Genomic DNA, 56,045 nt, shown 5'->3' with positions numbered 1-56,045 from the left:
CCTCGCGTGCGTTGCGGAAAGCGTCGATGCCGGCGGGCACGCCGCAATAGACCGCGACCTGGAGCAGGATCTCCTTGATCTCCTCCTTGGTCAGCCCGTTCTTCAACGCGCCCTTCACGTGCAGCTTCAGCTCGTGCGGCCGGTTCAGTGCGCCGAGCATCGCCAAATTGACGATCGAGCGCGTGCGACGGTCGACGCCGGGCCGCGTCCACAGCGCGCCCCAGCAGAATTCGGTGGACCATTCCGCCATCGTGCGCGTGAACTCGTCGGCACCGGCGATCGATTTGTTGACGTAGTCCTCGCCGAGCACCTCCTTGCGGACTTTGAGGCCCTTTTCGAACAGTTCGGTCTTGGTCATGATCGTCCCTTTCACGTCTTGCGAGAGTCTAGATGGAAGTTGTTCGGCGCATCGCCGAGGGCGGCCGCAACGATCGCAGCAGTTCGGCGACGTCAGCCACCGCATCGAGACGCCAGACGGCGTCGATGACACCGTCCGCGTCCCAATTGCTCTGGCCCGTTCGCACGCTTTCGCGCAGCTTGGCCTCGAGATCGCGATCTTCCAGCGGCGCTGCCCGGCTGCCGCGCGGCGAGATGACGGTCTCGGTGAAAACCTCGCCGGACAACAGGCGCACGGTCGCGCGTGCCGCACCATCCGGCATCCCGTCATCCCACTCCGCCCTCACCTTCTGCCGCAGCTGCACGATATCGGGCCGGACGACCGTCTCGCGTGCAAACTCGGCAACGCCGGCTCTGCCGAGCAGCAATCCGCACGCCACGCAATGATGGATGCTGACGCGCGCATCGCGCTCGTTGTTGACGGGGCGGTCGCCGCGCGCAAGCAGCAGCGTCGAGCCTTGAACGGTCACGGTGTCAATCTGATCGAATCGCCGACCGATCCGCTCCCGCAACTGAAGGCAGGCATCAATGACCGCATGAGAAACGATGCCGGCGGGATAGGGCTTGTAGGTGTTCTTGGCGATCTCAAAGGTCTTGCCGAGACCATCAAGCAAGCGGGCAATATCCGGCTCGTCACCCATGGTGCGTGCCCAACCGAGCGGGCCTTCAATGGCGTGGGGGGCCGCCTCATAACCCTGCTCTGCAAGCAGCGCCGCAAACAAACCGTTGCGCGCCGCGTTGCCGACGCTGACATTCTTCGCGGCACTGGGCAGGTTCTCGACATTGCCTGCCGACTGGCTCGCCGCGAGCCCGATGGCATTCGCAATGCCCTCCGCGGGCAGCCCCAATAGTTTGGCGCAAGCCGCCGCGGCGCCAAAGATCCCGCAGGTCGAGGTGATGTGCCAGCCGCGCGCATAATGGCGCGGCGAAACGGCGGCGCCGATGCGGCATTCGACGTCCACACCGAGGATGAACGCCGTCAACAATTCGCGTCCAGACAGTTTATGCGTCTCCGCGAGTGCGAGGACTGGAGCTGCGACCGGTGCCGCCGGATGAATGATCGTCTCGGGATGGGTGTCATCGAAATCGAGCAGATTGGCCGAGATGGCGTTGAGAAACGATGCGCACATCGCGTCCATCGGCTGCGAATGACCGATGACCGTCGCGGTCGCGGCGCCGCTGAACGGCGACAGGGTTCGCATCGCCGCCATCACCACCGGATCGCGTGCGGAGCCGAGTGCCGTGGCGAAGAAATTCAGTATCGAGCGTCGCGCCTCGCCGCTCTGCGCCTCCACGTCCGCCCACGATGTCGCCGCGACGAAATCGGCGAGCGTCCTGCTCACGCTGGGAATTGGGTCTTGCGGCACGCGGGGCGTCTTCCTCGTTTTTCGGACCTTATGCCGATCCGCGGCAAACTGTCGACCCCAAATGTTATGCTTGACAGCTTGTCTGACAATCATAACAATCCGGCACGCTGGCACGGGAACCCGCCGCCGCAACGACGGCGGTCGTCAGGGCCGGCCGGCGAACTGACAACGACAAGATCAAGACGGCGCGCCCCGCGTGGGATCGCGCGACAGGGAGTGAACGATGGCGGGAGAGACGCTCGGTGTGATCGGAACGGGCCGCATGGGCGGCCCCATGGCGGGGCGGTTGATGGACGCGGGCTATTCGCTCGTCGTCTACGACACGCAGACCGACGCGACGCAGCCGCTGGTCAAGCGCGGCGCCTTGGTCGGCAAGTCGCCGGCCGACGTCGCCTCGCGCGCCGACATCGTGCTCGCCAGTCTGCCGACGCCCGACATCGTCAAGGGCGTCACTCTCGGCGAGGACGGCATCAGCAGCGGCAACCGCGCCAAGATCGTCGTTGATCTCTCGACCTCTGGTCCCGGCGCGGCGAAGCTCGTTGCGGAAGGGCTGAAAGCCAAAGGCATGACGCTGGTCGATGCGCCCGTCAGCGGCGGCATCAAGGGCGCCGTGAACGGCACGCTCGCCGTTATGGTATCGTGCCCGCAAGCGACTTACGACATCGTGCAGCCGATCCTGAAGAATTTCGGCAAGCTGTTCTACACCGGCGACAAGCCCGGCGTGGCGCAGACCGCCAAGCTCGCCAACAATCTGATGGCGGCGGCGGCACTGGTGATCACGTCGGAAGCGGTCGCCATGGGCGTCAAGGGCGGCGTCAACGCCAAGGTGCTGATCGATATCATCAACGCCAGCAGCGGCCGCAACAGCGCCTCCGAAGACAAATTTCCCCGTTCGGTGCTGCCGGGCACGTTCGATTTCGGATTCGCCACCGGCCTTTCCTACAAGGACGTCCGTCTCTGCGTGGACGAGGCCGAGGCCATGGGCGTGCCGATGGTCTGCGGCGCAGTGGTACGGCAGATGCTGGCGATTACCAACGCCAAATACGGCCCGTCATCCGATTTCACCTCGATCGCCAAGGTGCTCGAGGAGTGGGCCGGGGTCGAGATGCGCGGCTGAGCGCAAGAGCCTTTGGGAGAAACACTTGCGATGACGAACAGCCCGACCGGATCAGGCAAGGTATCGCTCGCGCGCCAGATGGCGCGGAGCGCACTTGCCGTTGATCTCGGAGATTTCGGGCCTGAAGTGGTCGCCAAGGCCAAGCTCTGCCTGCTCGACTTCCTGTCCTGCGCCTTCGAGGCGGGCCATCATCCCTGGAGTCGTCAGGCAATCGCGGTCGCACAAGGTGGCGGCAGCGCAACCATCGTCGGAATGTCGCGACTCTCCTTGCCGGCCGATGCCGCCTTCGCCAATGCCGTGATGGGGCACGGACTCGTGCGGGAAGACATGCATGCCGCCAGCATTGCGCACCACGGCGTGGTGATCTGGCCCACATTGCTCGCGCTGTCCGAACAGTCGCAGCTGCACGGCTCAAGGCTGCTCGCAGCCGCGATAATCGGCTATGAGACCGGCGCGCGGATCGGCCGCGCGTTGCTGACCTCCGATCTCGCCCGGCTCTATCGTCCGACCGGCCTCGTGGCCCCTCTGGGCGCGGCGCTCGCCGGAAGTTTCGCGCTCAACCTGTCCGAAGACGCAGCGACCAGCGCCATCGCGATCGCGGCCAACACGTCCAGCGGTCTCAACGAGTGGCCGCATGCAGGCGGCTCCGACATGTATTTTCATCCGGGCTTCGCCGCCAGCAATGCGATCAAGGCAATCGGCCTCGCCGCAGCCGGCGCTTTCGGCTCCGAAACGATCCTCGAAGGCGAAGCGGGCCTGTTCGCCGCCTATGGTCGCCGGGCCGCGCCCGACAGCATCGCGCTGTTCCCGAATGGCGAATGCGAGATCATGGCGGTCTACAACAAGCCGGTCCCGGCCTGCAATTTCGCGCAGACCGCCGCGCAAGCGGCCCTTCGCGTCTCGCACGAACTCGCCGGCACCGAGGAGATCGACAGCGTCGTCGTTCGCGCTCCCGATGCCGCCGTGCGCTATCCTGGGTGCGCCTCCACCGGCCCGTATCGGAACGCGCTCCAGGCCAAGATGAGCATTCCCTTCAGCGTCGCGGCCACCCTCGTGAGGGGCGAGATCGAGGAAGGCAACTACGCCGAACTCGATGATGTCGATATCATCCGCCTGGTTGCGATCACGAAGCTTGAGCCGGATGTCGGCTTCACCACCGCGTTCCCCGACAAGCAGGGCGCGGATGTGACCGTGCATCTGCAGAGCGGCCGGACGATCCGGCACGCGCTACCCGACGTCATCGCCGCAACGCCTTCAGATATTCGCACGCGCTTTCGCACTGCCGCTCAGGGAGTCCTCGGTGAGGACCGCACGTGCCAGTTGGAGCAACTCATCGAGAGCTGCGAACGGCTCGGCAACGCCGGCGATATCGCAGCACTATGCCGCCTGGACACGGCGGAACGGGTTTTACGATCGGCATCATAAGAAGTGCCGGAGAGTACGGGGGAAACATGGTCGACTTCGAGACCCGCTTAGGTTCGTCAGCCGCGCGGAGGCGAAGCTGATGGAAGGATTTTTGCAAGCGCTCGCCGCGGGCCTTCTGATCGGCGCCGTCTACGGCCTGATGTGCGTCGGGCTCGGCCTGATCTTCGGCGTCATGCGCGTCATTAACTTCGCCCATGGCGATTTCATGATGCTCGGCATGTACACTGCCTTCTATCTGTTCACCGCCGCCGGCGTTCAGTCGTTCTTCGGCAATGCCGTCGGACCGTTCGTCTCCATCCTGCTGGCCGGCCCCGTGCTTGCCGTATTCGGCTACTTCGTCCACCGGGCACTGATCTCGCACGTCTCGGGGACGCGCACCGCCTCGCTCGAAGGCGAGGGACACTACGCCCAGCTGATCCTCACGCTCGGCATCGCGCTGATCCTGCAGAACGGCGGCCTCATCGTGTTCGGCTCGGTGCTGGCCTCGATCCGCACGCCGCTGTCGAGCTCGGCGTGGGAGCTCGGCCCCTTCTTCGACATGAGCATCTTTCTCAACAAGGCCCGCAGCATCGACATGATCGTTTCGCTGGTCATGATGATCCTGCTTTCGCTGCTGATCACGCGCACGCGGATCGGCAAATCGCTTCGCGCCGCCGCGGATAATCCGACCGCCGCGACCTATATGGGCATCGACGTCGACCGCGCGCACCGAACCGCCTTCGCGCTCGGCTGCGGCATCACGGCGATCGCCGGCGGCCTCCTCGCTACGAACTATCCGTTCCACCCGTTCGTCGGCCTCGAATACGTCATCGTCATGTATGCGGGCGTCGTGCTCGGCGGCATGGGCAGCATCATCGGCGCGTTCTGGGGCGGCATGACGATCGGGCTCGTGCAGCAGATGTCGACGCTGATCCTGCCGACGCAGCTGCAGAACGCCGCGATCTTCGCCGTCTTCCTCCTCATCATCTTCTTTCGACCGCAAGGCTTCTTCGGGCGGATGGTGGAGAGGACGTGATCATGCTCCGGATGCGCTCCTTTCTTCCTCCCCTGCTCTTCACCATCGCCTATGCTGCGCTGTCGCTCGGCGTCACCAACTCCTACTACCAGCTCATCCTGACGCTGGTGCCGGTGTGGGCGGTGTTCGGCCTCTCCTGGAACCTGCTCAGCGGCTACACCGGGCTGATCTCGTTCGGCCACGCCGCGTTCTTCGGCATCGGCGCCTATGCAACCGCGCTTGGCCAGATCTACTTCGACATCTCCCCCTGGCTGCTGATCCCCATTGCCGCCGTGCTTGGCGGCATCGCCGGGCTGCTGATCGGATTTCCGACCTTCCGCCTCCAGGGCCACTATTTCGCCCTGGCGATGCTCGCCTACCCGCTTGCCATCCTCTACGTGTTCGAGTGGCTCGGCTTCCAGGAGGTGACCCTTCCGATCAAGCGCGACGCGCCGATCGCCTACATGCAATTCGCCGATCCGCGCATCTACACGCTGCTGGGACTCGCAATCATGCTTGCCACCATCGTGCTGACGCAATTCATCGAGCGCTCCCGCTTCGGCATGGCACTGCTCGCAATCAAGCAGAACGAGGCCGCCGCCGAGGCAGCCGGGATCAATACGCTCGCCTGGAAGCTGCGCGCGATTACGCTTAGCGGGGCCATTGCCGCGGCGATCGGCGGCTTTTACGCGCAGGTGTTATTGGTCGTGACGCCGCAATCGGTGTTCGGCATGCTGGTGTCGGCCCAGGCGCTGACGGTCGCGATGTTCGGCGGCGTCGGCACGGTCTGGGGGCCGGTGATCGGCTCCGTGATCCTGATCCCGCTCGCCGAGATACTGCATGCCGAAGCCGGCGCGCGCTTCCCCGGCATCCAGGGCGTGATCTTCGGCTTCGCCATCGTCTGCGTCATCCTGCTGGCCCCGGAAGGCCTGTTCTGGAAGCTGCGCGATCTCCTGCGCAAACGGATCGCGCCTAAGGCGCCTGCCTCCGACCTGCCCGAAACATCGGCTGCCAACGTCACCACGCTGAAGCCCGCACCGCGACAGCGGGCTGCCACCGGGGAAGTCATGCTCGAAGTCAAGAACCTGTCGCGGTCCTTCGGCGGCCTCAAGGCCGTGCAGGATGTCAGCTTCAAGCTGCACCAGAACGAGATCCTCGGCATCATCGGCCCCAATGGCGCCGGCAAGACCACGCTGTTCAATCTCCTCAACGGCTTCCTGAAACCGAGCGAGGGCGAGGTCTTGATCGATGGCCGCAACATGTCCGGCCAACGGCCGCACGTGATCTGCGAGGCCGGCATCGGCCGCACCTTCCAGGTGATGCGACCATTCCTGCGCATGTCGATCCTCGACAATGTCGTGGTCGGTGCCTATGTGCGCGCGCGGTCCGACGACGAAGCCCGCAAGCTTGCCGCCGATGCAGTTGCCCGTGTCGGGCTCTCTGCCGTCGCCGACCGTGTCGCCGGCGAGCTTTCGACCAAGGAGCTGCGGCTGATGGAGCTTGCCCGCGCGATCGCCGGCCAACCACGCATCCTGCTGCTCGACGAGACCCTCGCGGGCCTCGGCCACGGCGAGGCGGACGAGGTCGTCGCCGTGATCCAGCAGCTCGCGCGCGACGGCATGACCATCGCGATCATCGAGCACACGATGCAGGCGATGGTCCGGCTGGTCGACAGGTTCGTCGTACTCGACCACGGCGCCGTCATCACCGAAGGCCTGCCGGAAGTGGTGACGCGCGACAACCGGGTGATCGAGGCCTATCTCGGCAAGAAATGGGTGGGCCATGCTGCGAATTGAGGGATTGAGCGCGGGCTATTCCGCCAAACCCGTGCTGAACGACATCTCGATCAATGTCGGCGCCGGCCAGTTCGTCGCCATCGTCGGGCCAAACGGCGCCGGCAAGACCACGCTGTTCAAGACCATCTCCGGCATCGTCAAGCCGAGCGGCGGGGCCATCACCTTCGACGGCGTCGACCTCCTCGCAGTGCCGCCGCCGCAGCGCGCCCATCTCGGCATCGCCCACGTCCCCGAGGGCCGCCAGGTCTTTCCCTCGCTGACCGTGATGGAGAATCTGGAGATGGGTGCGATGACGGAGAGCGGTCGACGCGACTGGCAGAGCAACATCGAGCGCATCTTCGAATGGCTTCCGGTGCTGAAGGAGCGTCGCAGCCAGTTCGCGGGCACGATGTCAGGCGGCCAGCAGCAGATGCTCGCGATCGGCCGCGGCCTCGCCTCCTCGCCGAAACTCTTGATGCTGGACGAACCCTCGATGGGGCTGGCGCCCTCAACCGCCGACTTCATCTTCGATCGGCTGATCGAGATTCGCCGCCAGTCCGGGCTGACCATGCTGCTGGTCGAGCAGCGCGTCGCGGAAGCGCTGGAATCCGCGGACCACGGCTACGTCCTCGAAGCCGGCCATGTCGTGCTCGAAGGCAACAACGACACGCTGCGCGCCGACGACCGCGTGCGCAAGGCCTATCTCGGCATGTGACAACCATAAAAAAGACCAGGGAGTAAACAAAATGAACAAGACATCGGAGGGACTCTCGCGACGGACCGTGCTGTCCGGCGCCGCCGCCGTGGGCCTTGCCGGCGTGGCACGCGCGCAGACACCGGCCGAGATCAAGGTCGGGCTGATCGTGCCGCTGTCGGGCATCTACACCCGCCCCGGCCAGGTGATGAAGATGGGCGCCGAGATGGGTATCGAGCACATCAACGCGCAGGGCGGCATCAAGGCGCTCGGCGGCGCCAAGCTGAAGCTCGTCGTGATCGATTGCGGCGACACCACCGAGAAGGCCAAGAACGCGGCGCAACGCATGGTGGCGCAGGAGCCGGATCTCGTCGCTGCCACCGGCTCCTATCTCTCGTCCTTCACGCTGGCGGTCACCGAGGTGACCGAGCGTGCCGAGCTGCCGGTGCTGACGCTGTCCTATTCGGACCTTCTGACCGACCGCGGTTTCAAATACATCTTCCAGACCGCCGCGACCGCGAGCCGCCAGTCCGAGCTCGGATTGCCGACTCTGATGAAGCTCGCGGAGAACGCCTCGGGCAAGAAGCCGAAGACGGTCGCGATGCTGATGGACAACACCGCGACTTCGGTTGCCACGGCCAAGGCGCTGAAGGAGAAGCTGTTCGCGCAGGAAGGCCTCCAGCTCGTCGTCGAGGAAGTCTGGACCCCGCCGCTGTCGGATGCGACGCCGCTGATCCAGAAAGTCCGCTCGGCCAAGCCCGATCTGCTGCTGTTCATGCCGAACGCGGTGTCGGACGCCAAGCTGGGGCTCGAGAAGATCAGCGAGTTTGGCCTTGGCCAGGGCAAGATCCCGACCGTGTCCTTCAGCATCACCATCGCCGAACCGGACATGCTGCAGAGCGTGAGCCCGGAGACAGTGCAGGGCATCATGACCATCGTCGCCAATTGGGGCTCGAAAGGTCACGAGGCGCTGATCGCCGAGCTCAAGGCGAAATACAAGGAGCCCTGGATGACGCAGAACGTCATCTCGACCTATGGCGACATGTGGCTGATGAAGGAAGCCTTGGAAAAGGCCGGTAAGGCCGACCGCAATGCGGTCGCGCAGGCCTTCCGCACCATGGATGCCGGACCGTCGAAATACTATCCCGGCGGACAGCTCAAGTTCGACGAGAAGGGCCGCAGGGTCGGCGCCGGCGTCGTCATCGTGCAATGGCAATCGGGCGTGCCAGTCACCGTCTATCCGCCCGAGCTCGCGCAGGCGCAGCCGTTCTGGCCGAAGAAATAGCATCGCACGCTTTTCAGGGAGGAGGATTGTCATGAGAACAACGAGCAAGATCAGGATCACCCGTCGAACACTGCTTGCGGGCGCGTCCGGCACGCTGATCGCATCCCGTGCCTGGGCACAGCAGCCATCTGAGGTGAAAGTCGGCCTCTTGGTGCCGATCTCCGGCATCTACGCCCGTCCCGGCACGGTGATGCGTCAGGGCGCCGAGATGGCGGTCGAGCACATCAACGCGCAAGGCGGAGTCAAGGCGCTCGGCGGCGCCAAGCTGAAGCTCCTGGTGCTCGATTCCGGCGACACAACTGAGAAGGCCAAGAACGCCGCCCAGCGTATGGTGGCGCAGGAGAGCGACCTGGTCGCGGCAAGCGGCGCCTACCTGTCATCCTTCACGCTCGCGGTCACCGAGGTCACGGAACGCGCCAACTTGCCCGTCCTCACCCTCTCCTACTCCGATCTGATCACGGATCGCGGCTTCAAATACGTATTCCAGACCTCGGCCACGGCAGCCTCACAGGCCCGTCAGGCCTTGCCGCAAATCATCAAGCTGGCCGAGACGGCATCGGGCAAGCGGCCGAAGACGGTCGCGATCCTCACCGACAACACGGCCGCGTCGATCGCCTCGGCGAAATCGATGCGCGAGGGCCTCTTGGCAGAGAACCAGCTGCAGCTGATCGTGGACGAGACCTTCACGCCGCCGCTGGCGGACGCGACGTCGCTGGTTCAGAAGATTCGCTCGGCCAAGCCCGACCTGCTCTTCTTCCTGCCGACGGTGATCTCCGACGCCAAGCTGCTGCTCGAGAAGATGAACGAGTTCGGCCTCGGCCAGGGCAAGGTGCCGACCATCTCGTTCGGCATCGCCATCGCCGAGCCTGACATGCTGCAGACCGTGAGCCCGGAACTGCTCCAGGGAGTCCTGACCTGCGTTGCGAGCTGGGGCGCCAAGGGCCACGAGGCGCTGATCGCCGAGTTGAAGACCCGCTACAAGGAGCCGTGGATGACGCAGAATGCGATCTCCACCTATGGCGACATGTGGGTGATCAAGGACGCGCTGGAGAAGGCCGGCAAGGCCGACCGCGTTGCCGTCGGCGAAGCGCTGCGCACCATGGATGCAGGCCCCTCGAAATATTACCCGCTCGGCGAGATCAAGTTCGACCAGAAAGGCCGCCGCGTCGGCGCCGGCATGACCATCGTGCAGTGGCAATCCGGCGTGCCGGTGACGGTGTTCCCGCCTGAGCTTGCGCTGGCCAAACCGTTCTGGCCGAAGACCTGAGAACGCCCGAACGAGAAACGGAGAACAGAATGGACAAGGCGACCTACGACCGCGGCCTCGAAATCCGCAAAAGCGTGCTCGGCAGCGAGTTCGTCGACAAGGCGATCGCGTCCGCGGACGAGTTCAACCGCCCGATGCAGGATCTGACCACCGAGTATTGCTGGGGTTACGTCTGGGGCCGCGAAGGGCTGACGCGAAAGACGCGCAGCTTCCTCAATCTGGCGATGCTCTGCGCGCTCAACCGTCCGCACGAACTGAAGACCCACGTCCGCGGCGCCCTCGCCAATGGCGCGACCAAAGAGGAGATCCGCGAGGTCTTCATGCAGGTCGCGATCTATTGCGGCGTGCCGGCCGGCGTGGACGCGTTCCGCAACGCGAAGGAAGTCTTCGCCGAGCTCGACAAGAAATAAGGGCGGGCGGGCTGCGATGAAGGGCAAATGGGCACTCGTGACCGGCGCGACCGCAGGCCTTGGCCTCGCCATCGCGGAAGGCCTGGCCGGCGCGGGCTGCAACATTGTCCTGCACGACCTCGTTGCGCCGAAGCAGCCCGCGGACGACCTCAGCGCCCGCTTCGGCATCGAGGTCATCCCCGCCGCTGCCGATCTGTCCGGGCGCGACGACATCGAGAGCATGATGGTCGGCCTGCTCGACCGCTGCGGAGTCATCGACATCCTTGTCAACAACGCCGTTGTCAGGCATTTCTCGACGATCGAGCAGTTTCCACCCGATCGCTGGGACCAGGCGCTCGCTGTTAACCTGTCGGCGCCGTTCCACCTGATCCGCCTTGCGCTGCCCGCGATGAAGCAGCGCGGCTGGGGCCGGATCATCAATATCGGCTCGATCTATTCGAGCCGCGCGGTCGAAGATCGCATCGACTACGTCACGACCAAAGCGGCAATCCTCGGCATGACCCGCGCGGTGGCCATCGAGACCGCCCGCAGCGGAATCACCTGCAACGCGCTCTGCCCGGGTACGCTGCCGACGCCGGCGATCCTGAACAAGATCGCGACGATGGCAGCGAATAGCGGACGCCCCGTCGATGACGTGACCCGCGAATATCTTGGCGAGCGCCAGCCGACGCAGCGCTTCGTCGAAATGGATGCGGTCGCCGCCATGGTCATCTTTCTCTGCTGCACCGCGGCAAATGACATCACCGGCGCCAGCCTGCCCATCGACGGCGGCTGGTCAATCGCATGAGAGCATTGGAATGGGAGTGCTGAGATGACCGAACAACCAGGCCAGACCGTCGTCCTGACCGGCGCTGCCGGCGGCATGGGACGTGCCATCACCAAGGCGCTGCTGGACAGCGGCCGCCGCGTCGTGCTGGTCGATCGTGACGCCGAGGCGCTTCAGCAGCTGGCGGCCACCGTCGGCGACAGGGTGTTTCCGATTCAGCTCGACGTCAGCGATTTCCGGAACGTGGATAGTCTGCCGGAGGCCATCCCTGCTCATTTCAAGCCGGTCGAAATCCTCATCAACAATGCCGGGCATGACATCGGCGGCCGGACACGCTTCGACGCCGGCTCCGCCGACGACTGGTCCAACATCATCCAGACCAACCTGATTGGCCTGATGCGCGTCACCCGCGCGATCCTCCCCGACATGGTCAAGCGCAACGCCGGCCATATCGTCAACATCAGCTCTATCAACGCCGTCCGTATAGTCCCGGATATGGCGGCCTACAGCACCAGCAAGGCGGGCGTGCACATGTTCACCGAGACCCTCCGGGGCGAGCTGGCGGACACCGCGATCCGGGTCACCGAGCTCCAGCCCGGCCTGACCAGGACCAACATCATCCTGACCCGCTACCGCGGCGACAAGCAGAAGGAAAAGGACTATTTCGACCAGTTCAGGATGGCGCTTGAGCCGGCCGACATCGCCCGCTCGATCGTGTTCGCCCTGGATCAGCCCGCCCACGTTCAAATTGCCGAAATGATGATTCTGCCTGTAAACCGGTATTGAATCATTCCAACCAAGGCCCGGACATGGAAAGACGCCGCGAATTGCAGTCGACACTCCGCATCGATGACGTACCGACCGTCCGAGCGATGGTGGCGCAAAAGCTGCGCGAGGCGATCATGTCCGGCACGCTGAAACCGGGCCAGCGCCTGGTCGAGCGCGAGCTCTGCGAGATGATGGGCGTCAGCCGCCCCTCGATCCGCGAAGCACTACGCGCCCTCGAGGCCGACGGGCTGGTCAATACGGTCCCTCACCGCGGCCCTGTGGTCTCCACGATCAGCCTGGAGGAGGCCCGGCAGCTCTACGCCGCCCGCGCGGTGCTCGAAGGCTTCGCCGGCCGTGAATGCGCCAGGCTTCACGACCCGGAAGTGGCTCGCCGGATCGGGGAAGCCCTGACCCGGCTGAAGGCAGCCGCAGCCAAGCAGGACCTCGTCGGATGCCTGGAAGCCAAGACCGACTTTTACGCCGCTCTGATCGGTGGCTGCCGCAACGCGTTCATCGAGCGCATGCTCAAGCCGCTGCATGACCGAATCCAGCTGTTGCGGATCACCTCGATGTCGCAGCCGAAGCGGATCAACAAGAGCTTGCGCGAGGTTACCGCGATCTGGCGCGCGATCCAGAACGGCGATGCGGACCTCGCCGAGCGCTGCTGCGTCGACCACATCAATGCGGCTGCGGTGGCCGCGCTCGACATGATAGAAAAATCGTCGGCAGCCAAGGAGGCGGCGCCTTCCGACGACTAAAACATTGCCGCCAGGGAGTGTTCGATGACGTATCTCGTACGATCGCTGATCCTGCTTGTCCTGCTCTATCCCTGCCGCGCAGCCATTGCGGAAGACTACCCCACCCGCCCGGTCACGATGATCGTGCCGTTCTCAGCTGGCGGTCCCGGCGACGTGATCGCACGCATCCTCGGCGGCGCGATGAGTGCGACGCTGAAACAGTCGATCGTGATCGAAAACGTCGTCGGCGCCGGCGGCACGCTCGGCACCAACCGTGTCGCCAAGGCGGCCGCCGACGGCTACACGCTGCTGCTGATGCATGTCGGCCAGGCCACCGCGCCGGCCCTCTACGCCAAGCTGCCGTTCGATCCGGTCGGCGATTTCGCCCCGATCGGGCTCGTCACCGACGTCCCGATGATCCTCGTGGCGCGGCCGAACTTTCCTGCCAAGGATCTCAACGAGCTCATTGCGCGGATCCGCAATGCCGGCGACAAGATCACCTTCGGCAATGTCGGTCTCGGCTCGGCCTCACAGCTCTGCGGCTTGATGTTCATGAGCACCACCGATACCAAGCTCACCCCGATCTACTACAAGGGCGGCGGCCCAGCGCTGAACGACGTCATCGCCGGCCACATCGACGTTTATTGCGACCCTGCAACCGGGCCGACGCCTTATATTCAGTCGAACACGATCAAGGGCTACGCGATCACGAGCAAGAAGCGGGTTGCAACGCTGCCGAACGTGCCGACCTCGGCCGAGGCCGGCCTTCCCGCGTTCGACGTGACGACCTGGTATGGCCTCTACGCCCCGCGCGGCACGCCGAAGCCCGTAGTCGACCAACTCGTCGGCGCGCTGCAGACCGCGCTGAAGGATCCCGCCCTGATCGATCGGTTTGGTGAGCTCAGCATGTCCCCGGTTGAACCCGAACGCGCGACGCCGGAAGCCCTTGAAGCCTTTCTCAAGGCTGAGATCGGCAAATGGGGAAGGATTATCAAGGCAGCCGGGATCGAGCCGCAATAGGTTAGTTAGAGCGGATCGACCCCGTTGCTAACTGTAAAAGATGCCTCCGTCCACGTTGAGGGCTTGGCCGGTCACAAACGCAGAATCGTCAGACGCAAAGAACGCAACGGGCCCGACGACGTCCTCCGGCTGCCCGAGCCGGTGCAGGTCCGTGACCTTCTCGAAATAGGCGACACGCTCGGGATCGCGGAGATTGTTCATCCCCATCTCCGTCACGATGATGCCCGGGCATACGGCATTGACCGTGATGCCGTAGCCGCCGAACTCCATGGACGACACCCGGGTGAAGCCGACCACCGCCGACTTCGATGCAGCATAGTGGGACTGTCCCGGACCGCCCGTTCGAGCGGCGAGCGAGGCGATGTTGACGATCCGCCCGTATTTGCGCTCCTTCATATGTGGCACCACGGCCTGGGTCATCTGGAAGACGCCGCGCGTGTTGACGGCGAAGGTCTGATCCCATGTCTCGGTCGTCAGCTCGTCGATCGTCGCCAGCCTGAGGATGCCCGCATTGTTGACGAGGACATCGACGTGCCCGAGACCCTGGACGGCTTCAGCCACCGCACGCCTGCAATCGCCGATATCGCTGACGTCGCCCAGCACCGGGATGCAGCGGCCGCCAAGCTTGCCGACCTCGGCGACGGTCTCGAGCAGAACCTTCTCCTGGGCCGCGATGTCGGTCAGCGCGAGATCGTAGCCTCGCCTTGCAAGCCCAATGGCTATTGCACGGCCAATGCCGCGGCTTGCTCCCGTCACGATCGCATGTCGGGCCATGTTGCGTTCTCCCCTGTTATTTCCAATGAATGTTGGTTCTTTACCGGCGTTGAAAAGATCAGGCGCGAGCCGGCTTGCGGACTGGCAAGGTGTTCATGGCCTTCACGGTTTCCTCGAAGGATACGAGATTGGCGCCCGAACCCAGCCCCGTCGCGACGATCGCGGCCGTCGCGGTCGCGAGCTTGGCGCAGTCGAGCAGGTCCCAGTCGCGAGCCAGCCCCGCGATGAAGCCGCCCGTATAGGAATCGCCGCATCCCGACGTATCGCGAACGGCAACGTCGAACGCCGGCACCGTGAACTGGCGCCCGTCGCGGGTCATCACGAAGGAACCATCGGCGCCGAGAGAGATGGCGCAGGCCCCTGCTCCCTTGTCGATGAAGAACCGGGCGCATGCGGCGGGATCGTCGGTTCCCACCATGGCGTTGGTCTCGTCGATGCTCGGCATGAAGAAGTCAACGTAAGGCAGCAGAGGCTCGACCAGCGCCAGCGTCTCACGCCGCGCCTGGATGAGATCGAGCGTCGTCGTGCAACCAGCGGCTTTCGCGTCCTGAAGCAATGCGACGGAAGGCGCTCCATCCATCGCAAGCAGAGAGCCGACCCCGCCGAGATGGAGAATTTTGCTCCGGCATGCGGCTACTTGCGTTTCGGGCGCGATCCGCCATCGGGCTGAGGCGCCCCTCGCATGCATGACCGGACGCGAGCCGTCGGGCCGGATCGGCAAAATCGTTGCAGAGGTTGGAGCGCCGGTCATTCGCTCCATCAGAGCGATATCGATGCCTTCGCGCTCCAGCGCGTTCAGCATCCAATCAGCCTTCTCGTCGGAGCCGACGGCACCAACCGCGAGCGCCTTCAAGCCGAGCCGCGCGCAAGGAACGACCGTTCCGCCGGCCGTGCCGGCGACCGCGAGCCGGATTTCCTCGATCAACAACCGGCCACCTCCGGGTGGGATCTCGGTAACGGGGACCCCGAGAATATCCAGGATGTAAGTGCCGCAGACGCTGACGTCGTGAGTGTAGGCCATGAGTTCTCGCAAGGCAGGGGATTATTCGTGATCTAGCTCGACAGCTGGGTAATCTTGGGCGCGCCCTCGCTATCGCGCAGGCCGTAATGCCCCCATCGCTTCAGGATGCTGTCGATCTCCTCGTCCGGTAGCAGCGGAGGAGAGCCAAGTTGAAGACAGCCGTGATACTGCTTGGCGAGCACCTCGACCTCCACCGCGAGCCACAAGGCTTTGCGCAGGTTGGGACCGATGGCGATCAGCCCGTGATGTGCGAGGAGGCAGGCGCGGCGATAGCGAAGCGCGTTCAGGGCCGCCTGCGACAGTTCGGCCGTACCATATTGCGCATAGGGCGCGCAGGGGATGTCGTTGCCGCCGGCCGCGGCAATCATGTAGTGAATCGCAGGGATCGAGCGATTCATGATCGCGATGATGGTGCAAAAGACCGGATGGGCGTGAACGACGGCGCCAACCTCCGGCTTCGACTTGAGGATGTCGAGGTGAAAACGCCATTCGGTCGACGGAACATTGCCGGCCGATGCAGTCCATGAGCCGTCCCACTTCATGGCCACGATGTCTTCGGGCTTCATGCGGTCGTAGGGAAGACCGGACGGCGTCAGGAGGATGCCGTCGTCGGCTCGAACGCTGATGTTTCCGGACGTTCCCTGGTTGATGCCTTGCGCCGCCATCTCGCGGCACGCGTCGATGATGGATTGACGAAGTTCGAGCTCTGCTTCGCGGCCGATCATACCTTGCTTCCACCCTGGTTCATGCACTTGCTCCGAGCTGGACCTGACGGTCGACCAACAGCCAGGTGGCTCGCGCGGTCGCCAGCACCTCCTGCTCGGCATCGAGCAAAGCACTCTCGGCAAACAACTTGCGGCCTTCCCGCCCGGTCGGCCACGCCACCACCGCACATCGATCTCCGGGACGCGGCCGGCGTTCGATCCGAGCGGCCATGCGTCCGAGCAGCGCCGTTTCGTCGCCCTTCAATCCCAGGTGACGGGCGCCAACGCTGCAATAGCCGGTCGGGCAATCGAGAGCGGCCCAGACGAATTCGGGCGCGACATGGCCGTCCGCACCGGACAGGCTCCGATGAGGTACCCAGGAGGCCGCGAACACGACGGGCTTGCCCGGGACAGCGCCCGCCTGCAGCGGGCCTGCGAAGATGCGAAGACCATCGCCGTGACCACGCGCGGGGCCACAGACAAAACAAGTCGGAAGGTTATGGGTCTGCTCTTCGTAGGGTGTTCGGCCGGCCGCCTCTTCGGCCGCCTCGTAGCTTACCCTGGGAACGTCCGGCACATCGATGTCTGTTGCACGCACCGTCGCGAGCAGCTTGTCTTTCTCGCGCAACTCGATCCCGCCGTCGGCCCCCGTCAGCACGTCGAGCGACCGCTCCAGCGGCGGTGGGGCGCGCAACGTCACTTCGGCGTCTCCACTGACGTGCCTTGCGAGACATCCGCATACATAACCGCCGTTGCCGGAGTTGGGTGGGCCCCGGAAGCGCCTGTCGATGACCAGCGATACCATTGCAGCTCTCGTTCGCGGCGTTTAGCGTCCCATCGCGAAGAACTCGTCGTTCGGACGCATGCTGGTGACGTTGGCGAGGCGGTTCGACATGCCGAAGAATGCAGCGATGGCTGCGATGTCCCAGACGTCCTCCTCGGTGAATCCATGTCCCTTGAGATCCACGAGGTCGGAATCGTCCACCTCATAGGCGCGCACCGAGACCTTCATCGCGAAATCGAGCATCGCCCTTTGCCGCGCGGTGATATCGGCCTTGCGGTAGTTGACGGCGACCTGGTCCGCAATCAGCGGATTCTTCGCCCGCACGCGCAGGATGGCGCCGTGCGCCACGACGCAATACTGGCATTGGTTGGCGCTGCTGGTCGCGACGACGATCATCTCGCGCTCGGCCTTGGTGATCGGCCCCGGCTTGTCCATGAGAGCGTCGTGATAGGCGAAGAACGCCCGGAACTCGTCCGGACGATGCGCAAGTGTCAGGAAGACGTTCGGGACGAATCCAGACTTCTCCTGAACGGCCTCGATCCGTGCGCGGATATCCTCCGGCAGCGTCGCGATATCGGGAACGGGAAAGCGGCTGATCGCGGTTGCAGACATGTTCCAAGCTCCTGTTAGACTGCCGCAAGCGCGACGAGCGTTTCCTGATAGGCCTCGAACGCATCGCGCCGATCGGCGGCGTAGGGCTCGACCCGCACCAGGCAGGTATGGGCCGAGCAGCCCTGGCCGAATTGAGACGTGCCGATGTCGAGCGTGAGCACGTTCGGATTGCCGGCGACCTCGAGGCCGCTATTGCCGGTCGGTGTGAACCAGGCGCCGGTCGGGAGCACAAGCACCCACCGGCGGACCTCGTCGCTGACCTCAGCAGTCGCAAGGCATTCCCCGCGGTCGTTCCAGATGCGGATCGTCTGGCCGTCGACGATGCCGAGAGCAGCCGCGTCGTCAGGATGAAGACGGGCCTGTTCACGGCCATTGCGTTTCATGACGCGGCTCGATGGGCCGGTTTCAAGCTGGCTGTGAAGACGACCAGCCGGCTGATGCGAGATGAGGTGCATTTGGCCAGCTTCTGCAGTGCCGAGCCATTCGGCGGGCTCGATCCAGGCAGGATGCGAGCGGCAGTCGGGATAGTCGAGCCTGGCAAGCGTCTCGCTGCCGAGTACGATCTTCCCGCTTTCGGTGTTGAGCGGGTATTCCTCGGGCTCGTTGCGGAAGTCGGCCAGGAACGTGTGGTCTGCCTTGACCGGGCAGTGGGCATAGCCGGATTCCCAGAACGCATCGAACTCCGGCATGGCGAAACCAAAGCGCTTCGAAGCGTCGTCCCGGCAGGCTTCGTAGAGATGCCGGACCCAACCCATTTCGTCGCGGCCTTCGTTGAAGCGCTCGGCCACACCGAGCTTGCCTGCAATCGCGTTGAAGATATCGAAGTCGGAGCGGGCTTCGCCCAGCGGCTCGATGGCCTTCTTCATGGCCAGGATGAAGTCGGAGCGCCTGTTGCCGGCAAGATCGTTACGCTCGATCGACGTGGTTGCCGGCAGCACGATGTCGGCCCGTTGGGCTGTCGCGGTGAACATCGGGTCCTGCACGATGATCGTTTCGGGCCTCGTCCAGGCTTCCGACAGGCGGTTGAGATCCTGATGATGGTGGTAAGGATTGCCGCCCGCCCAATAGACCAGCCTCGTATCCGGATAGGAGCGGATCTCGCCTTCATAGCTGAATGGCCGACCGGGATTGAGCAGCATGTCGCTGATGCGCGCCACCGGGATGAAGCTGTCGATCGGCCTCATCAGCTGTGAAATGGCTGGAGACTTGCCGAGATTGAGCGGGGCCCCGACACCTCCCAGCGAAGCATAGCCGTAGCCGACACCGCCGCCCGGCAGCCCGATCTGGCCGATTATCGAGGCCAGTCCGAGCGCCGCCCAGAACGGCTGTTCGCCGTGATGGGCACGCTGCAGACTCCAGCTCACCGTCAACATGCTCCGCGTGTCGACCAGGCGCCTTGCGAGCTCGGCAATCTGGCCTGCACCGAGCCCGCAGATGCCGGCGGCCCACAAGGCGTCCTTTCGTCCGCCATCCGCCTTGCCTTCGAGATAGCGAAGAAGACGATCCGCGCCGCTGGTGCAGCGCGCAAGGAAATCAGTGTCGTGCCGGCCGGCCTTCACGATCTCGCCGGCGAGGCCGAGCATCAGCGCAGTGTCGGCGTTCGGCCGGATCGGCCACCATTCGGCATCGACCCAGTCCGGCAGATCGTCCTTCAGCGGTGAGACGTGGATGACCTTGACGCCACGCTCGACGATTTTCCTGAGATAAGTCTCGAGGCGGTGGCTGCCAATTCCTCCGGCCTCGTTTTGCGCGGTTCGTGGCGACAGAGCGCCGAACACCACCAGCGTCTCGGTGTGCTGCGCGATCGTGTCGAGCGTATTGGCGCGGCCGCCACACGCGTCGTCGTTGCCCAGCGTGTGGCGCAGGATCACCGGACCCGCCGCGATGGAATAGGTATCGACGTGCCGGGTGAAGCCGCCAACCAGATTGAGCATGCGCTTCAGAAGCGAAGAGGCATGATGCAGGCGCCCCGAATTCGTCCAACCATAGGAGCCCGCAAAGATCGATGCGTTCCCGAACGCGTCGGCGACGCGGCGCACTTCGTCGGCAACCAGCGTCGTCGCCTCGTCCCAGCTGACCGGAACGAACTTCTCTCGGCCACGCCCGCGGCGATCGCTCTTTTCGCGCTTGTCCAGCCAGCCGGAACGGACCATCGGCCGCAGCACGCGCCGCTCGGGATTTGCCCATTCGGCAATAGAATGGATGATCGGGGACGGCGCCGGATCGTGCTGGAACGGCTCGATGCCCACGATGCGATTATCCTCGAGGAGGATCGTGTACGCACCCCAATGGCTGCAATGCGGGATCCGTTTGATCCTGCTCATGCGTCCACCGCTCCAAGTTCGCGCCGCATCTGCGCGGCGAATTCGGGATAGGTCTCGGCGAGTTCGTCGAACACGCGGCCGCGGAGCAGATCGAGTGTCGATCGATCGGGCAGCGCGGTCTGCCGCGGCTCGGCTTCATGCTCGAATCGAAAGCCGGTCGCTTGCTTGATCTCCGCAAGATCGTGCCCGGGGTGAACACTCTCCAGCTCGAACCCCGGCCGCGACTTGTCGAATCGAAAGAGTCCCTTGCCGGTCAAGAGAGCCACGGGGCCGCCGCTCCGGAAGACTCCCTCGGGACTGACGCCGGGGGCACTGATGAAGTCGACCTTCTCGACGAAGACGCGCGGCGTATGCTCCTCGCGGAACAGGATGACCCGCGGCACGACGAAATAGAGATAGGCCGACCCGAACGAGCCGGGCCAGCGCACGCTGGAGCGCGGATAGTCACCGGTGCCGACGAGGTTCACGTTGCCAAGGCCGTCGATCTGGCCGCCGCCGAGGAAGAACGCGTCGATCCGGCCCTGACCTGCACAATCGAACAGCTCCGCCGAACCGTTGGTGAAGAAATTATGCTCGACAGAACCGAGGATGGAGATGCGTGGACCAACGGCGCCACGCGCCTCCTTCATTGCACGCAGCAGCATCGCGCCAGCGGCAGGAATCGGAGAGGAGGCGCCTACGGCAACATGCCTGACGCCATCGAGCAGCCGCGCGATCGTGCAAATCAGCACTTCGCGAGGGAGAACGTCCGACATCACGCGGGCTCCATCTGCGCCTGCGCCATATAGGCCGAGAAGCCATCGGCCGTTCGCGCGGCCTTCGCATAACGCGCGATCTCCGCGCTATCGGCGGGATACTCGCCCCATAAACCGTATGGCCATGCGCCCTTCGGTGCGCGCGCGACTGCCGTGACGTAGAGTGCCGGCAGCACGCCGGCCGCGCTCATCTCGTCGGCGAGCAGATTTTCCTCGACGATGCGCTCCACCGTGACGAGAACTGTCTGCGAAGCGTAGGCCATTGCGGCAAGCTCGCGGCGTCGCCCGATCCAGACATTGCCGAAGCGATCAGCCATCGGCACATGGAAGATCGTGACGTCAGGCTTGATGGCGGGAATCAGCACGATCGGATCGCCTCCATCCGCCAGCGGATTGTCGACGACACGCCAATCGTCGCGGTGGCGCAGCAGATCCGTTCCGATCAGCCCGCGAAGGGGCATGAAGGGGCTGCCCTTCTGCGCCGCCATCAGGCCCGCATGGATGGCAGGACAGGTCGCGTCCTTCAGTCGAACCGCGCCTTCCTTGACCGCCGCGTTGAACCGGGGCGCTCCACCTGCTTCGCCCAGCGAGACCGCACTGGTCTCCACCGTCCGGACCAGACCTGCGCCGACAAGCTGGTCGAGCTGCAATCCGCCGGTTGGCACGCAGACCAGATCGAGATCGCCCGCGCCATGCTCGATCATTGGACGCGTCATGGCCATGGAGACGCCGGCGTAATCGACGGGCAGCGCGACGCGCATGCCCGGCTCGATGTGCTTCGCCATGACGCGAGGCTCGCTCAACACCATCATCCTCCCGGCTTTGTTCTATATTGTAGAACGCAATTCCAAATTATGTTAGGCGGATTTGGACGATGCTGTCAATCTGGCTTCGCCGGCGGAGCCTTCATTTCCAGGACTTTCGCGCGCAGCCGGCCGCAGCAGCGCACCTTTGCGCCGCGATCAGGCGGCGCGACTTGACAAGACGACGCGCTGCTCCAACAATAATTGGAATGACGTTCTATAATATAGAACATACTGGGAGGATAGAATGGGCGAGCCTTCGGCTCAGCGTGCGATGCGCTCTGGCGATGCGAACGTTCGGACATTGCCGACCGGCCGCCTCCGGGACCGCGACGCGTTCGGATCGAGCATTGCCGTCCGTGAAGCGGTGAAAGCTTACGGCAACTTTCATGCGGTCGACCGGATCAGCATCGACATCGAGCCCGGCGAATTCATCACGCTTCTTGGCCCATCCGGCAGCGGAAAGACGACGCTGCTCAACCTTGTCGCCGGATTCCAGAGCCTCGACAGCGGCGAGATCCTCGTCGACGGCAAGCCGGTCCACAACGTACCCACGCACAAGCGCGGCTTCGGCATGGTGTTCCAGAGCTACGCGCTGTTTCCGAACATGACGGTCAGCCAGAACGTCGCGTTTCCGCTTCGGATGGCGGGGGTTGACCGGGCGACCGCGGAGCGCCGCGTCGCCGAAACGCTGGAGATCATGCGGCTGACGGAGCATGCGACGAAGTCTCCCTCGCAAATGTCGGGTGGACAGCAGCAGCGCGTCGCGATTGCCCGCGCCATCGTTAGGAAGCCCAAGGTCGTGCTGATGGACGAGCCCCTCAGCGCCCTCGACCGGCGGTTGCGCGAGCAGATCCAGATCGAGATCCGCGACCTTCACCAGACCATCGGCAGCACGATCCTGTTCGTCGCCCATGACCAGGGCGAAGCCCTGACGATGAGCGATCGCATCGCGGTACTCAACGCCGGCAAGATCGTTCAGATCGGCCGCCCCCTGGACATCTACCGGCATCCGACAGATCGCTTCGTCGCCTCGTTCGTCGGCGAGAGCAATCTGATCGAGGCCGAGATCCTGCAGAAGCGCGGATCGACACTGACGATGAAGAACCGTGCAGGATACGTGTTCAGCGCCGAAAGCCGGGACACGATCGACGTCGGACGCGCAACTGTGCTCGTGCGTCCGGAACGCATCGCCGTGTCGAACGAGCCGGCTGCGAATTCCACGCCCGTCAGCGTCACGTCTGCGATCTTCCTCGGCGAGATCTTGCGGATCGAGGCGCAAATGGAGGGCGGAGATCCGCTCCTGATCCGCTGCACCGACATGGCCGACCGGCCGCTGCCGGCCGTCGGCGATCGTCTGCACGTGAGCTGGGGCGCCGCGGACTGCTGGGTGCTTGCATGACCGCGGCATCGATCGGCGTCCAGGCAGGCCGTCCTGCGGATCTCGATCTCGTCAGGAGGTTGAAGGATCCGGCGCTGCTGCTCCTGCCCGCGCTCGCGTTTCTGGCCTTCATCTATCTGCTCCCGCTGATCGATCTCATCCGCATCAGCGTGAGCGGGCCGTCGTGGTCGACCTATTTCGAGCGGGTATTCGCCATACCGCTCTATTGGGATTCGCTCGTCCGCACGATGCAGATCTCGGTCACCGTCGCCGGACTGTGCCTGCTGTTCGGATATCCGACGGCGCTGCTCATTCACCGCAGCCGCGGCATGACCCAGGCCCTGATCGCGACGGCGATCGTGCTGCCCTATTTCATCGCCATCCTGATCCGGACCTACGCCTGGATGGTCCTGCTCGGCCGCAACGGGCCGGTCAACAAGCTGCTGGTTTCGGTCGGAATATTGAGCGAGCCGGTGCAGCTCCTCTTCAATCGCGGCACGGTGCTTCTCGGCATGACCGCGGTGCTTCTGCCGCTGATGGTGCTGACGATCTATTCCAGCGTGGCGCGCCTCGATCAAAGCCTGACCCGCGCGGCGCTGGCCAGCGGCGCCGGGCCCATTGCGGCGTTCTGGCGCGTGTTGCTGCCGCTGACCCTACCCGGGATGGGCGCCGGCTTCCTGCTGGTCTTCGTCGCAGCGATCGGGTTCTTCATTACGCCCACGCTGCTCGGGGGACCCGGCGACCAGATGTTTGCCATGCATATCACGCAGCAGGCGGACTCGGTCACATCGGAGGGATTCCTGCAGGCCTTGGGCGTGGTGCTGCTGACGATCACGCTGGCGGTGGTCGCGGTGGCCGGACGCTTCCTCGGCTTCGAGTTCATTTGGGGCGGCCGCAAGCTGACCGAGGCCGCACCGACGACGACTAACCGCTACGCCGCCGATGACGGCCGCCGTAGTTTCGGCGCCTCAGCTGCCGACTTGATAGGCTGGCCGCTTCTGAGACTTTTCGGGCGGCTGCCGGCGAGCTTCGGGACCTGGACAGTTCGCCTTCTGGGCGGACTGGTCATTACCGTTCTCATCCTGCCGATCATCGTGGTGATGATCATTTCCTTCAGCAGCGCAAGCTATCTGACCTTCCCGCCGCCGGGCTTCTCATTTCGCTGGTATGAGCAGTTCTTCTCCGATTCGAACTGGATGCGGGCGTTCTGGACATCCTTGGTCGTCGCGGCGATGTCGGCCGGAATCGCGATCGTGCTGGGCGCGTCGGCCGCCCTCGGCATCGTCAGGAGCAGCATTCGCGGCAAGTCCACCATCATGCTGCTGCTCGTAAGTCCGATCATCGTGCCTCCGGTCGTGCTCGGCCTGTCGCTCTACAGCCTGTTCCTGCGTTTCGACCTGGTCGGCTCCGTCTTCGGCCTTGCCGCGGCGCATGCGATCGGCGGCCTTCCGCTCGTCGTGGTGATCCTGTCCGCATCGCTTCAAGGCGTCGATACCAGGCTCGAACAGGCAGCTTCCGTCCATGGCGCATCGTCCCTGACCGTGTTCCGCCTGGTGACGCTGCCGGCCATCATGCCGGGCCTCGCTGCCGCGACATTCTTCGCCTTCCTGCACTCGTTCGACGAGCTGGTGCTGACGCTGTTCCTGTCGAGCGCGGAGCTGAAGACGCTCCCGCTCATGCTGTGGGGCGACATCAATTACCGGCTCAATCCGGTGCTGGCCGTGGTCTCGACGCTGGAGGTGCTGCTGGTGGTCGCAGGGCTCGTCTTTGCACGGCCCGTTCTCGCCACGTCGCGGAAGGCAACGTGACACAGATCAATTTCAACTGGAGGAAAGAGAAAATGCTGGGAATGAAACGCTGGCGACTGTCGGTTTCCGTATTGGCCTCGGCCCTGTGCATCGCGATGGGGACGGGCCTGGCTCAGGCTCAGAGCAACGTCGTGATCATGCAGGACCCGGGCGGCGGATATGGCGATGCATTGCGCAAGGTCATGTACGATCCGTTCGAGAAGGCGACCGGCATCAAGGTGGTCACCGTCCAGGAGGCGCGTAGCGGCCCACGCATCAAGGCTCAGGCCGAAGCCGGCAAAGCTCAATGGGACCTGACGTTCATCTTCGACCAGGAGACCAAGCTGCTCGGCGACTGTTGTCTCGCCGACATCGACTATTCCAAGCTGTCCGACGCGGCCAAGCAGACGCTGGCGGCCATGCCGGACAATCTTAAGCGCAAGAAGGGCGTGGCGCTGCAGGTGATCGGCGTCGGCCTCGTCTACAACAAGGACAAGTACAAGGGCGAGAACGTGCCGACCAGCTGGGCCGACTTCTGGGACGTGAAGAAATTCCCTGGTCGGCGCTGCATGCCCGCCTGGCCGCGTTTCGTCTTCGAGGCGGCGCTGATGGCCGACGGCGTAGAGAAGAGCAAGCTCTACCCGATCGACATGGAGCGGGCGCTGAAGAAGGTCAAGGAGATCAAGCCACACATTGCCAAATGGTGGACGACATCCGCACAGCCGCCGCAGCTCCTGCTCGACGGCGAGGCCGACATGTGCATGGCCTACACCGGTTCGATGAGCAAGCTCGCGCTGGAGGGCGCCCCGATCGAGCTGACTTTCAATCAGGGCTTCATCTACTACGACTTCTTCTCGATTCCCAAGGGAGCGCCGAACTACGACAACGCGCTGAAACTGCTGTCCTGGCGGCTCGAGCCCAAGCGCGCGGCGCAGCTCACCTCGACCTTCCCGGTCGCCCTTCCCTCCCAGGTCGTGTTCGAGGCCGCAACCGACAAGAAGCTCGCGCGCTACTGGGCCAACAACCCGGACAACGTCTCGAAAGCGATCGAATGGAGCCCGGATTATTGGGGCGCGACTTCTCCGGCTGGAAATTCCACCAATGAAGAGTACGGGCAGGAGAAGCTCAACGCCTTGCTGGCCCAGTAAGCAGGCTGATCAGCCCCGATCCGAAAGGATCGGGGTTAATTCCACACCCGGGCTATTGCCGTTCGCGCGGCCATGCTAGATCGAGTGAAATATCATTCTATTTTGGCTGGTGGATGGATAAGGCTTTTACCAAGGGACTGCGTCTCCTGGAAGCACTTGCTCTGAGCGAGCAGCCCCGCGGCGTCACTGACCTCGCGAGCGAGCTGAAGCTCACCAAGAGCAACGTGCATCGGCTGCTGATGACTTTGCAGTCTCAAGGCTATGTGCGCCAGATCCCCCCGCACAGCACCTACGAGCTCACGACCAAGATCTGGGCGCTCGGCAGCCATGTCATCCATCGGATGGATCTCATCAACGTCGCGCGACCGGCAATGACGAAGCTTGCCGAGATCACCGGCGAAACCATTCACCTGTCGGTGCTCGAGGACACCGACGTGGTCTATGTCGACAAGATCGAAAGCGCTCACCATATCCGCGCCCATACAAGCGTGGGCATGCGCGCACCCGCTTTCACCATGGCGACAGGCAAAGCGATGCTCGCACATATGCCTGATGACTACCTGGAACGGTTCCGGCCGCATCTGAGGCGCTACACGGAAGCGACGCGAACGACGATCGAGGAGCTGCGGGAGGACATCGAGCTGGCACGCGCGCAGGGCTACTCCTCCGTCCTGCACGGCGAGTGGCGCGAGGGCATCGCCGCCTGCGCTTGTGCCATCCTCGGTCGTTCCGGCGAACTCGTGGGAGCGATTGGCATGTCCGGGCCCGACAGCCGCATCAAGCGCAAGCAGATAAAAGAATATTCGGTTCACGTGATGGAGGCAGCCCGAACCATCGGCGCTGCCCTCGGCTATTCCAGTAGGCCGGCGGCATATCCAGCAATGCGAGGCGGTCCTAGACAGTCACATCAATCACGACGAGCCACCTGATCTTTCCAGGACGGCGTTGGTGCCGGGCAACGGAAGCAGCCGCTGCTCGTCCATCGCGGACTTCAGATCGAGGTCCGCACCCGTATACCCGGCCAGGAAGTGGGCATCCCCCGCTCACTCGCAAAAGCCGAGGGCGACAACGGCATCGGCTTCACGGACGCGCTTGATTCGCTCGACCGCGCCCGCGCCGCCGATCGCAGCGGCGACATCGACGCGTGCAGCCGGGAGATCGCACGCGCGCGGGCCGTCCTGAGATAGCAAATGCCGCTCTAGGGTCGAAGGCAAGGCGATGCGCGCAACGCGGTCGTGCAGCCGTGGGAGCAGGACGTGCGTTCTGGAAATACTCGCCCGAGCGCAGGTTTCTAATGTCAATGCAATCAGGTGGAGCCTTCTCCATGCATAAACAGCACTCATCGAACAATAGGCCACACACGGGCCGGGATCGCGCCGAGCCTTCTTGATGAATTTCAGTGCGATGCTTGCTGCGTCTTGCACCTGCCACTAGGGGTTCGATCAGCGTCCGACTTCAGCATCCGGGCGGCAGCACCGGCGACACGCCGGGCGTTGGTGCTGCGCCTGAAGCGTTCGCCGGCAGCACAGTCGCAGGCGAGGCGAGATTCATCGAGACGCCTTCCATGCAAGCCGAGCTGTTCGGGCTGGGCACAACCGCAGCGTTCGGGTCTATGCCCGTCCCACCGGCACCACTGGCTTCCGCCTGAATCGTACCAGGTGCGGGGCTTGTAGCCACTTGCGCGATCGACAATGGCAGGGACGCAGCGCTCGTCACCTCTCCCCCCGGCGTCGAGCTGCATCCGACCGTCGTACCTGTTCCTGAGGGCGCAGCTGAGGAAATCGTACCGGTGGCGCTGCTGTTCTGCCTTATCACCGGCAGCAACGGCGCCGCGATGCCCGGTGGTGCAAGGCCTGTCGGCGATACGGTCGGCGTCGCCGGCACCGGCGTCGGCGATGACGACGGCGGAGCGCAGACGACCACCGTCCCCGGCGTCGTCGGATCCGACGCGAGCGGAACCGGCGCCAGCGTCGTATCCGGAGCACCTGACACGGTCGTTGCGGAAAACGGCCCGGGACTGTTGAGCGGTGAGACCACGATCGCGCCCGGCACCGTCGGCAGATCCATTGCAGTAGTGCCGGTCGTTGCGACCTGTGCCTGACTAGCAGAGCTTCCGAGCAGCAACGCCGTCGCCGCTGCGAGTACAATTCGCATCATCTTTCGCGTCCTAGCTCGCCTCGCTCTTGCGAACGGTGACCTTGCTTCCCTCCGCCAGATTGACCGCGGGATTGAGCACGACCTGGTCGCCGGGCTGCACGCCGTCGCGCACTTCCACCGTGGTGCCGAAATCCCGGGTGATCGAGACCTGCTGAAAATGGACCGTGTTGTTGCGCACAACCACGACATGGAGGCCGTTCTGGTCGAAGACGAGCGCATCGGATGGGATCGTCGTCGATGCTGTCCTGCGCGGGATCGATAGTTCGACCGTGCAATATATGCCCGGACTGAGCAGGCCATCCGGATTGGGCACGTCGATCTCGGTTAGCAGCGTCCGGCTTCCCGGCTGCAGCGCGGTTGCGATCCGCGTGACCTTGCCCGCAAACGTCCGCCCCGGAATCTCGGGGACGCGGATATCCGCATCGACGCCCGGACCAACGCCGAACGCTTCGTCCTGTGGCACGAACACCTGGGTTCGGATCACGTCGGAATGCATCAGCGTGAACATGAAGGTGGACCCGGCTGATACCAGGCTGCCGTTGTCCACGTTACGCTGCGTGACCACGCCGTCGAATGGCGCCACCACACGCTGATAGGACTTCTCCTGCTGGAGAACTCGGATCTGCGCTTCCTGCGCCGTGATGTTCGACTGGGCGACACCCACCGCGCCTTGCTGCGCGCGCAGGGTGAGACGATCGTTGTCGCCCTGTTGTGCCGTCAACCAGCCCTGCTTGACGAGATTGCTATCGCGCGAGTTGGTCACGTCGGCCAGTTCCCGGCTTGCCTCCGCCTGCTGAAGCGCGGCCTGGTCCTGCGCGAGCGTCGCTTGCGCCTGCGCGATCTGCTGGTCGAGCTCGGGCGCAGTGATTTCCACGAGCAGCTCGCCCTTCTTGACCCGATCGCCGATATCGACGTAGCGCTTCTCGATGTAGCCGCTGGTCCGCGCGAAGATGTTGGCCGCCTCGAACGCGGTCGTCGTCGCCGGCAGGCTCACCTTCATGATGTCGCCTCCGGGCTTCACCGTCGCGACCCGAACCTCGGGAAGGTTGGTTCGAGCCTGCTCTGCCACAGCGGCAACGCCACGCATGGCCTCATAGTGCCGCCAGCCGCCGATGCCGAGACCGCACGCAAGCAGCAGGAGCACGCCTCCGCCGAGCAGCGCGCCGCCGTAACGGCGTCCGGATCGAGGGCCCTTTCCCGGCAGTTCCACAATCCGGAGGCTCTCCGCCCCCGGGCGGTGTGTCGCCCCGTCGTCATCGGTCCTTGCGCGAACGTCACTCATTCCGGTTGCTCCTCGAATACCCCATGATGAGGCTTGCCGTCGTTGCCTTTGCGCAGCATGGCGAAGAGATAAGGCACGATCAGCAGGGTGGTCGGTGTTGCAAACAGCAGACCGCCGATGACCGCCCGCGCGAGCGCTGCATTCTGCTCCTCGCCGGGCCCGCCGATCGCCATCGGGATCATGCCGACGATCATCGCCGCCGCGGTCATCAGCACGGGCCGGATTCGCGTCCGGCCTGCGCTCAGCGCCGCCTGGAATGCGGAATGCCCCTTCAATTGCTCGTCGCGTGCGAATGTCACGAGCAGGATGGAGTTCGCGGAGGCTACGCCGATCGCCATGATGGCTCCCATCAGCGAAGGCACGTTCAGCGTCGTCCCGGTGATAAACAGCATCGTCACGATGCCGCAGAATGTCGCCGGCAGTGCCAGGATGACGACAAAGGGATCGCCAAAATTCTGGTAGTTCACGACCATCAGCAGGTAGACGAGGATGGCCGCGAACAGCAGTCCAAGGGAGAGATCGCGGAACGATTGGTGCATGCTCTGGATCTGGCCGAGAACCTGGATCGAGTTGCCCGGCTGGAGTTGCTTCTGCAGCGTGGACGTCACCTTCTCGATGTCAGCCGCGACGCTGCCGAGATCACGGCCCTGCACGCTCGCATAGACATCGTAAACCGGCTGCACATTGGCTTGGTTCGAGTTGGTCGGAACGGTGCCCCGCTTGAAGGTCGCAACATTGCTGAGCAGGCCCGGCACCGTCTGCCCGCTTGCGGCAAGCGAGGCCGAAACCGGCGTATTGCCCAGCGCGTTCAGCGAATTGGTCCTGTACTCTGGCGTCTGCACAGCCAGGTAATAGGGAATGCCGGAAGTCGGATCCGTCCAGAAGTTCGGCGAGACCTGCGCGGACGATGAGAGGCTGACATTGATGTTGGTTGCCACCGTGCTCGCATTGAGACCGAGTTGCGCGGCGCGGGTGCGGTCGATGTCGGCGTAGAATGCGGGAGCATCGACCTCCTGCTGCAGATGGGCATCGACCACGCCGGGGATCGCGGCGAGACTCTTTTGCAGTTCCTTGGCGACGGCGAGATTGTTGTTGCCGTAACCGACCGTGCGGACATCGATCTGCGCCGGGAGACCGAAGTTCAGGATCTGCGTGACGATATCGGCCGCCTGGAAATAGAACGTGTCCTCCGGGAATGCCCTCGGCAGCACCTGCCGCAGCCTCCTGATGTAATCCGCCGTCGGCTGGTGCCCTTCCTTCAACGACACGAGAATGGTGCCGTCGTTCACCCCGATGGTGGAACCGTCCGTGAAAGCAAGGTTATAGGGCCGCGCCGGCAGGCCGATATTATCGACGATCAGCGCCCGGTCGTGCTCGGGAATGACCTCGCGGATCTTGTCCTCAACTGCCTGGAAGATCGCTTCCGTCCGCTCGATCCGCGCGCCCGCGGGGGCGCGAACATGGAGCTGGATCTGGCCGCCGTCGATCAGGGGATAGAAGTCCTGGCCGACATAGGCGAACATCGTGGCACCGAGCGCCAGCACCAGCACGGCGACGACGGGTATCACTGCGCGGTGCCGCAGCAGTTTCTGCAGCAGATCGGAATAGCCGTCTCGCAGGCGTTCGAAACCGCGCTCGAATGCCGCGGAGGCGCGTGCGAGGATGTTTGACGGCCGATTGCCCTCGCCATGACGTTGCTCGCCCTTCAGGAGCAGGCCAATGGTGATCGGCGTCAGCGTCCGCGACAGGCCATAAGACGCCAGCATCGCGAACACCACGGCAAGGCCAAGTGGCGTGAACAGATATTTGGCCGGACCCTCGAGGAATACGACCGAGATGAACACGCAACTGATCGCGAGCGTCGAGACCAGCGTCGGAATGGCGATTTCGGCTGCTCCGTGCAGAGTCGCGTCCGGCAGCGGCATGCCTTCCTCGGTCCAGAGCCGGTGCGTGTTCTCGATCGTCACCGTCGAATCGTCGACGAGAATACCGACGGCAAGAGCAAGGCCGCCGAGCGTCATGGTGTTGAGAGTCTCGCCGAGGAAATAGAGGACGATCAGCGAGGACAGCATCGCCAGCGGGATCGAGATCAGGACGACGAGCGTCGATCGCCACGATCCCAGGAACACCAGAATCATCAATGCCGTCAGGCCCGCCGCGATCGCGCCTTCGCGCAGCACACCATCGACCGAGTGTGTGACGAAGATTGACTGGTCGAACAGCTCGTTCACCTTCAGCCCCGCGGGCGCCGACGCGCGGATCGACGTCAAGGCCGCTTTCACGCCGTTGACGACGGCCAGCGTGGAGGCATTGCCGTTCTTGATGACGCTGAGCAGGACGGCGCGGTGGCCATCCTCGCGCACAATGTTCTGCTGAACCTGGGCGCCGTCGCGGACCTGGGCGACGTCCTTCAGGAAGATCGTCGCCCCGTTCGCGAACTTCACCGGGATCATGTTGAGATCCTGGATCGTCGCCGGCGTCGCGTTGGTACGAACGGTGTACTGGGTGTCGCCGATCTTGGTCGTGCCGGTCGGCAGCGTCAGGTTCTGCGTGTTCACTGCGTTGACGATGTCGAGCGGTGTCAATCCGCGCGCCAGCAGCTTGTTCGGATCGAGGTCAACCATGATCTGGCGGTATTTGCCGCCGGTAGGCGTGGGCAGGGTCACGCCTGGAACGGGAGCCAGTTGCTGGCGGACCCGGTAGATGCCGAAATCGTAGAGCTGCTGCTCATTCAGGTTGTTCGATTCGAGGCTGAGCTGGAGCACCGGCACGCTTGAGGCATTGAACTGCACGATGATCGGCGGCTGGATGCCGGGAGGCATCAGAGCGCGGATGGCGTTGGTCGCCGAGACGATCTGCGAGATCGCGAGATCGAGATTGACGTCCGGCTGAAAGTAGATCTTCTGAACCGACAAGCCGTTGAGGGTCTGCGCCTCGATATTCTTGATACCGCTGACATTGGCGCTGATCGAATACTGGCTGTAGGTGCTGACGCGCTGTTCCATCTCCGGCGTGGAAAGGCCGGTGTAGCTCCAGATGACAGTGACGACGGGAATCCGGATCTCCGGAAAGATGTCTGTCGGCATCGAGCGAATTGCGATGCCGCCGAGGAACAGGATCAACGCCGCAAGCACGTAGAAAGTATGCGGAAGCCGTAGCGCGAAGCGAACAATTCCCATGATTGGTCTGCCTGAAACAGGGTTACGCAGGATCGTCGGACAAGTGAGGGCGGCCGCGCCTCCGTTCAAATGAAAACGAATTCAGTCGCTGCACGCGGCGGCGTGTGACACATCATGCGCGGCGTTCACGACGGCCCGTTTGACTTTGGCGAAGGTACGGATCTCGATCTGCCGAACCCGCTCGCTGGATATGGACAGCTCTCGGGCGAGCTGATCGCGCGTAACAGGACATTCCTTCAGGCGCCGCGCCTCGAAGATATGACGCTCCCGCGGCGCGAGCCCGTCCAGTGCAGCGCGCAAAGCCCTGCTGCGCTGCTCCGTCTGGTCGTGATCGGCAAGCATCGTCTCGGCGTCGACCGCACCATCGACCAGCAGGGCCTCCAGCTCGGTTCCACCGTCCTCGTCACCGACGCGCGCGTTCAGCGACATGTCGCGGTGGAGTCGCGCGTCCATCTCGATCACCTCGCGCGCCGTCACCTCGAGCTTCCCGGCGATCAATTCGGCGACGTCGGGTGTGAGCCCGGCCATCGCACTGCTGGTGGCTTTCCTGATCTCGCCGCGGAGTTTGAAAAACAGCTTCTTCTGCGCAGCCGTCGTCCCGATCTTGACCAGGGACCACGATCGCAGGATGTAGTCGTGAATGGTGGCCTTGATCCACCAGATCGCATAGCTGGAGAATCGTGCGCCGTGCCCGGGCTCGAAGCGCGACGCCGCGATCACGAGGCCGAGGTTCGCTTCCGCGATCAGATCGACCAGCGGCAGACCGTATCCCTTGTAACCCCTCGCCAACTTGGCGGCGAGCCGAAGATGGCTGGTGACGAGCGCATCCGCGGCGCGCCGGTCCCGCGTTTCCTGCCAGCGACGCGCCAGCTGCTGCTCCTGACCTGATTCAAGTAGCTCGTAGCGCCGGATTGCGGCGGAATAGGCGGTGAGGAACGGCGTCGACACCGCTGCGATCGGCACGGCAACAGGATCGCGGCACACCACCTCATGGCTCGTCTGCATTTGTCACTCCTATAGTCCGGGCCGGCTGATTGATCTCGGAGGCACCGCACGTCATTTGGCTCATCCCATCTGGCCGGCCTCTGCGTGCAGCAATGCGCGTGACCGGCGCGCGATGGGCCTGCCCGCACTCCCGGTCCAGGCGAGGATCTCGATCCGCCCACCGGGAGCCGGGCCAATGATCAGCCGGAAGCCGTGCAGCTTGACGATCGCCGCCACCAGGCTCAGTCCAAGCCCGACGCCCGGCGTATTGCGCATCTTGTCGGAGCGGTAAAACCGCCGCAGCACTGCTTCGCGCTCCTGCTCGCTGATGCCGGGCCCGGTATCGCTAACGCGCACCAGCGCGGTCTCGTCCTCCGCCTGCAGGGCGAGGTCCACCCGCCCGCCTGACGGCGTGAACTTGATGGCGTTGTCGACGAGGTTGGCGACTGCCTCGAACAGCAGGTCGCGGTCACCCCACACCTGCACATTGCACTCGGTGACGACGCCGAGCCCGACATGCTTGTCCTCGGCGATCGGCTCGTAGACGTCGCACACCTCCCGCAGAATCTCGTCGAGCGCGACGTCGCCAAACCCGGCCATACGGCGGTTGTTCTCGATCTCTGTCAGGCGCAGCAAGGCCGTGACGATCGCGAGCGACTGGTCGATGCCGGCGATGGCCTTGTCCGCAACGTCCTGCAGCTGTTCCAGCGTCGCCGCATGCGTCCGGCCGCGCTCCAGCGCCAGACGGACGCGGGTCAGCGGCGTCCTGAGATCATGAGCGATGTCGTTGCCGACGCCGGCGAGCGCATTGATCATCGTCTCCATCTCGTCGAGCATGCCGTTGACGATCCTGGCCAGCCGCGCAAACGGGTCGTCCGTCCCGCCTTCCGGAAGCCGCTCGCGCAGCTCGCCGGCCACGATGCGCTGGACCCGCTGGTTGACCTCCTCTACGCGTCGCTGGGCGCGCAAGCTCAGCCAGGCACCCGCAAGCAGGCAGAGGCTGAAGGCCGGCAGCAGACCCAGGGCCAGAGCCTGGCCCACCACGCTCGATATCTCGCGCGTCTCGTCGACGTTCCGTCCCATCACCAAGACATCGCCGTCCTCGAGACGGCTGCCGACCACCCTGACGACGGGACCATGCGCCGTCGGCTTCTCCAGCAGATCGAGTTGCACGCCCTGCGCCGCCCCATCGAGCCCGAGTTCGCGCGGCACGCGGTCGATATTCCCGGCCAGCCTTTTGCCGGCAGCATCGAACAGTCCCGCGTACTGAACGCCCCTGGAATCCTGCGCGAGGTGATCCGCGATGGCGCTGACGCGGCGGGCCGGGGACAATTTCGCGACGAAGTGGATCTGCGTGGTGATCATGCGATCGGACCGCGCGACCAGATAGGCGTCGAGCTTCCAGTAGATGAAGGCGAACAAGGCGACCACGAACAGCGCAAAGGACGCCGCCACGGCCAGAGCCCAGAGAAATGTGCTGGAGCGGATCAACTGTGTCTGCTGCATCGCCCGTCTCTCCTACGAGCGAAGGACGAAGCCGGAGCCTCGGACATTGTGGATGAGCTGTGTCTCTCCGGGACCGTCCACCTTGTGACGAAGCCGGCCCATATGCACGTCGATCAAGTTGGTGGTCGCCGGAACGAACTTGTAGTTCCAGACCTCCTCGAGCAGCATCGCGCGCGTCAAGAGCTGATCGCTCCGGCGCATCATGTACTCGAGCAAGCGGAATTCGCGCGGCAACAGGTCGAGCCTGCGCTCGCCGCGTCGCGCGGTGCGCTCGATCAGATCGAGCTCGAGGGGCCCGACATGCAGGATGGTTTCGCGGCTGTCGCTCGGCCGGCGCAGCAGCGCCTCGATTCGCGCAACCAGTTCGATGAGCGCGAACGGCTTTGTGAGATAGTCGTCCCCGCCCATTCGCAACCCGCGCACCCGGTCATTCACGGCGCCAAGCGCACTCAACACCAGCACGGGCGTCCTCACCTGCTCCTTGCGCAGCACCTCGATGACGGTCAGCCCGTCAACTCCCGGGAGCATGCGATCGACGATCATGGCATCGGGGCTCGACGCACGGGCCCGCGCGAGACCCTCGACGCCGTTGCCGGCCCACTGCACCTCGAAGCCGCGATCGCCAAGTTCGGCGAGGATCGCCTCGGCGGTTTCAGTGTCGTCCTCAATCAGGAGAATCCGGGTCATGAGCCTCGTACCATAATTCCCACGGCGTCTCGACGCGCGGTTGGGCAGCACGGGTACGGCGTCGGGCCGTGTCATGCTCAGTGCCCGCGTACGTCGGACGCGCGTCGCTGATGCCGCCTGTTGCCGGTCGCCCGCTGCGCTATGAGGTAGCTCTGCCGCGCGCACCGCGCCACTAAATTGCGGTTCATGTTGTCGGCTGTGCGTGCCGCCAACGGCACGAGGACCCGCACCACGCGTGTTACAAATGCAATGATCATCTTCCGCGCTCCGCTGCCAACCGACTGGATCGAACATATGCCGTCAACGCACGTGCCGTCGTCTCAGGGACCACGGATGTTATGCATTCGCACGATCGTGGTTGCGACACCGCAGCGGCTCTCGGGCGGTTGAAATGCAGTGAGCAAAACGTGCGTTGGAAACGTGGCCGATCGTTCACACATCGTCGCTGAGCCGGCTTGATCGGCCTGATGTCGTCAGAGGAGAGAGCGAATGACCACGTCCAAACTATTGTCGATAGGATTGATCGCGGCCGCAATGCTGGGTGGCCCAGTCATGGCGCGCGAGCACCAGCGCGCCGCGCAGCAGCCCGACGTGGCCGCCGATACAGTCGCGGCGACCACGCCGTTCCATTATCCGGGCGAGCGCGCCTGCGTTCCGGCGCCGCGCGTCGGCGCCTTTGCAACCGCGCCGTGGACCGGCAACAACGTACCGTGCGAGCCGGGCACAGGCAGCTAGTACTGATCGGGTGACGCGGCCTGCCCTATAGCTTCGCCGCGTTTTGCAATAACGAGGAGCGGACTGCGCTGGTCGGCCCGCTCCTACGCGTGCGTCGCGCCGATCCGCGAGACGCTCTTCGCGAGCGGCTTGCCTGATATTCTGACATCGAATTCAGTTGGATCGCCTCGTACCGGACCTACCTCTCCCTCATCACTGACCCGGCCATCGGCAACCTCGCGCGGAACATGGCCGGACAGCGCAACAAGAGGAGTCATCCATGAAACGTGCAATCATGATTCTGGCGACAGCAGCACTCGCCTCGACGCTCGCCGTTGGCGCGGCCAATGCCCATGGCGGCGGTGGTGGCGGTGGCCACGGCGGTGGTTTTGGCGGTGGCGGCTTTGGCGGCGGACATGCAGGCTTCGGCGGTGGACATGCGGCCTTCGGCGGCGGCGCGCATTTCGGCGGCATGGGCCATGAGGGAGATTTTGCCGGCGGCGCCCGGTTCGGCGGCGAGCACCTTGGCTTCGGTGGTCATGACGTAGGCCTGCGCCAGCACGCGTTTCACCACTTCCGCCGAGGCGGCTATGGATTCTACGGCGCCTATCCAGATTGCTACGACTGGTACGAGTTGCATCCCGACCTGCCGTTACCGCTGAGCTGCAGCTAACCGCCGCACTCTGCAACCATTGGTCTGGAGCAGCGGGGGCGCATTGCCGTTCGCGTCGAGGATAGAGTCGATGAAGTGCGTCGTTCTATGCGCGTGGCCACGTCAGGCACGCCCTGCGGTAAGCTCGTGAGCATCGCCTCCTTCTTCCGAGGTGCGCTGCCCGCGCTGTGCTTCCGTGCACTTCTGCAAGGCGGCCTAATCGCTGCGATGCGGTCTGCGCGACCGCAGAATAGCTAAGGCGGAGCCCCGCTCATCTCTCGCGATCGAGGAGGCTGTTGCGCTCCCCTGGGCCCGTCCCGACTATAAGGCCTCGACCGGCGCGGCGCTCGACGATCGCACATCGGTCTCTCGATAGCGTTCCACCGCTTCAGACGACTTGTACTAAATTGGCCCCGACGGTTTTCCTCGAGCAGGTTGTTCATTGCGGGCCGCGCTCGCAGCACCCAGCTCCACAAGACCACGACATCTGGACAACAAATCGCGGCATCCAACCCAAGATCTAGCGTCATCACCCATTCGACTCGCAGATCTCTGGAATTGACCTAAAACGACTCGCGATCTTTTGGCGACGGACGCGAAACCAATGACTTAATCGACTCGCATTTGATTGGTCCCGACAGCACTCAGGAATCGCTGAAAACGGTCGCGTACCGAAGGTGCGCGGATTGATTTCTGATCATTCGACTTGGCGCGCTACGGTTTCTCCGCCGGAATCCGACCATCCGGATCCATTTTCAGATACTCACCGCGATCGGTGGTGAAAGCCGCGGTGCTGGGCAACGCCAGGCGTTGTCTGGTAGGCCCTGTTGGGCCTAAACAAGGGAGCCGCGCCGCCAGGGCGTTCCAGGCCCATTCTGCCTGCTGGCGTCAATTCGCAGTCGTTCAACACATCCCGATCGGGATATTGCGCCTGAAACGAATCTGGATGTTGAGTCGCCCACAATGGGCACTGGGCGCTTGCAGAGCTTATCGCGCCAATCGACATCATCGCTGCAATAACAAAGGTCCTGAATCCAGTCATGGTCGTGCTCCGAACGGCTGTTGTTTTCGTGCGGAGCATTCGCGCTGACTCGAACCGGCTGCTCTGTTGAAATGCGCTTCCTTCGAATTTCTTGGTTGAGCATTAGGTGGGTATGCGCTCGGGAAAAACACGTGGGTGAACAATCACGCCTGCGCGAATGGCAAATCGGTGTGCTCATCATCGCGTGACGCACCCCGGCGACGAAAGACTCCAAACCGTGACGCAACTGCCAGCATGAAGCCGAGTGCGGGGTTTACAGATTCGCACGAATTCGACCGCCAACCCGCGCGTGATGCCGAGGACGTTACCAGTCTTGCAGGCGTGGCCGATTGCGAGGGCGTGGACCGAGGCTCATCTAACTCCTCATCGTAGATCTATCGGAGAAACTACCATGCGATCGGGTCTCGCTTTGAGCCTCTTGATAATCCTGTGCGCACCCGTCAGCGCCGCGGTGGCAGGCCAAGTCCATCGGCATCAGGTCCATCGGCATCATGCAAAAGCGCATCCTCGTGTTCTGACGACTGGGAGTACTGCGGCCTGGGCTTATTCACCGGCACGGCCGGACCGCCGTCAACCGGCCCCGCACTATGATGATCAACCAGAGCCAGGTCATAATCCGTACGAGGGATGGGGTGGTTAACACCCCTCGCCACCGCGTCGCCGCCGACTTGGCGCCCTTCGGGCGCGGCGATGTACAGCGAGTTCGCCGCCGACCTCAATCCCGGTTCAGGAGGCGTTCGCCCTCGCCCGTTCGCGGGCTTCGCGGCGGCGCGCGCGGCGCTCGCGCCGCGGCTTGGCCCGGTCCGCTGGTTGCGGCAGCGGGGGAAGCGGAGCAATCTCCAATACCGGCTGGGACGTCTCATTGATGGGGGACGCCAGGCTTGGCTCCCTCGGTGCCGGGCGGGCTTCCATGAACTCCAATATATCTCGCCCCTTGGACGTCAGTCTCCAGCCGCCGCTGATGCGCTCGACCAGCCCCTGTGAAAAGATGTCGAGGTCCGGCACCCGGCTGGCAAGACGCCTCGTCCGGTCGGCCCAATCGCGGCCGCTGGTCGCCAGGATCGCCATGTCGCGCTTGAGGTCTTCCATGACGGCAAAGCCATCCGGATAGCTCACCAGGATCTTCAAGACCGTAACCTGGAAATTCACGCCCCGGCCCCCGCTCTGGCTCAATCAGCGCCAGAAGATTCACTCCCGCGAAAACGCCCACCGTACTTTGCTTCGGTGCCTTCGCGATTCAAAAATGTTAAGTTCGAGAAAGAAGTGCGCACCGGAGAGCGGGGCTGCAGCCCGCGTCGGGCGAACCTAAAGCTTCCGATACGTCACATGCGCCGTCGCGAACGGAATGCCCGCGCGCCCGGCGGATCCGCGCACGATGCAGGCGCGGTCATCGATCGCATAGAACCAATCGTCGAAGTTCAGCTTGAACGACTTTCCATCGCCTTGGGGCGTGTCGCGCGTGTACTTCCAATGGAATGCACAACCGGCCTGCTCGCCCGTGGCTTCACCCTCCAGTCGATTTTCGTGGCCGGTGTATTGGCCTTCGCCCAGCTTGTGGATCGTCCAGCGCAACGTGTCGCTATGGCCGTCATCAAAGGTGTAGGTTTCAGTCAGAACGACAGTGTCGGTGTCCGCGTCCAATTCGCCATGCGCCGTGATCGTCGCCCGCTTCAACAGCCCGCCGACGAGACTCTCGACCACCGCCCATCCTTCCAAGCGACCAACGAAGAACTGCTCAGGGAGAAACACCGGCGTGGTGCCAGCGAACGCATCAATGACCATGGCTTTTCCTCCGAAACCGATGACGACATAAGCCGCCTCTCAGCACCAGGGTTCCTCAGGAGGAAACCTGCCTGGCTCTGCTGGGTGCTTGCAACGCATACAGACGCTGCGTCACAACGCGCGCTCCCCTTCATCCCGGAACACGTGGACAAGCCCAGCCCTGCCGTTTGGGAATCTCTGACCCGTGTTAACAGCCCGGAACGATCTGGCGGCGGCACGGATTCGTCCCGCAGGAGCAATCTCGCATGCTGATGACCAGGGAAAGACGGCCGGCGATCCGGACCTTACGGGGATGGGCCACCCACGTGCTGCACGAGGCCGGCGCGATCTGCGAATGCGAGGAGCACGGCTGGGCCAGGGACCGCGCCGACCCGCACGCGCGCCATCGCGCGGTCGTGCTTGCGCGCCAGGATCCGCCGGACGGCGTCTCTGCCGATCAGGCCGTCGCAGAGATCAACGATGTCCTCGATTCGATCGGCGATACATGTCCGGAGTGCCCTGACGAGGGCCTTTGAGGCCTGCGACTAGGACCTTCGCGTACCAAGCGGCATAGGGCGTGTTTTCGATTTAAGTCCGGCGTCACGGGATGCTTCATGCCGATTTCCGCCGCGCCCCTGCGGCCGGCTTTTTCGCGGACGTCTCCCTGGCGGCCGCCTTCTTGCCGGCGATCGGCATCAGCATCTCCTTCTGGCCGGCCGCCGCCTTCCTCGGCTTCTTCGCCGGCTTGTCCGCCTTCGCGGGCGCGGCCTGCTTCCCGGCTTCCTTGCCGACGCTCCGCCGCAGCGCCTCCATGAGGTCGACGACGTTCTCGCCCTTCGGCCGCTCCTTCGGCCGGATCACCTTGCCGGCGCGCTTTTCGTTGATCAGGTCGATCAGCGCGGTCTCGTAATGGTCCTCGAACTTTTCGGGCGCGAAGCGTCCGGCCTTCTGGTTGACGATGTGCCGGGCGAGATCGAGCATGTCCTTGGTGACCTTCACGTCCTGGATGTCGTCGAAATATTCAGCCTCGCTGCGCACCTCGTAGGGGTAGCGCAAGAGGGTGCCGACGAGGCCCTTGTCCATCGGCTCCAGCGCGATGATGTGCTCGCGGTTGGTCAGCACCACGCGCCCGATCGCGACCTTGTTCATCTCGCGAACGGTCTCGCGGATCACCGCGAAGGCGTCGTGGCCGACCTTGCCGTCGGGCCGGATGTAATAGGGGCGGATCAGATAGCGCGCGTCGATGTCCGATTTGTCGACGAACTCGTCGATCTCGATGGTGCGCGTGGACTCCAGCGCGATCTCCTCGAGCTCTTCCTTGGAGACCTCGATGTATTGGCCCTTCTCGAGCTCATAGCCCTTGACGATGTCCTCGTTCGTCACCTCGTCGCCGGTCTCCGCGTCCACCTTCACGTATTTGATGCGGTGGCCGGTCTGCCGGTTGAGCTGGTTGAACGAGATCTTCTCGCTCTCGGAGGTAGCGGGATAGAGCGCCACGGGACAGGTGACGAGGGACAGTCTCAGGAAGCCTTTCCAATTGGCGCGCGGGGCCATTTACGCAGAACTCCGGTTCGAGGCGGCTTGGATTCAAGACGAACGGCCGGCCCGGGTTCCGACATCGGGAGCAACATTCATGACGAGCACGCTTTGCGGCGTCTTGCTCCATGTTTTGGTTTAGGCGGCGCCCGACTTGACAGAATCGACCACCAGCCGGCGCAACCAGACCGCGCCGGGATCGTCGTGACTTCGTTCGTGCCAGAGCAGGCGATAGCCGTAGGGCGTCACCTGCGCCGGCGGTTTCAGCATCACGAGACCGAGCCGCGGCGCAAGCTGCCGGGCCGCCCGCGAGGGCATGGTCACCAGGTAATCCGACGCAGCCGTGATCACCGCGGCCGTTGCGAAATATGGAACACGCAGCGCGACGTGCCGCTTGTAGCCGCGCTCGGCCAATGCGGTATCGATCGGCCCGCCCTGCCCGCCAAAAATGCTGACCACGATGTGCGGCCAGGCCGTGAACAGCTTGATCGGCAGCACGTCCTTTGCCCCGCGCATCTGCTTGAGCAAAGGATGCCCTTGCCGGACCAGCGTCACGAAATTTTCGCGGAACAGCTCGCGCGCCCGAAACGAGCCGGATACCGGATTATCGGCATACAGCACGAAATCGACCTGACCGTCAGCGAGCATGCGGAACACATCACGCGAGAAGCTGACGACCTCGATCGCCGCCCCGGGTGCCTCGCGCGCAAAGTGGGCGGCGACATTGGGCAGGATGGCGAGCGCCCCATAATCGGTCGTCGCGATGCGAAAGACGCGGTCGGTGGCGGAAGGATCGAATTTCGGCTTGTGGAGAAATGTCTCGACGCCGCCGAGCAAGGTCGCCAGCGGCTCGCGCATCGCCTCGGCGCGCAGCGTCGGCGTCATGCCGCTTGCCGCCTTCACCATCAGCCGGTCACCGAACAGGCGCCGCAGCTTTGCCAGCGCACGGCTGATCGCGGGTTGGCTGCTGCCGAGACGCTCAGCGGCGCGCGTGACGCTGCCGGTCTCGAGCAGGGCATGCAACACCACCAGGAGGTTGAGGTCGACTTTCGCCAAATCCATCGAACGCATAATGTAAATTCTATCATGACATTTGTGGATGATGCCAGATCATCGTACACAGACCCCACCGCGATAGGCCGGAGAAGCCGTATGCCATCACATCTGAACATCAGCCGCCGCATAATGCTCGCAGGCGGCGCGGCCGGAGCGATGACGCCGCTGCTGGGCATGCCGGCCGCGATCGCGCAAACGCCTGCTGGCAGGGCCAATTCCGGCCACTACAGTTTTCGGATCGGCGATATCAAGACAACCGTCGTCAGCGACGGCACGCTGAGCGGCAATCCGCGCATCTATGCCCACACCGCCCAGGCGGAGGAACTCGGCAGGACGCTGAGCGATGCGTTCCTGCCGACCGACACCTTCAGGCTCAACCTGAACACGCTTCTGCTGGAAACCGGTGGCAGGAGAATCCTGATCGAGGCAGGTGCAGCGCAAACGCTCGGCCCCGATGGCGGACATCTATTCCGCAATCTTGCGGCGATCGGCGTGGAGCCCGAGCACATCGACGCCATCGTGATCACGCATACCCATCCCGATCACGTCGGCAATCTCAGCCGCGCCGACGGATCGAGCGCTTTTCCGAAGGCGACGGTCCATCTTCCCGAGGACGATTTTGCGTTCTTCATCCGTAACGAGCCTGACCTGTCGCGGCTGCCCATGCCGGAAGATTTCCGGCGCGCCTTCATCGCCAATATCAAGCGAAGCGTGGCGCCCGTCGCCAAGTCTGCCGTGCTGTACCGGCCGGGCAGCGAGTTGTTGCCGGGCATAACGACGATCGCCGCCGGCGGCCACACGCCGGGCATGTCGGCGATCCTGGTGCATTCCGGCGCGCAAGCATTGCTGATCACGTCCGATGCCGCCTATAGCCCCCTACTCAACATCGACAATGCCTGGCGGCCCGGGCCGGATCTCGATCCCGATACCGCGTTGCAGTCGCGCAGGCGCTTGTTCGACCGCGCTGCGACGGACCGCATCCCGGTGCTTGGATTCCATTTCCCGTTTCCGGGCATCGGCAACATCAGGAAGACGGACGACGGCTATCGCTGGGTGCCGGCGAACTGGCGGTTCGAAGGCTGAGCCAGCCCGAAGATGCGAAAGCGGCTATCGTAGGATCTCAAGCCCATCATTCTACGACCGCCGTATGCAGAAGCGCTGTTCTATCCAGGCGCCGCCCCGGCGATTTCCGAGATGAATCGTCCGCAGCGCTCTACGATCAGATCCTTGTCGTTATCGAGCGTGGCGACATGATAGGAATTGTCGAGCCAAAGCAGGCGCACGTCGTTGGAACTGACCTCCTGCGCGATTCGCTTGCCATTGGCCGCCGGCACGACGTGGTCCTCTCTGGAATGAATGGCGAGCGTGGGACAGCTGACCTTGCGCAGCAGGCTTTCGGTCGCAGCAATCAGGACGTGGACCTGCCGGAGGCAAGCGACTGGCACCTCCTGATAGGCCAGCTCCTTGACGCCGGCGGCCTTGATGTCCGATCCGATGCCGGGAACGCGCTTCGGCGCCGCGCCGTCCGATACGAGCTCGGCCATCGCGCCATCGAAGATTCCGGCGGCACCGTTGATCGGCACGGCGCCTGCGACGATGTTCGGAAAACGTGCGGCTAGGTTGAGCGTCAGCGTGCCTCCCATGGACAGGCCGGTGACGAAGACCTTGGTGCCCTGGCCAGCCAGCTCGTGAAGCGCCTGCTCCGCCGACGCGAGCCAATCGAGATAGCCGGTCGTTTCCATGTCGTCCGGTGAGGTGCCGTGGCCCCGCAGGCGAGGCCCGCTGACGGTGAAGCCGAAGCGCCGGTGAAGCTCTTCGCCGAGATACCGCATGCTTTGCGTCGTTCCCGTGAAGCCGTGGAGCACGAGGACCGCAGGCCCCTTGCCCTGCATGAAGAATGGTTCGGCTCCAGCCATCACATCGGTCATGTCATCTCTCCTGTTGTCATCGCGGCTGCGGCCGCATCCGTTCTCGTTCCGATATCGAGGCAATCATGACTGGCGCCTTGCCGAATATGCGGCCGCTGCAAGGCCGATGATCGCACCCTGCAGCATCAGCTTGGCGGATTCGCCAAGCCCCAGACTCGTCAGCAGGTTGAAGCTGAATGTCAACATCAAGGCGGCGACGGTCGGGCCGAGCCCCTCTCCCAGGACTATTGCATATGGTGCTTTGCGCGAGCTGAGCGCGCGCCTCGTCCTTCAACGCCCGCTAACGGCGGGCGTCTCGAAGAATGGCCACAGGCGAGATCGCTCCCATATGCGATCGCCCTGCCCCTTTCCGGAGCCGAAGGTAACGCCGTCGGCGTGAACGGCGCTAGCGGACCCGCTCGAACGTGATGCGGATCTTCGTGCCGTCAGGTCGTTCAAAATTCTCGGTCATGACGTCGCCGTCGACCACCAGACGCAATTCCTTCCGCGTCCGAACGCTGCCGATCCAGTTCGGAAAGGTGCAGCCCTCGACCTTGTTGCCGCTGAACTCGCCGTTCTCATCCACCGTGTAGGTGCCGAAAAAGCCGATGCTGCCGGCCATGGCCGCGCGGTTTTCCGCGTCCGTGCCCTCGCCCCGCACGCTGGAGGCAAAGCGCGGGACGTCCGAGTCGGTCAGCACCTCGATGAAGTGCATGTCCGGCGTGAAGGTCAGCAGCCCGTTCGGCCGCGCGCCATAGGCCGGCAGGTTCTTTCCTTCCGGATCGATCTGAGCGGAGACCATTCTCCAGGTGCCGAGCACCTTGTTCGGCGGCGTAGCGTGGACTGGAGCACTCATCAGGCAAACTCCCAAAGCGATCAGCACCAGATTTCGACGGGTCATGTTGGAGTCCTCTGCTTCGTCTTTCTACGCGGCCGCCGGGCCTCGGAATGGCGGACCTGCGCGAGGCCGCTTCAAGTGCACAGATCCGTCCTCGCCTGGGTGCGGGACGACTCCGTCGCTAAGCGAGCGCCGGTCAGTCTTGCCGAGACATCCCACAGATGAGACGCCACCGCATCGTCATCGGCCTGCGGCGGCACGCGGGCCACGGACGGCGAACCGCGGATTTCGCCGAACTTGTCCGGACCGTAATAGCCGCCGGGGACGATGTCCGGCGACGTCGCCGCGAACAGCGTCGGCAGCGCACCTTGCGCCGCCGGCTGAAACAGGAACCAGAGGGCGGTCCGCGCCAGGCCGGGAAGGCTCATCCGGCCGGCGCCATTCGGAATGAGGTCGGTCCGCGATACGCCGGGATGGGCCGCAACGCTGGTGATGCCCCAGCCGAACCTCCGGCTGCGTCGCTGCAGCTCGAACGCAAACATCAGGTTCGCAAGCTTGGACTGGCTGTAGATCGGCATCGGCTGGTAGCGACGCTCAGCCTGCAGATTGTCGAACTCGATCGCTCCGCTGCGCGCTGCCAGGCTGGACACGGTGACGACGCGCGGCTCGAGGCCCTTGTGCAGCAGCGGCAGAAGCTCGGCCGTCAGCGCGAAATGGCCGAGGTGGTTCGTGCCGAACTGCATTTCGAACCCGTCGGCCGTTACTTGCCGGACAGGGGGCATCATGACCGCGGCATTGTTGACGAGCAGGTCGAGACTGTCCCGTTGGCCACGCAAACGGGAGCCGAAGGCCCGCACCGAATGAATATCCGCAAGGTCGAGCCGTTCGAACCGGACGTTCGCGTTGGGCTGACGGGATCGGATCCGCGCGACGGCGTCTGCTCCCTTCGAGGCATTGCGGCCGGCAATGATCACTTCGCCGTCCGCACGCGCCAACGCCAGCGCATCTTGGTAACCCAGGCCACCCGTGCCCGTGACAACGGCGCAACGCCCCCGCTGGGACGGAATATCGCTCGCACTCCAACCAGGCATCGGGCCATCTCCCACGGCACAACATCACATCGGGCCAGTTAAATTACACCTAGTGTAATTTTCAAGCGTTGTGCCGCCCGAGCCTGTTGACCTTCTCGTGAACGACACCTGCGCCGCGGCCCTCCCGCGCTGCGCGATTCAGTGGCCGCAGCGAAGCTCTGAGGATCCCGCGCAGCCGGACAAGCAAGAGGGCGGCTAGCGCCCGCAGCTTGGCCAGCGTCCCGGCGCGGATGACGGTCAGCACGGGGAGCAGCGCGAGCAGAAGGCTGAGGCCAATCCAGCGCAGAAGGCGGCCGGCCAGAAAGGCCTGGATCGTCGGGGTCCAGTCGTCCACCACGAGATTGACGGTCGCGGCGAACGCCGCCTTCGCACCGAGACAGAGGAAGCTGTTCGAAACGACGTTCGCCAGATCGAAGCAGGGATGGAACGAGATGGCGCACAGCAGGATGAGAACGCCGAAATTGCCGAGATACGGCGAACGTATGGCCTTCACCGCGCGCGCGAGGGTCCGAGCGACAAATCGACGCTGGTCACGTTCCCTTGGCGAGCCTTGCACGGCGCCGTCGAGGCGCTGCTCGCCGGCATGACGGGCTCGCGCGTCATGTATCGTCCGGGGGACGGATTGCAGGCTCCTGCGAGGTCTGCTGATTGCACGGCGAGGCCGGTGCGGCGCGCCCTGGCGATGGCTGGAGGCGACGTAACCGGCAGGATTGCGGCGTAGAAGCTCGATGTTGCCGGAGCTGCGCATGCGCTGGTCCTTCCCGGCCGCCGCTTGCAGCAAACCGGCCTCGGCATCGTGGAAATCGCAACGCGAAGCATCGGCATCCCGGTCGTTCGCCGGGCCGTCCCTGTCTGCAGTCATCTTGATCCAGTTCGCTGGTCTTGGACGCCTCGAATCGGCCCGAGCCTTGCTGGCCGGCCTCACATGCAGTAATTTCGCACTTGATGCGGAATTTTATCGCACTGAGTGTAATTTTGAATGAGGCCGTTGTGTGTCGAAACAAGACGGAGACGACCCATCACCGAAAAGCGAGGGACTGAGGGAGCAAAAGCGCCGCGAAACGTTGCGACGGATCACCGACACCGGTCTGAGGCTCTTCCTTCGGAACGGCTATGAGGCGACGACGCTCGATGCCATCGCGGAGGCAGCGGGAATTTCGCGTCGGACCTTCTTCTATTATTTCAAGTCGAAGGAAGACATCATCCTGGCCTGGCAGGGCGGTCTCGCCGAAGCCATAGGGCGCGCCGTTCTGGAGCAATCGACCAAGCAGCCGCCGCTCGAAGCGGTGAAGAATGCACTGGTCAGACTCACGGCGTCCTACGAGGACGTCCAGGCCCGGAAACAAATGATGGAGATCGACCGGTTCATCCGCACCAACGAGACGCTTCGCGCCCGGGAGGCCACCAAATACGCCCAACAGGAACAGGCGGTCTTCGACGCGCTCTGCACGATGTGGCCGCAGCCCAAGCGGCGAACGGCACTCCGCATAGTCGCGATGGTCTCAATCGGAGCTTTTCGCCTTGCGATCGACAGTTGGAGCCAGGATGAGGGAAGGCGTCCCTTCGCCGCCTATTTGCGGGACCGTTTCGCAAACATGAAGGCGGAAGCTTGAATCCAGGGGCTGTGACTGAGGCGCAGCCTCGCAAGGCTTATTGCGCCGCGATGCCCTCAGCCCTCCACCCGGTACAGCCGCCACCTTTCGGGCACCCCCTTGAGCCGGTGCTGGCCATGATCCCTCAGGTTGATTGCGGACTGCGCCGCCATCAGTTCCTTTACCGCGCTCGAAACCAGCACCTCGCCCGCGCGTGCTTTCGCTGCAACCCGGGTGCAGATGTGGAACGCGAGGCCGACCATTTCGCCGCCGCTGATGGTGTATTCGCCCGCGTGGAGACCCACCCTGATCTCGAGGCCGAGCGTGCGCACGGCTTTCTGAATCGCGGCCGCGCAGGCGATGCCGGCAGCGGGTTTCCTGAAGGTCGCCAGCACGCCGTCGCCCGTGGTCACGACCTCCTTGCCGCGGCACGTCTTCAGCTCCTTGCGGACCGCCGCGTAATAATGGCCTATCACCTTGGTCCAGCGCGCATCGCCGAGCTTGGCTGCCTTCGCCGTGGAGCCGACGATGTCCACGATGAGGATGGTGGCGAGCGCCTGCTTGAGCTCGGCGGCGCGGGCAGCCGACCGGCGCCGGTTCGCGATGGGTCCGGTCAGCGGCTCATAGCGGTGATTGCGGCGCCGCGCGATCGCGGCTTTCGTGTACTCCTGCGCGCGCTGCGCGGTGCCGCAACGGATCGTCTTCTCCTGCGGCGACCGGGACCAGTAGACCTTGCGCCCGGCGCCGGCGCCCTGCACCTCCACCGCGCCCCATTTCAGGAAGACCGCCGCGCCGACGCGTCTGACGCACCACGCCTTCGAGGTGTATCCGGAGACGTTGGACTGATGGACACCGATGCGGAGAAATTTGGGCATGAAGATGCGGCCAGAGACCGTTTGGGCGTAGCTTCGGCAAGGCTAGTCGGACAATCCGGCCTTGGCAACCGGACCTCCGGCCTCTGACTCCGGCGGGACAAGCTTATCCAGGAGCGATGTCCAGATCGATGTGCTATCCTCCTATGGGGCGGCAGAAGAAAATCCGGAGAGAATTTATGGCAACGAGTGTCAAGCAAATGCTGGAAGCTGCGAACGCGGCGGTCCCGAAGATCACCTCGGAGCAGGCGGCCGAGATGATCAACAAGGGCAACACGCTGGTCGTGGACGTTCGCGATGCGCCGGAAGTCGCCGCCAGCGGCAAGATCGCCGGCGCCGTGAACGTCTCGCGCGGGATGCTGGAGTTTCGCGCCGACCCGGAGTCGCCCTATCACGACAAGGCGTTCGACAAGGGCAAGACCGTCATCCTCTATTGCGCATCCGGCGGCAGGTCGGCGCTGGCCGGCAAGCTCTTGAAGGATATGGGTTACGAGAACGTCTACAACGTCGGCGGCTTCAAGGACTGGACGGGCGCAGTCGAGAAGTAGCGAGAACAGCGGCGCGGTTCCGTTGACTGCGCTGCGAACTCCGATTGGCACTTTCTGCGGCAAGGCGCGTTGCGGTGTTGTCGAGGAGGCGCAGATGACCAAGACCAAGGCTGCCCACGCACAAGACGCCAAGATTCCCACGCAAGCAGCGCTCAATCCCGGTGACGAAGCTCCGCCCGGAACCAAGGGCACCGGCGACGACGTCTGTCCCGATTGTCACGGCAAGGGACGCATCGACGGCGCGCCTTGCGCCACCTGCGGCGGGAGCGGCACCATCACGCGGGCAGTCGGCGGCGCCTGACGCCGCCTCGTCCAGCGGCTTCATCTTCGTAGCAACGATCGGCCCTTCACGTGTGTTTTCCCCAACTGGAGACAGTGAGGCGCACCATGAACAAGACGACCGGACTGACACCCGACGACTTTCCGATCGAAGCCGACAAGGACAAGCTGAAGACACACAAGGGCGAGCCGGTGGCCTCGGCCGAGACCGAGCAGATTGCGGACGAGATCGCCGACCGGCTGAACGAGCAAGCCCACCAGGAAGAGCAGGACCGCTGGTCAGCCTAGTTCAGCGGGTTTGCGGCGCCCCATCGAATTTGGAACGACCACGCGTTCCCGCGCATTGGCCCTTCGCCGGCGTCTCACCATTCCGGCAAATGGCGGCCCCGGCTCAAGCCCGCCCCCGGATGCCGGGCCGGGGCCGCCTAGAGCGCGATGCGATTAGGATGAACCGTCATCGCGCTCCAGGTTATTGTTTGAGCATGATCTTTTTGGAAAACCGCTGCGCACTTTGCGCTGCGCGGCCCTCCGGGTCCGGATCATGCACCAGGCCGAGCACAGGAGCGGACATGAAAGCACTCGTCATAGCAGGGCTCATCGCGGCGCTCGCCTCGTCTCCTTCCGCCTTCGCGCAAAGCGGCGCGGGGCCGTCGAGGACGGGCTCCGGCATCAATTCGACCGGCACCGGCGGCACGACCGGCGCGGGCGCCTCCAGCCTCAATACGTCGTCGGACGCCAACAACGGCGGCGCCAATGCACCGGCGAAGTCGTCAACGATGAGGCCGGGCGACAACGATCCGGCCAGGCAGACCCAGGGGGGCCAACAGGCCCTGCCGAACGCCCCCGGAACTAACCGGAAATAGCGCGAGCCGGATAGGCATAGAGCTCGATGGGGGCGTTGAAGCCGCGCACCTCGTGCCGGCCGACATGCTCCAATGCGAACTCCTTCTCGACAAGCTCGGCGAAATCGCGTGACAGCAGCACGTTCCTGCCGAGCGTCTTGGTCAGCGCCTCCAGGCGGGAGGCCATGTTGACGGCCGGGCCGATCACCGTGAAATCCAGCCGCTGGGCAGATCCGATATTGCCGTACATGACATCACCGACGTGGACGCCGATGCCGTAGTTCAGCGGCGCGCGGCCGGTCGCGCTGTTCCGATCGTTGAGCGCGGCCATGGCTCCCCTCGCCTCGGCCACCGCATGCAGAAGATTGGCGCAGGCGTTCGGCTGATGCAGCGGGAAGATGGCGAGCAGCCCGTCGCCGATGAACTTCAGGATCTCGCCGCCGTGCCGCGCGATCGGCTCCGACATCGCGTCGAAATAGTCGTTGAGAAGGTCGATGACATCGTCGCGCGGCCAGTTGTCGGAGATCTTGGTGAAGTCCCTGAGGTCGCAGATCATGATCGCGGCGCGCACCGTCGTGCCGGTGCCGCGCCTGGTGGCGCCGGCCAGGATCAGCTCGCCGGCATGGGAGCCGACATAAGTTTCCAGCAGCGTGCGCGCCAGGCGATTCTTGATGCGGATCTCGCTGACCAGCGCCAGCACCGGCAACAGCTTCTTCAGGCCGGCGATGTGGACATCCTCGAAACCGCCGGGACGATCAGTGGCGAAGGTCACGACGTGGCGCTTGCCGAGCGTGTGCAGCAGCGGCCAGGCCACATAGTCGGTCATGCCCAGCGACCGCATGTCGTCATAGAGGGCATGCTTGCGACCGAGCGAGGAATCCTGCTCGAGCTTTTCGCGGACCTCGTCGGCACCGTCATGGATCTCGTTGGCGGAGCTGCCGATATATTCGGACCGCTCGCGAACGTCATAGTCGGCCAGCGTGATCTCCGCCTCGCGCTTGCCGTCGGACCACATCATGCGGGCACCCAGCCATTGCGGATGATGGATCATCACGTGAAGCGTCGATCGCTTGAGCGGAATGCCCGCCTGCTGCAGGCGGATGCACATCAGCGCGAAGATGTCGTCGATGAAGCGCTCGTCGCGCGTGCCGTTGGTCAGCCAGTCGATGACGCCGTCGGCCAGTGTGGGGGCGTATGTGTGTGGCGCATTCATATCCTGCCCCTCGAGCTGCGGTTTAGCCAGCAGATATCGTGCGCCGGCCCGGCGGCGTCAACCTAGCTAGTTGCATGGATTGTGCGCATCGGTCTGAGGTTCTAGACCAGAAGCCGGATCGACCCCAGCACCGCCAGACCCGCGACGAGCGCAAGCTGCGACGGCCCGGCCAGCTCGACCTTCAACGTGCCGGTGCGGGGAATCGCAAATTCCTCGTTGTCGAGGCGGATGCGGCATTCGCCGCGCGGGGCGTAGACCAGATGCGTGCCGGCGGCGAGGTGCCGGTCGCCGGGCTGCTTCAACGCGAGGAGATCGATCTCGGCCGCGCCGCGCCGCGCCATGAGGTTCACGACCTCGACGGGACCGGCCTCGAGCTCGGTCACGATCTCGAGCTCGCCGGTGAACCGCACCGTCGTAAAAGGTTCACGTTCGTCGAATTCCTGCGTCGGCGACTTCAGCACCAGCCCGCGGCCCTCGACGACCATTTGCAAGCGGTCGATGCCGGGCATGTGGGAGAACGGACCGGACGCAAGAATCGGCGTCGACGCAAAGCGCCAGAGCAGGCTGTCCCAGTCCTTCCGCGGCGCATCGGCCCGATGCGCATCCGCGATGTCGGTGAAGACGCCGGCGCCGTTCTTCCACGGCGAGCGGGTGTAGATTTCAGGATTGAGCAGCGTTGCCTTCATGGAGATCCCTTATGCGATGTAGGTGCGGAGCATCGGCGCGCCCGTCCAGGAACGGCTCGGCCGCCTTGAGCACCGCATCCAGATGCGTGAACAGCGAGACGTGACCGCCATCGGGGAGCGCCAGCAGCTTCGCCTGCGGGATTGCCCGGCAGACGTTCTCGGCATGCGAGAACGCCAGCACATCGTCGGCGCGGCCGTGTACGACGAGAGCAGGCGCCGAGACCGTTCCTACGGGCAACTGCTCGAGCGCGGCAAATTGCGCGATGTCGTTGACGGTCCCGGGGATCCTGGCGGCTAGATGCTCGAACACGCTCGACTGCAAGGTGCGCAACAAGAGGCCTGCCTCGGGATGGCGCAGGGTTCGTTCGCGCATCGCGTCATCGGGAATCGCGCGGCGCGCACCAGCTTGCGGATTGCGTTCAGCCCGCCACTTCAGGACCCCCGGCAATCCGGGAAGACGCGCAAGATAGCGCATCATGCGCAGGCGCGCGGCGATGTCCGGCGGCGTTTGCAGTCGTCCCGTGCAGGCCGACACCAGCACCAGCGACCGGCAGCGCGAGGGATGCCGCGCGGCAAATTGCAGCGCCGAAGGGCCGCCGGCCGAGACCGCGACGACGGCCGCGCTTGAAATCCCGAGCGCGTCGAGCAGATCCCGATAGAGATCAGCCTGGTCATCGGGCGATGCGCCCAGCTCCAGGCGCGAGCCGAGATAGCCGGGGCGAGACACGGCCAGCACCCGCTTGTCGCTGAGCGTCGAAGTGAGCGCACGCGCCAGCAGCCACGATTGGTCGTGGCCGCCCATGCCGCCATGGATGGCGAGGATCGCAGGCCCCTCGCCTGCGATCGCGCATTGGACGACGCCGCGGGAGGTCCGCACCGAGACGGGAGCAGGCCCGGCGAGCGGCAATGCGTCCGGATTTGCGGTCATGTCGCGCCTTCCACGCCTTCGGGTGCGCCGGCCTTGAGATGGCGCAGAACCTTCGCGGGACGCTGACGCCCGGGTGAACTGCCGACCCGGGCGGTCCCATACTATAGGGACCCGGCGAGCTCAAGGGCTCGGCCTGCAGGTTGCGCGGGCACGCCATGACGTCGTGGAATCCGCGCCGCTATTTCGACGCCAATGCCGCCACAGGCCGCCAAGTGACGTCGGGCGCAGCTGCAGCGAGCCGACGGCAGCGGTCCCGCATCAGCTCGGCTGGGCGATCGTCGCCGCGCTGCTTCAGCACCGCCTCGAAATCGGCCAGCGCGTCGGCAAAGCGGCGGGCGCGATAGGTGGCGAGTCCGCGCTCGTAGTCGGCGATCCAGCCGGTGCTGCCAACCGCCATCTCGTTCGCCATCCCGATCAGCTCGTGGACGGAGAGTCCCTCCTCGCGTCCGTAGACCGCGATGCTGTCGACCTCGCGCGTGACAACGGCGCCGCGCGCCAGACGTTCGGTTGCCGCGCCGATCAGGATCTGCGTGCCGTAGGATTTGTTGGCGCCTTCGAGCCGGCTCGCGACGTTCACGGCATCGCCGATCACGGTGTAGTTCAGCCGCAGCTCCGAGCCGATATTGCCGACCAGCATGCGGCCGGAATTGATGCCGATTCGGATCTGGAGCGGCTGACCGAGATCGTCGACAAGGCCCGACTCGCCGATCGCCTTGCGGCAGGCGAGCGCGGCGCGGCAGCATCGCGCGGCGTGATCGGCTTGCGGCTGCGGCGCGCCCCAGAACGCCATCACGGCATCGCCGATGAACTTGTCGATGGTCCCGCCATTGGCGACGATGATCTCCGAGGTGAGGTCGAGATAGCGCGACAGCAGCGGCACGACGCGATCGCCGAGCCGCTCCGACAGTCCGGTGAAGCCGGCGATGTCGATGAACATCACGCTGAGCTCCTGGATGCTGCCGCCGGGCTTCGCCTCGACGCCCTGGCGCAGCAGGCCACGGACGAGATCGGCCGGGATGAACTTGCGGAATGCGGACAGGCCGGCCGCCATCTCCGCGATCGCACCCGACAGACTTGCGATCTCCTTCAGCCGCGACGGATGGCGACGGACCTGCTCCAGCGCGAAGGCTTCGACATGGCGCAGTTCGCCGACGACGCGCGACAGCGGCGCGGCGATGACGGACCGCGCCAGCATCGCCGAGGCCAGCGCCGCGAGCACGGCGCCGACGGCAAGACCGAGGATCAGCCGGTGCAATGTCGTCTCGACCGGCCCGAGAAATTCGGCCTCGGGGATGACGGTCGCGAGCGACCAGCCGGGAAACGGCAGCGGCGTCAGCGCAACCTCATAGGCCGCGCCGCCCGAGGTGAGCCGGCTCCGCCAGGCCTCCTTGCGGCCGGCTTCCCCGGCCTGGTCGAGCGCTGCGCGCGCCAGCGGGAGTAGCGCGGTGTTGCCACGCGCCGGATGGAGCTCGTCGGCGTCCTTGTCCGGCGCTGCGACGAGCTCGCCGCTGCCGTCGACGATGAAGGCGGTGCCGGTGCGTCCGACCTCCAGCTGCGACAGGAAGCGCGCAAGCCTGGTATATTCGATGATGACGGCAAGCACGCCTTGGCGCTCCTGGTAGACGTCGATCGGGCCGGCGAAGGCGATCGACGGCCGCTCGCCGGTCGCGTGGTACATCACCCTGAACCATTGCGGGTCTTCCGCGCCGAGGCCGGCCTTGAACCAGGCCTGATCGGCGACGCGGAAATCGGTCGGCTCGAAGCGGCGGTTGGCGAACTCGATGTCGCCGGGCACCACGTCGTATTCGTCGACGCGGCGCTCGCCCGGATGATCCGTCAGCGAGATCTCCATCATCTCCAGGCGCCGATCGCCGAGCTTGTGCGCGGCGAAGAAGGAGCCGTCAGGCCAGCCGAACGCGACCCAGGAAATCGTGGCCTGCGATTGCAATTGCGAGAGGAAGACGAATTCGCGCTTGTCGGCCTCGCGGGTGTCGAGCACGTTCTGGAGGAACAGGGTGCGGATCGCGGTATGCGCGGCGCGCGCCTCGTCGACGATGGCCGAGACCTCCTTGCGCACCGCCGCGACGATCTGCTCGTTGATGGTCGAGGCGAGCTGCCGGCTGGCCGCCTCCGCGGTGCGCCACCACAGCAGGCTGGAGAGCGCCGCGGTCAGCAGGATCGCGGCGAGGACCAGCGCGGAGACAGCAAGGCGGATACTGACCGTCATCCTTGCGATCGCGCGCAGCTGGCGTCCGGGATCGACGTTCATGGTTTTATCCGCCTTTGGGTGGGCGCGACTCCTGTCATCTTCCTACGCAGATTTCCTACCGTCCGTTACCTCTGCCAAGTTTGGTCGGACGCATCCAATGCTCTCGCTCTAACGTGTCGATAGCGCCAAGGCATTGGATTTGGGCACCCACTTGCCCGCTAATCCCGTCCAAGCGCACCGACCGTGCGCCCGATCCAATCGATCTCACGGTTTCGTGAGCAGCCCGCCGTAACACGGGCGGCGCGCGGAACGAAGGAGATCATGCGCGCTCGCCTGCCGGGCGGCACCATTCGAACAGGAGAACCTCGAT

General features: G+C 64.3%; 57 protein-coding genes (2 of these 57 running past the window's edge). 26 read left to right on the top strand and 31 right to left on the bottom strand.

Annotated features, from left to right (window positions below):
• On the bottom strand, positions 1–358 hold the 5' portion of the coding sequence (locus N2605_RS04340; RefSeq protein ID WP_036011521.1) for a carboxymuconolactone decarboxylase family protein. It extends 32 nt beyond the left edge of the window; 358 of the gene's 390 nt are visible here — the first part of the coding sequence; it begins with the start codon at positions 356–358; its stop codon lies off the left edge, out of view.
• 28 nt (positions 359–386) lie between these two features.
• Positions 387–1,691 (bottom strand): MmgE/PrpD family protein, encoded by a 1,305-nt coding sequence (locus N2605_RS04335; protein WP_260345916.1) that lies wholly within the window; start codon positions 1,689–1,691, stop codon positions 387–389.
• A gap of 295 nt (positions 1,692–1,986) precedes the next feature.
• Here N2605_RS04335 and N2605_RS04330 point away from each other — a divergent pair, with 295 nt between their 5' ends.
• The 12 genes from N2605_RS04330 (at position 1,987) to N2605_RS04275 (ending at position 14,021) form a co-directional block, all read left to right on the top strand.
• Complete coding sequence (locus N2605_RS04330; protein WP_225112286.1) at positions 1,987–2,880, top strand: NAD(P)-dependent oxidoreductase; 894 nt, start codon at positions 1,987–1,989, stop codon at positions 2,878–2,880.
• 30 nt (positions 2,881–2,910) lie between these two features.
• Positions 2,911–4,305, top strand: coding sequence for an MmgE/PrpD family protein (locus tag N2605_RS04325; protein ID WP_225157901.1), 1,395 nt, complete (start codon positions 2,911–2,913; stop codon positions 4,303–4,305).
• 79 nt (positions 4,306–4,384) lie between these two features.
• Positions 4,385–5,320, top strand: a complete 936-nt coding sequence (locus N2605_RS04320; RefSeq protein ID WP_036035780.1) for a branched-chain amino acid ABC transporter permease — start codon at positions 4,385–4,387, stop codon at positions 5,318–5,320.
• Between the two features lie 2 nt (positions 5,321–5,322).
• Positions 5,323–7,095 carry a branched-chain amino acid ABC transporter ATP-binding protein/permease gene (locus N2605_RS04315; RefSeq protein WP_225128799.1) on the top strand — a complete coding sequence of 591 codons (1,773 nt, stop codon included), beginning with the start codon at positions 5,323–5,325 and terminating at the stop codon, positions 7,093–7,095.
• Entirely contained in the window at positions 7,082–7,789 is a 708-nt protein-coding gene (locus tag N2605_RS04310) for an ABC transporter ATP-binding protein (protein ID WP_036011537.1), read from the top strand. Before N2605_RS04315 ends, N2605_RS04310 begins: the two co-directional genes overlap by 14 nt.
• Before the next feature lie 31 nt (positions 7,790–7,820).
• Entirely contained in the window at positions 7,821–9,053 is a 1,233-nt protein-coding gene (locus N2605_RS04305; RefSeq protein ID WP_128262831.1) for an ABC transporter substrate-binding protein, read from the top strand.
• Positions 9,054–9,084: 31 nt separating this feature from the next.
• Complete coding sequence (locus tag N2605_RS04300) at positions 9,085–10,320, top strand: ABC transporter substrate-binding protein (RefSeq protein WP_225157900.1); 1,236 nt, start codon at positions 9,085–9,087, stop codon at positions 10,318–10,320.
• A 29-nt stretch (positions 10,321–10,349) separates the two neighbouring features.
• Positions 10,350–10,730, top strand: a complete 381-nt coding sequence (locus N2605_RS04295) for a carboxymuconolactone decarboxylase family protein (protein ID WP_036011548.1) — start codon at positions 10,350–10,352, stop codon at positions 10,728–10,730.
• A gap of 16 nt (positions 10,731–10,746) precedes the next feature.
• Positions 10,747–11,517 (top strand): SDR family oxidoreductase, encoded by a 771-nt coding sequence (locus N2605_RS04290; RefSeq protein WP_260345915.1) that lies wholly within the window; start codon positions 10,747–10,749, stop codon positions 11,515–11,517.
• A 24-nt stretch (positions 11,518–11,541) separates the two neighbouring features.
• Positions 11,542–12,282: an SDR family oxidoreductase gene (locus N2605_RS04285; RefSeq protein WP_225157899.1), complete on the top strand. Its 741-nt coding sequence runs from the start codon at positions 11,542–11,544 to the stop codon at positions 12,280–12,282.
• A gap of 23 nt (positions 12,283–12,305) precedes the next feature.
• Positions 12,306–13,022 (top strand): GntR family transcriptional regulator, encoded by a 717-nt coding sequence (locus N2605_RS04280; protein ID WP_050991723.1) that lies wholly within the window; start codon positions 12,306–12,308, stop codon positions 13,020–13,022.
• 24 nt (positions 13,023–13,046) lie between these two features.
• On the top strand, positions 13,047–14,021 hold the full coding sequence (locus N2605_RS04275) for a tripartite tricarboxylate transporter substrate-binding protein (protein ID WP_225189089.1): 975 nt from the start codon (positions 13,047–13,049) through the stop codon (positions 14,019–14,021).
• A 27-nt stretch (positions 14,022–14,048) separates the two neighbouring features.
• Here the strand turns inward: N2605_RS04275 and N2605_RS04270 are convergent, their stop codons facing one another.
• From N2605_RS04270 to N2605_RS04235, 8 genes are all read right to left on the bottom strand, one after another.
• Positions 14,049–14,795: an SDR family NAD(P)-dependent oxidoreductase gene (locus N2605_RS04270; RefSeq protein WP_057026125.1), complete on the bottom strand. Its 747-nt coding sequence runs from the start codon at positions 14,793–14,795 to the stop codon at positions 14,049–14,051.
• A 58-nt stretch (positions 14,796–14,853) separates the two neighbouring features.
• On the bottom strand, positions 14,854–15,816 hold the full coding sequence (locus N2605_RS04265; RefSeq protein WP_225147735.1) for a carbohydrate kinase family protein: 963 nt from the start codon (positions 15,814–15,816) through the stop codon (positions 14,854–14,856).
• 32 nt (positions 15,817–15,848) lie between these two features.
• Positions 15,849–16,541 carry an L-fuculose-phosphate aldolase gene (locus N2605_RS04260; RefSeq protein WP_225147736.1) on the bottom strand — a complete coding sequence of 231 codons (693 nt, stop codon included), beginning with the start codon at positions 16,539–16,541 and terminating at the stop codon, positions 15,849–15,851.
• A gap of 19 nt (positions 16,542–16,560) precedes the next feature.
• Positions 16,561–17,220 (bottom strand): hypothetical protein, encoded by a 660-nt coding sequence (locus N2605_RS04255; protein WP_311735354.1) that lies wholly within the window; start codon positions 17,218–17,220, stop codon positions 16,561–16,563.
• 126 nt (positions 17,221–17,346) lie between these two features.
• On the bottom strand, positions 17,347–17,916 hold the full coding sequence (locus N2605_RS04250) for a peroxidase-related enzyme (protein WP_036026687.1): 570 nt from the start codon (positions 17,914–17,916) through the stop codon (positions 17,347–17,349).
• A gap of 14 nt (positions 17,917–17,930) precedes the next feature.
• Positions 17,931–20,240: a molybdopterin-dependent oxidoreductase gene (locus N2605_RS04245; protein ID WP_260345913.1), complete on the bottom strand. Its 2,310-nt coding sequence runs from the start codon at positions 20,238–20,240 to the stop codon at positions 17,931–17,933.
• Positions 20,237–20,995, bottom strand: coding sequence for a CoA transferase (locus N2605_RS04240; protein ID WP_225189085.1), 759 nt, complete (start codon positions 20,993–20,995; stop codon positions 20,237–20,239). The genes N2605_RS04245 and N2605_RS04240 overlap by 4 nt, the downstream gene beginning before the upstream one ends.
• Positions 20,995–21,804: a CoA transferase subunit A gene (locus N2605_RS04235; protein WP_128262920.1), complete on the bottom strand. Its 810-nt coding sequence runs from the start codon at positions 21,802–21,804 to the stop codon at positions 20,995–20,997. Before N2605_RS04235 ends, N2605_RS04240 begins: the two co-directional genes overlap by 1 nt.
• 241 nt (positions 21,805–22,045) lie before the next feature.
• On the opposite strand from N2605_RS04235, the gene N2605_RS04230 reads away from it, so the two are divergent.
• The 4 genes from N2605_RS04230 to N2605_RS04215 all read left to right on the top strand — a co-directional run bounded on the left by N2605_RS04230 (position 22,046) and on the right by N2605_RS04215 (position 27,043).
• Complete coding sequence (locus N2605_RS04230) at positions 22,046–23,200, top strand: ABC transporter ATP-binding protein (RefSeq protein ID WP_260345912.1); 1,155 nt, start codon at positions 22,046–22,048, stop codon at positions 23,198–23,200.
• A complete protein-coding gene (locus tag N2605_RS04225; RefSeq protein ID WP_260345911.1) occupies positions 23,197–24,987 on the top strand; it encodes an ABC transporter permease subunit in 1,791 nt (596 codons plus the stop codon). Before N2605_RS04230 ends, N2605_RS04225 begins: the two co-directional genes overlap by 4 nt.
• A 32-nt stretch (positions 24,988–25,019) precedes the next feature.
• Positions 25,020–26,114 (top strand): extracellular solute-binding protein, encoded by a 1,095-nt coding sequence (locus tag N2605_RS04220; RefSeq protein WP_057026117.1) that lies wholly within the window; start codon positions 25,020–25,022, stop codon positions 26,112–26,114.
• A 113-nt stretch (positions 26,115–26,227) separates the two neighbouring features.
• Entirely contained in the window at positions 26,228–27,043 is an 816-nt protein-coding gene (locus N2605_RS04215) for an IclR family transcriptional regulator (protein WP_036026695.1), read from the top strand.
• A 114-nt stretch (positions 27,044–27,157) separates the two neighbouring features.
• Here the strand turns inward: N2605_RS04215 and N2605_RS04210 are convergent, their stop codons facing one another.
• Complete coding sequence (locus N2605_RS04210) at positions 27,158–27,538, bottom strand: hypothetical protein (RefSeq protein ID WP_225157891.1); 381 nt, start codon at positions 27,536–27,538, stop codon at positions 27,158–27,160.
• A 365-nt stretch (positions 27,539–27,903) separates the two neighbouring features.
• Between N2605_RS04210 and N2605_RS04205 the strand changes: the two genes are divergently transcribed.
• On the top strand, positions 27,904–28,215 hold the full coding sequence (locus N2605_RS04205; protein ID WP_225114043.1) for a hypothetical protein: 312 nt from the start codon (positions 27,904–27,906) through the stop codon (positions 28,213–28,215).
• Positions 28,216–28,281: 66 nt separating this feature from the next.
• Here the strand turns inward: N2605_RS04205 and N2605_RS04200 are convergent, their stop codons facing one another.
• The 5 genes from N2605_RS04200 to N2605_RS04180 all read right to left on the bottom strand — a co-directional run bounded on the left by N2605_RS04200 (position 28,282) and on the right by N2605_RS04180 (position 35,909).
• Positions 28,282–29,553, bottom strand: a complete 1,272-nt coding sequence (locus N2605_RS04200; RefSeq protein ID WP_225134981.1) for an efflux RND transporter periplasmic adaptor subunit — start codon at positions 29,551–29,553, stop codon at positions 28,282–28,284.
• Positions 29,550–32,732 (bottom strand): efflux RND transporter permease subunit, encoded by a 3,183-nt coding sequence (locus N2605_RS04195; RefSeq protein ID WP_260345910.1) that lies wholly within the window; start codon positions 32,730–32,732, stop codon positions 29,550–29,552. Before N2605_RS04195 ends, N2605_RS04200 begins: the two co-directional genes overlap by 4 nt.
• Before the next feature lie 81 nt (positions 32,733–32,813).
• Positions 32,814–33,737 carry an RNA polymerase sigma factor RpoH gene (gene rpoH, locus N2605_RS04190; protein ID WP_036011601.1) on the bottom strand — a complete coding sequence of 308 codons (924 nt, stop codon included), beginning with the start codon at positions 33,735–33,737 and terminating at the stop codon, positions 32,814–32,816.
• Between the two features lie 60 nt (positions 33,738–33,797).
• Positions 33,798–35,222 carry a sensor histidine kinase gene (locus tag N2605_RS04185; protein ID WP_260345909.1) on the bottom strand — a complete coding sequence of 475 codons (1,425 nt, stop codon included), beginning with the start codon at positions 35,220–35,222 and terminating at the stop codon, positions 33,798–33,800.
• Positions 35,223–35,234: 12 nt separating this feature from the next.
• The gene (locus tag N2605_RS04180) at positions 35,235–35,909 is read right to left on the bottom strand and encodes a response regulator transcription factor (protein ID WP_260345908.1); all 675 of its coding nucleotides are present in this window, start codon (positions 35,907–35,909) and stop codon (positions 35,235–35,237) included.
• Positions 35,910–36,398: 489 nt separating this feature from the next.
• On the opposite strand from N2605_RS04180, the gene N2605_RS04175 reads away from it, so the two are divergent.
• The gene (locus N2605_RS04175) at positions 36,399–36,644 is read left to right on the top strand and encodes a hypothetical protein (RefSeq protein WP_109145157.1); all 246 of its coding nucleotides are present in this window, start codon (positions 36,399–36,401) and stop codon (positions 36,642–36,644) included.
• 259 nt (positions 36,645–36,903) lie between these two features.
• On the top strand, positions 36,904–37,296 hold the full coding sequence (locus N2605_RS04170) for a hypothetical protein (RefSeq protein WP_036026706.1): 393 nt from the start codon (positions 36,904–36,906) through the stop codon (positions 37,294–37,296).
• 1,747 nt (positions 37,297–39,043) lie between these two features.
• Here N2605_RS04170 and N2605_RS04165 read toward each other — a convergent pair.
• Both N2605_RS04165 and N2605_RS04160 read right to left on the bottom strand, forming a co-directional pair.
• The gene (locus tag N2605_RS04165; protein WP_260347407.1) at positions 39,044–39,466 is read right to left on the bottom strand and encodes a hypothetical protein; all 423 of its coding nucleotides are present in this window, start codon (positions 39,464–39,466) and stop codon (positions 39,044–39,046) included.
• A 156-nt stretch (positions 39,467–39,622) separates the two neighbouring features.
• Positions 39,623–40,099 (bottom strand): DUF3833 domain-containing protein, encoded by a 477-nt coding sequence (locus tag N2605_RS04160; protein WP_260345907.1) that lies wholly within the window; start codon positions 40,097–40,099, stop codon positions 39,623–39,625.
• Between the two features lie 245 nt (positions 40,100–40,344).
• Between N2605_RS04160 and N2605_RS04155 the strand changes: the two genes are divergently transcribed.
• Positions 40,345–40,614: a hypothetical protein gene (locus N2605_RS04155; protein WP_109145159.1), complete on the top strand. Its 270-nt coding sequence runs from the start codon at positions 40,345–40,347 to the stop codon at positions 40,612–40,614.
• Positions 40,615–40,690: 76 nt separating this feature from the next.
• Here the strand turns inward: N2605_RS04155 and ku are convergent, their stop codons facing one another.
• Together ku and N2605_RS04145 are read right to left on the bottom strand one after the other, a co-directional pair.
• Complete coding sequence (gene ku, locus N2605_RS04150) at positions 40,691–41,632, bottom strand: non-homologous end joining protein Ku (RefSeq protein WP_260345906.1); 942 nt, start codon at positions 41,630–41,632, stop codon at positions 40,691–40,693.
• 120 nt (positions 41,633–41,752) lie between these two features.
• The gene (locus N2605_RS04145) at positions 41,753–42,676 is read right to left on the bottom strand and encodes a LysR family transcriptional regulator (protein WP_225134968.1); all 924 of its coding nucleotides are present in this window, start codon (positions 42,674–42,676) and stop codon (positions 41,753–41,755) included.
• 90 nt (positions 42,677–42,766) lie between these two features.
• On the opposite strand from N2605_RS04145, the gene N2605_RS04140 reads away from it, so the two are divergent.
• Entirely contained in the window at positions 42,767–43,753 is a 987-nt protein-coding gene (locus tag N2605_RS04140; protein ID WP_370129345.1) for an MBL fold metallo-hydrolase, read from the top strand.
• Positions 43,754–43,833: 80 nt separating this feature from the next.
• On the opposite strand, the gene N2605_RS04135 is transcribed toward N2605_RS04140, so the two are convergent.
• The 5 genes from N2605_RS04135 to N2605_RS04115 all read right to left on the bottom strand — a co-directional run bounded on the left by N2605_RS04135 (position 43,834) and on the right by N2605_RS04115 (position 47,254).
• Positions 43,834–44,598, bottom strand: coding sequence for an alpha/beta hydrolase (locus tag N2605_RS04135; RefSeq protein WP_036026712.1), 765 nt, complete (start codon positions 44,596–44,598; stop codon positions 43,834–43,836).
• Between the two features lie 63 nt (positions 44,599–44,661).
• Positions 44,662–44,784: a hypothetical protein gene (locus N2605_RS04130; protein ID WP_260345905.1), complete on the bottom strand. Its 123-nt coding sequence runs from the start codon at positions 44,782–44,784 to the stop codon at positions 44,662–44,664.
• 199 nt (positions 44,785–44,983) lie between these two features.
• Positions 44,984–45,433: a lipocalin-like domain-containing protein gene (locus N2605_RS04125; protein ID WP_225114035.1), complete on the bottom strand. Its 450-nt coding sequence runs from the start codon at positions 45,431–45,433 to the stop codon at positions 44,984–44,986.
• Positions 45,434–45,549: 116 nt separating this feature from the next.
• The gene (locus N2605_RS04120; protein WP_260345904.1) at positions 45,550–46,506 is read right to left on the bottom strand and encodes an oxidoreductase; all 957 of its coding nucleotides are present in this window, start codon (positions 46,504–46,506) and stop codon (positions 45,550–45,552) included.
• A 61-nt stretch (positions 46,507–46,567) separates the two neighbouring features.
• A complete protein-coding gene (locus N2605_RS04115; RefSeq protein ID WP_260345903.1) occupies positions 46,568–47,254 on the bottom strand; it encodes a hypothetical protein in 687 nt (228 codons plus the stop codon).
• A gap of 316 nt (positions 47,255–47,570) precedes the next feature.
• Here N2605_RS04115 and N2605_RS04110 point away from each other — a divergent pair, with 316 nt between their 5' ends.
• Positions 47,571–48,119 (top strand): TetR/AcrR family transcriptional regulator, encoded by a 549-nt coding sequence (locus N2605_RS04110; protein WP_225114033.1) that lies wholly within the window; start codon positions 47,571–47,573, stop codon positions 48,117–48,119.
• A 56-nt stretch (positions 48,120–48,175) separates the two neighbouring features.
• Here the strand turns inward: N2605_RS04110 and N2605_RS04105 are convergent, their stop codons facing one another.
• The gene (locus N2605_RS04105) at positions 48,176–48,973 is read right to left on the bottom strand and encodes an adenylate/guanylate cyclase domain-containing protein (protein WP_057026102.1); all 798 of its coding nucleotides are present in this window, start codon (positions 48,971–48,973) and stop codon (positions 48,176–48,178) included.
• A gap of 176 nt (positions 48,974–49,149) precedes the next feature.
• Between N2605_RS04105 and N2605_RS04100 the strand changes: the two genes are divergently transcribed.
• The 3 genes from N2605_RS04100 to N2605_RS04090 all read left to right on the top strand — a co-directional run bounded on the left by N2605_RS04100 (position 49,150) and on the right by N2605_RS04090 (position 50,085).
• Positions 49,150–49,518 carry a rhodanese-like domain-containing protein gene (locus N2605_RS04100; RefSeq protein ID WP_036011668.1) on the top strand — a complete coding sequence of 123 codons (369 nt, stop codon included), beginning with the start codon at positions 49,150–49,152 and terminating at the stop codon, positions 49,516–49,518.
• Positions 49,519–49,612: 94 nt separating this feature from the next.
• Complete coding sequence (locus tag N2605_RS04095) at positions 49,613–49,819, top strand: hypothetical protein (RefSeq protein WP_050991724.1); 207 nt, start codon at positions 49,613–49,615, stop codon at positions 49,817–49,819.
• 86 nt (positions 49,820–49,905) lie between these two features.
• On the top strand, positions 49,906–50,085 hold the full coding sequence (locus tag N2605_RS04090) for a hypothetical protein (RefSeq protein WP_036011671.1): 180 nt from the start codon (positions 49,906–49,908) through the stop codon (positions 50,083–50,085).
• 181 nt (positions 50,086–50,266) lie between these two features.
• On the opposite strand, the gene N2605_RS04085 is transcribed toward N2605_RS04090, so the two are convergent.
• The 5 genes from N2605_RS04085 to N2605_RS04065 form a co-directional block, all read right to left on the bottom strand.
• Entirely contained in the window at positions 50,267–50,590 is a 324-nt protein-coding gene (locus N2605_RS04085) for a hypothetical protein (RefSeq protein WP_036011673.1), read from the bottom strand.
• A 56-nt stretch (positions 50,591–50,646) separates the two neighbouring features.
• Entirely contained in the window at positions 50,647–51,852 is a 1,206-nt protein-coding gene (locus N2605_RS04080) for an adenylate/guanylate cyclase domain-containing protein (RefSeq protein ID WP_036011675.1), read from the bottom strand.
• 101 nt (positions 51,853–51,953) lie between these two features.
• Entirely contained in the window at positions 51,954–52,538 is a 585-nt protein-coding gene (locus tag N2605_RS04075) for a HutD/Ves family protein (protein ID WP_036026727.1), read from the bottom strand.
• Complete coding sequence (locus N2605_RS04070; protein ID WP_260345902.1) at positions 52,513–53,466, bottom strand: alpha/beta fold hydrolase; 954 nt, start codon at positions 53,464–53,466, stop codon at positions 52,513–52,515. The genes N2605_RS04075 and N2605_RS04070 overlap by 26 nt, the downstream gene beginning before the upstream one ends.
• A gap of 178 nt (positions 53,467–53,644) precedes the next feature.
• Positions 53,645–55,735 carry an adenylate/guanylate cyclase domain-containing protein gene (locus N2605_RS04065; RefSeq protein ID WP_260345901.1) on the bottom strand — a complete coding sequence of 697 codons (2,091 nt, stop codon included), beginning with the start codon at positions 55,733–55,735 and terminating at the stop codon, positions 53,645–53,647.
• 308 nt (positions 55,736–56,043) lie between these two features.
• On the opposite strand from N2605_RS04065, the gene N2605_RS04060 reads away from it, so the two are divergent.
• Positions 56,044–56,045: a 2-nt sliver of a BufA1 family periplasmic bufferin-type metallophore gene (locus tag N2605_RS04060; protein WP_036026732.1), read on the top strand. It continues 304 nt past the right edge of the window; just 2 of its 306 coding nucleotides fall inside the window; only part of the start codon is in view: it crosses the right edge, with 2 bases visible at positions 56,044–56,045; its stop codon lies beyond the right edge, outside the window.

Source organism: Bradyrhizobium yuanmingense (assembly GCF_025200905.1).
GTDB classification, from domain to species: domain Bacteria; phylum Pseudomonadota; class Alphaproteobacteria; order Rhizobiales; family Xanthobacteraceae; genus Bradyrhizobium; species Bradyrhizobium yuanmingense.
The sequence above is the reverse complement of the archived record's forward strand: the minus strand, read 5'-3'. Positions and strand labels throughout refer to the sequence as shown.

Coding starts and splice junctions, on each gene's coding strand:
- N2605_RS04330 (WP_225112286.1), top strand. CDS start 1,987: ATGGCGGGAGAGACGCTCGGTGTGATCGGAACGGGCCGCATGGGCGGC.
- N2605_RS04325 (WP_225157901.1), top strand. CDS start 2,911: ATGACGAACAGCCCGACCGGATCAGGCAAGGTATCGCTCGCGCGCCAG.
- N2605_RS04320 (WP_036035780.1), top strand. CDS start 4,385: ATGGAAGGATTTTTGCAAGCGCTCGCCGCGGGCCTTCTGATCGGCGCC.
- N2605_RS04315 (WP_225128799.1), top strand. CDS start 5,323: ATGCTCCGGATGCGCTCCTTTCTTCCTCCCCTGCTCTTCACCATCGCC.
- N2605_RS04310 (WP_036011537.1), top strand. CDS start 7,082: ATGCTGCGAATTGAGGGATTGAGCGCGGGCTATTCCGCCAAACCCGTG.
- N2605_RS04305 (WP_128262831.1), top strand. CDS start 7,821: ATGAACAAGACATCGGAGGGACTCTCGCGACGGACCGTGCTGTCCGGC.
- N2605_RS04300 (WP_225157900.1), top strand. CDS start 9,085: ATGAGAACAACGAGCAAGATCAGGATCACCCGTCGAACACTGCTTGCG.
- N2605_RS04295 (WP_036011548.1), top strand. CDS start 10,350: ATGGACAAGGCGACCTACGACCGCGGCCTCGAAATCCGCAAAAGCGTG.
- N2605_RS04290 (WP_260345915.1), top strand. CDS start 10,747: ATGAAGGGCAAATGGGCACTCGTGACCGGCGCGACCGCAGGCCTTGGC.
- N2605_RS04285 (WP_225157899.1), top strand. CDS start 11,542: ATGACCGAACAACCAGGCCAGACCGTCGTCCTGACCGGCGCTGCCGGC.
- N2605_RS04280 (WP_050991723.1), top strand. CDS start 12,306: ATGGAAAGACGCCGCGAATTGCAGTCGACACTCCGCATCGATGACGTA.
- N2605_RS04275 (WP_225189089.1), top strand. CDS start 13,047: ATGACGTATCTCGTACGATCGCTGATCCTGCTTGTCCTGCTCTATCCC.
- N2605_RS04270 (WP_057026125.1), bottom strand. CDS start 14,795: ATGGCCCGACATGCGATCGTGACGGGAGCAAGCCGCGGCATTGGCCGT.
- N2605_RS04265 (WP_225147735.1), bottom strand. CDS start 15,816: ATGGCCTACACTCACGACGTCAGCGTCTGCGGCACTTACATCCTGGAT.
- N2605_RS04260 (WP_225147736.1), bottom strand. CDS start 16,541: ATGATCGGCCGCGAAGCAGAGCTCGAACTTCGTCAATCCATCATCGAC.
- N2605_RS04250 (WP_036026687.1), bottom strand. CDS start 17,916: ATGTCTGCAACCGCGATCAGCCGCTTTCCCGTTCCCGATATCGCGACG.
- N2605_RS04245 (WP_260345913.1), bottom strand. CDS start 20,240: ATGAGCAGGATCAAACGGATCCCGCATTGCAGCCATTGGGGTGCGTAC.
- N2605_RS04240 (WP_225189085.1), bottom strand. CDS start 20,995: ATGTCGGACGTTCTCCCTCGCGAAGTGCTGATTTGCACGATCGCGCGG.
- N2605_RS04235 (WP_128262920.1), bottom strand. CDS start 21,804: ATGGTGTTGAGCGAGCCTCGCGTCATGGCGAAGCACATCGAGCCGGGC.
- N2605_RS04230 (WP_260345912.1), top strand. CDS start 22,046: ATGGGCGAGCCTTCGGCTCAGCGTGCGATGCGCTCTGGCGATGCGAAC.
- N2605_RS04225 (WP_260345911.1), top strand. CDS start 23,197: ATGACCGCGGCATCGATCGGCGTCCAGGCAGGCCGTCCTGCGGATCTC.
- N2605_RS04220 (WP_057026117.1), top strand. CDS start 25,020: ATGCTGGGAATGAAACGCTGGCGACTGTCGGTTTCCGTATTGGCCTCG.
- N2605_RS04215 (WP_036026695.1), top strand. CDS start 26,228: ATGGATAAGGCTTTTACCAAGGGACTGCGTCTCCTGGAAGCACTTGCT.
- N2605_RS04200 (WP_225134981.1), bottom strand. CDS start 29,553: ATGAGTGACGTTCGCGCAAGGACCGATGACGACGGGGCGACACACCGC.
- N2605_RS04195 (WP_260345910.1), bottom strand. CDS start 32,732: ATGGGAATTGTTCGCTTCGCGCTACGGCTTCCGCATACTTTCTACGTG.
- rpoH (WP_036011601.1), bottom strand. CDS start 33,737: ATGCAGACGAGCCATGAGGTGGTGTGCCGCGATCCTGTTGCCGTGCCG.
- N2605_RS04185 (WP_260345909.1), bottom strand. CDS start 35,222: ATGCAGCAGACACAGTTGATCCGCTCCAGCACATTTCTCTGGGCTCTG.
- N2605_RS04180 (WP_260345908.1), bottom strand. CDS start 35,909: ATGACCCGGATTCTCCTGATTGAGGACGACACTGAAACCGCCGAGGCG.
- N2605_RS04175 (WP_109145157.1), top strand. CDS start 36,399: ATGACCACGTCCAAACTATTGTCGATAGGATTGATCGCGGCCGCAATG.
- N2605_RS04170 (WP_036026706.1), top strand. CDS start 36,904: ATGAAACGTGCAATCATGATTCTGGCGACAGCAGCACTCGCCTCGACG.
- N2605_RS04160 (WP_260345907.1), bottom strand. CDS start 40,099: ATGGTCATTGATGCGTTCGCTGGCACCACGCCGGTGTTTCTCCCTGAG.
- N2605_RS04155 (WP_109145159.1), top strand. CDS start 40,345: ATGCTGATGACCAGGGAAAGACGGCCGGCGATCCGGACCTTACGGGGA.
- ku (WP_260345906.1), bottom strand. CDS start 41,632: ATGGCCCCGCGCGCCAATTGGAAAGGCTTCCTGAGACTGTCCCTCGTC.
- N2605_RS04145 (WP_225134968.1), bottom strand. CDS start 42,676: ATGGATTTGGCGAAAGTCGACCTCAACCTCCTGGTGGTGTTGCATGCC.
- N2605_RS04140 (WP_370129345.1), top strand. CDS start 42,767: ATGCCATCACATCTGAACATCAGCCGCCGCATAATGCTCGCAGGCGGC.
- N2605_RS04135 (WP_036026712.1), bottom strand. CDS start 44,598: ATGACCGATGTGATGGCTGGAGCCGAACCATTCTTCATGCAGGGCAAG.
- N2605_RS04130 (WP_260345905.1), bottom strand. CDS start 44,784: ATGTTGACATTCAGCTTCAACCTGCTGACGAGTCTGGGGCTTGGCGAA.
- N2605_RS04125 (WP_225114035.1), bottom strand. CDS start 45,433: ATGAGTGCTCCAGTCCACGCTACGCCGCCGAACAAGGTGCTCGGCACC.
- N2605_RS04120 (WP_260345904.1), bottom strand. CDS start 46,506: ATGCCTGGTTGGAGTGCGAGCGATATTCCGTCCCAGCGGGGGCGTTGC.
- N2605_RS04115 (WP_260345903.1), bottom strand. CDS start 47,254: ATGCGCAGCTCCGGCAACATCGAGCTTCTACGCCGCAATCCTGCCGGT.
- N2605_RS04105 (WP_057026102.1), bottom strand. CDS start 48,973: ATGCCCAAATTTCTCCGCATCGGTGTCCATCAGTCCAACGTCTCCGGA.
- N2605_RS04100 (WP_036011668.1), top strand. CDS start 49,150: ATGGCAACGAGTGTCAAGCAAATGCTGGAAGCTGCGAACGCGGCGGTC.
- N2605_RS04095 (WP_050991724.1), top strand. CDS start 49,613: ATGACCAAGACCAAGGCTGCCCACGCACAAGACGCCAAGATTCCCACG.
- N2605_RS04090 (WP_036011671.1), top strand. CDS start 49,906: ATGAACAAGACGACCGGACTGACACCCGACGACTTTCCGATCGAAGCC.
- N2605_RS04080 (WP_036011675.1), bottom strand. CDS start 51,852: ATGAATGCGCCACACACATACGCCCCCACACTGGCCGACGGCGTCATC.
- N2605_RS04075 (WP_036026727.1), bottom strand. CDS start 52,538: ATGAAGGCAACGCTGCTCAATCCTGAAATCTACACCCGCTCGCCGTGG.
- N2605_RS04070 (WP_260345902.1), bottom strand. CDS start 53,466: ATGACCGCAAATCCGGACGCATTGCCGCTCGCCGGGCCTGCTCCCGTC.
- N2605_RS04065 (WP_260345901.1), bottom strand. CDS start 55,735: ATGAACGTCGATCCCGGACGCCAGCTGCGCGCGATCGCAAGGATGACG.